Origin of the sequence: Pandoraea vervacti (genome assembly GCF_000934605.2) — a bacterium.
GTDB lineage: Bacteria > Pseudomonadota > Gammaproteobacteria > Burkholderiales > Burkholderiaceae > Pandoraea > Pandoraea vervacti.
This window is the reverse complement of the sequence record NZ_CP010897.2, coordinates 2,761,882-2,819,552: the sequence shown is the minus strand read 5'-3', so window position 1 is coordinate 2,819,552 and position 57,671 is coordinate 2,761,882. Positions and strand designations below refer to the sequence as shown.

Annotated in this window: 41 protein-coding genes and 1 pseudogene (2 of these 42 only partly in view); 23 read left to right on the top strand and 19 right to left on the bottom strand. The window is 64.6% G+C overall.

The genetic code is table 11. The features are described 5' to 3' along the window. Nucleotides 1-1,571, top strand: partial view of a thiamine pyrophosphate-requiring protein gene (locus UC34_RS12450; RefSeq protein ID WP_044455794.1) — the 3' portion only. Its footprint begins 238 nt before the window's first position; only the last 1,571 of its 1,809 coding nucleotides appear in the window; its start codon lies beyond the left edge, outside the window; it ends in the stop codon at nucleotides 1,569-1,571. Here the strand turns inward: UC34_RS12450 and UC34_RS12445 are convergent. Both UC34_RS12445 and UC34_RS12440 read right to left on the bottom strand, forming a co-directional pair. Beyond that, nucleotides 1,469-2,497, bottom strand: coding sequence for a UDP-glucuronic acid decarboxylase family protein (locus tag UC34_RS12445; protein WP_044455793.1), 1,029 nt, complete (start codon nucleotides 2,495-2,497; stop codon nucleotides 1,469-1,471). The two genes, UC34_RS12450 and UC34_RS12445, sit on opposite strands and share 103 nt — an antisense overlap. Further along, nucleotides 2,494-3,831 (bottom strand): glycosyltransferase family 4 protein, encoded by a 1,338-nt coding sequence (locus UC34_RS12440; RefSeq protein WP_063389833.1) that lies wholly within the window; start codon nucleotides 3,829-3,831, stop codon nucleotides 2,494-2,496. The genes UC34_RS12445 and UC34_RS12440 overlap by 4 nt, the downstream gene beginning before the upstream one ends. Nucleotides 3,832-4,571: 740 nt before the next feature. On the opposite strand from UC34_RS12440, the gene UC34_RS12435 reads away from it, so the two are divergent. The 7 genes from UC34_RS12435 to UC34_RS12405 all read left to right on the top strand — a co-directional run bounded on the left by UC34_RS12435 (nucleotide 4,572) and on the right by UC34_RS12405 (nucleotide 10,867). After that, the gene (locus tag UC34_RS12435) at nucleotides 4,572-5,603 is read left to right on the top strand and encodes an SDR family oxidoreductase (protein WP_044455792.1); all 1,032 of its coding nucleotides are present in this window, start codon (nucleotides 4,572-4,574) and stop codon (nucleotides 5,601-5,603) included. 121 nt (nucleotides 5,604-5,724) lie between these two features. Next, on the top strand, nucleotides 5,725-6,021 hold the full coding sequence (locus UC34_RS12430) for a DUF2795 domain-containing protein (protein WP_044455790.1): 297 nt from the start codon (nucleotides 5,725-5,727) through the stop codon (nucleotides 6,019-6,021). A 33-nt stretch (nucleotides 6,022-6,054) separates the two neighbouring features. After that, the gene (locus tag UC34_RS12425) at nucleotides 6,055-6,630 is read left to right on the top strand and encodes a hypothetical protein (RefSeq protein WP_044455789.1); all 576 of its coding nucleotides are present in this window, start codon (nucleotides 6,055-6,057) and stop codon (nucleotides 6,628-6,630) included. Beyond that, nucleotides 6,627-7,493 (top strand): SDR family oxidoreductase, encoded by an 867-nt coding sequence (locus tag UC34_RS12420; protein ID WP_044455788.1) that lies wholly within the window; start codon nucleotides 6,627-6,629, stop codon nucleotides 7,491-7,493. The genes UC34_RS12425 and UC34_RS12420 overlap by 4 nt, the downstream gene beginning before the upstream one ends. 43 nt (nucleotides 7,494-7,536) lie before the next feature. Beyond that, nucleotides 7,537-8,190, top strand: a complete 654-nt coding sequence (locus UC34_RS12415) for a DUF4142 domain-containing protein (protein ID WP_084070591.1) — start codon at nucleotides 7,537-7,539, stop codon at nucleotides 8,188-8,190. 24 nt (nucleotides 8,191-8,214) lie between these two features. Next, a complete protein-coding gene (locus UC34_RS12410) occupies nucleotides 8,215-10,638 on the top strand; it encodes a catalase (RefSeq protein WP_044455787.1) in 2,424 nt (807 codons plus the stop codon). A 1-nt stretch (nucleotide 10,639) separates the two neighbouring features. Next, entirely contained in the window at nucleotides 10,640-10,867 is a 228-nt protein-coding gene (locus UC34_RS12405; protein WP_044455786.1) for a hypothetical protein, read from the top strand. A gap of 9 nt (nucleotides 10,868-10,876) precedes the next feature. Here the strand turns inward: UC34_RS12405 and treY are convergent, their stop codons facing one another. From treY to UC34_RS12350, 11 genes are all read right to left on the bottom strand, one after another. Further along, a complete protein-coding gene (treY, locus tag UC34_RS12400; protein WP_044455785.1) occupies nucleotides 10,877-13,588 on the bottom strand; it encodes a malto-oligosyltrehalose synthase in 2,712 nt (903 codons plus the stop codon). A gap of 12 nt (nucleotides 13,589-13,600) precedes the next feature. Continuing rightward, nucleotides 13,601-15,826, bottom strand: coding sequence for a 4-alpha-glucanotransferase (gene malQ, locus UC34_RS12395; RefSeq protein WP_044455784.1), 2,226 nt, complete (start codon nucleotides 15,824-15,826; stop codon nucleotides 13,601-13,603). After that, a complete protein-coding gene (gene treZ, locus UC34_RS12390; RefSeq protein WP_044455783.1) occupies nucleotides 15,823-17,625 on the bottom strand; it encodes a malto-oligosyltrehalose trehalohydrolase in 1,803 nt (600 codons plus the stop codon). Before treZ ends, malQ begins: the two co-directional genes overlap by 4 nt. Before the next feature lie 94 nt (nucleotides 17,626-17,719). Further along, nucleotides 17,720-19,843, bottom strand: a complete 2,124-nt coding sequence (glgX, locus tag UC34_RS12385; protein WP_084070590.1) for a glycogen debranching protein GlgX — start codon at nucleotides 19,841-19,843, stop codon at nucleotides 17,720-17,722. 3 nt (nucleotides 19,844-19,846) lie between these two features. Next, nucleotides 19,847-22,210, bottom strand: coding sequence for a 1,4-alpha-glucan branching protein GlgB (gene glgB / locus UC34_RS12380; protein WP_044455782.1), 2,364 nt, complete (start codon nucleotides 22,208-22,210; stop codon nucleotides 19,847-19,849). After that, entirely contained in the window at nucleotides 22,207-25,632 is a 3,426-nt protein-coding gene (treS, locus tag UC34_RS12375) for a maltose alpha-D-glucosyltransferase (RefSeq protein WP_044455781.1), read from the bottom strand. Before treS ends, glgB begins: the two co-directional genes overlap by 4 nt. After that, complete coding sequence (locus UC34_RS12370; protein WP_157123176.1) at nucleotides 25,629-29,033, bottom strand: alpha-1,4-glucan--maltose-1-phosphate maltosyltransferase; 3,405 nt, start codon at nucleotides 29,031-29,033, stop codon at nucleotides 25,629-25,631. The genes treS and UC34_RS12370 overlap by 4 nt, the downstream gene beginning before the upstream one ends. Nucleotides 29,034-29,257: 224 nt before the next feature. Next, nucleotides 29,258-30,610 (bottom strand): acetyl-CoA carboxylase biotin carboxylase subunit, encoded by a 1,353-nt coding sequence (locus UC34_RS12365; RefSeq protein WP_044455778.1) that lies wholly within the window; start codon nucleotides 30,608-30,610, stop codon nucleotides 29,258-29,260. An 80-nt stretch (nucleotides 30,611-30,690) separates the two neighbouring features. After that, complete coding sequence (locus tag UC34_RS12360; RefSeq protein ID WP_052811020.1) at nucleotides 30,691-31,620, bottom strand: IclR family transcriptional regulator; 930 nt, start codon at nucleotides 31,618-31,620, stop codon at nucleotides 30,691-30,693. Nucleotides 31,621-31,714: 94 nt separating this feature from the next. Next, the gene (locus UC34_RS12355) at nucleotides 31,715-32,503 is read right to left on the bottom strand and encodes an enoyl-CoA hydratase/isomerase family protein (protein ID WP_044455777.1); all 789 of its coding nucleotides are present in this window, start codon (nucleotides 32,501-32,503) and stop codon (nucleotides 31,715-31,717) included. Between the two features lie 82 nt (nucleotides 32,504-32,585). Then, a complete protein-coding gene (locus UC34_RS12350) occupies nucleotides 32,586-34,265 on the bottom strand; it encodes an acyl-CoA carboxylase subunit beta (RefSeq protein WP_052811019.1) in 1,680 nt (559 codons plus the stop codon). Nucleotides 34,266-34,382: 117 nt separating this feature from the next. Between UC34_RS12350 and UC34_RS12345 the strand changes: the two genes are divergently transcribed. Next, nucleotides 34,383-35,984 (top strand): ABC transporter substrate-binding protein, encoded by a 1,602-nt coding sequence (locus tag UC34_RS12345; RefSeq protein WP_237165299.1) that lies wholly within the window; start codon nucleotides 34,383-34,385, stop codon nucleotides 35,982-35,984. Between the two features lie 61 nt (nucleotides 35,985-36,045). On the opposite strand, the gene UC34_RS12340 is transcribed toward UC34_RS12345, so the two are convergent. Beyond that, nucleotides 36,046-36,267: an acyl-CoA carboxylase biotin carboxyl carrier protein subunit gene (locus UC34_RS12340; RefSeq protein WP_044455776.1), complete on the bottom strand. Its 222-nt coding sequence runs from the start codon at nucleotides 36,265-36,267 to the stop codon at nucleotides 36,046-36,048. A 73-nt stretch (nucleotides 36,268-36,340) separates the two neighbouring features. Between UC34_RS12340 and UC34_RS12335 the strand changes: the two genes are divergently transcribed. The 14 genes from UC34_RS12335 to UC34_RS12270 all read left to right on the top strand — a co-directional run bounded on the left by UC34_RS12335 (nucleotide 36,341) and on the right by UC34_RS12270 (nucleotide 51,723). Beyond that, the gene (locus UC34_RS12335) at nucleotides 36,341-37,999 is read left to right on the top strand and encodes an FAD-dependent oxidoreductase (RefSeq protein WP_157123175.1); all 1,659 of its coding nucleotides are present in this window, start codon (nucleotides 36,341-36,343) and stop codon (nucleotides 37,997-37,999) included. Nucleotides 38,000-38,359: 360 nt separating this feature from the next. After that, nucleotides 38,360-39,133 (top strand): SDR family NAD(P)-dependent oxidoreductase, encoded by a 774-nt coding sequence (locus UC34_RS12330; RefSeq protein ID WP_044455775.1) that lies wholly within the window; start codon nucleotides 38,360-38,362, stop codon nucleotides 39,131-39,133. Between the two features lie 76 nt (nucleotides 39,134-39,209). Then, nucleotides 39,210-40,775: an ABC transporter substrate-binding protein gene (locus UC34_RS12325; RefSeq protein WP_237165298.1), complete on the top strand. Its 1,566-nt coding sequence runs from the start codon at nucleotides 39,210-39,212 to the stop codon at nucleotides 40,773-40,775. A gap of 57 nt (nucleotides 40,776-40,832) precedes the next feature. Next, on the top strand, nucleotides 40,833-42,599 hold the full coding sequence (locus tag UC34_RS12320; protein ID WP_167370658.1) for an AMP-binding protein: 1,767 nt from the start codon (nucleotides 40,833-40,835) through the stop codon (nucleotides 42,597-42,599). Continuing rightward, nucleotides 42,596-43,513 carry an ABC transporter permease gene (locus tag UC34_RS12315; protein WP_044455774.1) on the top strand — a complete coding sequence of 306 codons (918 nt, stop codon included), beginning with the start codon at nucleotides 42,596-42,598 and terminating at the stop codon, nucleotides 43,511-43,513. Before UC34_RS12320 ends, UC34_RS12315 begins: the two co-directional genes overlap by 4 nt. Continuing rightward, nucleotides 43,506-44,405: an ABC transporter permease gene (locus UC34_RS12310; protein WP_044455773.1), complete on the top strand. Its 900-nt coding sequence runs from the start codon at nucleotides 43,506-43,508 to the stop codon at nucleotides 44,403-44,405. The genes UC34_RS12315 and UC34_RS12310 overlap by 8 nt, the downstream gene beginning before the upstream one ends. Next, the gene (locus UC34_RS12305) at nucleotides 44,405-45,487 is read left to right on the top strand and encodes an ABC transporter ATP-binding protein (protein ID WP_044455772.1); all 1,083 of its coding nucleotides are present in this window, start codon (nucleotides 44,405-44,407) and stop codon (nucleotides 45,485-45,487) included. The genes UC34_RS12310 and UC34_RS12305 overlap by 1 nt, the downstream gene beginning before the upstream one ends. Further along, entirely contained in the window at nucleotides 45,487-46,566 is a 1,080-nt protein-coding gene (locus UC34_RS12300; protein ID WP_044455771.1) for an ABC transporter ATP-binding protein, read from the top strand. Before UC34_RS12305 ends, UC34_RS12300 begins: the two co-directional genes overlap by 1 nt. Beyond that, nucleotides 46,563-47,741: an acyl-CoA dehydrogenase family protein gene (locus tag UC34_RS12295; RefSeq protein ID WP_044455770.1), complete on the top strand. Its 1,179-nt coding sequence runs from the start codon at nucleotides 46,563-46,565 to the stop codon at nucleotides 47,739-47,741. Before UC34_RS12300 ends, UC34_RS12295 begins: the two co-directional genes overlap by 4 nt. A 64-nt stretch (nucleotides 47,742-47,805) precedes the next feature. After that, nucleotides 47,806-48,993, top strand: a complete 1,188-nt coding sequence (locus UC34_RS12290; RefSeq protein WP_044455769.1) for an acyl-CoA dehydrogenase family protein — start codon at nucleotides 47,806-47,808, stop codon at nucleotides 48,991-48,993. Then, nucleotides 48,990-50,156 carry a thiolase family protein gene (locus UC34_RS12285; protein ID WP_044455768.1) on the top strand — a complete coding sequence of 389 codons (1,167 nt, stop codon included), beginning with the start codon at nucleotides 48,990-48,992 and terminating at the stop codon, nucleotides 50,154-50,156. Before UC34_RS12290 ends, UC34_RS12285 begins: the two co-directional genes overlap by 4 nt. A 69-nt stretch (nucleotides 50,157-50,225) precedes the next feature. After that, a complete protein-coding gene (locus tag UC34_RS12280; RefSeq protein ID WP_044455767.1) occupies nucleotides 50,226-50,711 on the top strand; it encodes an FAS1-like dehydratase domain-containing protein in 486 nt (161 codons plus the stop codon). Further along, complete coding sequence (locus tag UC34_RS12275; protein ID WP_044455766.1) at nucleotides 50,708-51,136, top strand: MaoC/PaaZ C-terminal domain-containing protein; 429 nt, start codon at nucleotides 50,708-50,710, stop codon at nucleotides 51,134-51,136. Before UC34_RS12280 ends, UC34_RS12275 begins: the two co-directional genes overlap by 4 nt. Nucleotides 51,137-51,219: 83 nt before the next feature. After that, nucleotides 51,220-51,723 carry a flavin reductase family protein gene (locus UC34_RS12270; RefSeq protein ID WP_044455765.1) on the top strand — a complete coding sequence of 168 codons (504 nt, stop codon included), beginning with the start codon at nucleotides 51,220-51,222 and terminating at the stop codon, nucleotides 51,721-51,723. A gap of 100 nt (nucleotides 51,724-51,823) precedes the next feature. On the opposite strand, the gene UC34_RS12265 is transcribed toward UC34_RS12270, so the two are convergent. From UC34_RS12265 to UC34_RS12245, 5 genes and pseudogenes are all read right to left on the bottom strand, one after another. Then, nucleotides 51,824-52,636, bottom strand: coding sequence for an IclR family transcriptional regulator (locus UC34_RS12265; protein WP_044455764.1), 813 nt, complete (start codon nucleotides 52,634-52,636; stop codon nucleotides 51,824-51,826). A 247-nt stretch (nucleotides 52,637-52,883) separates the two neighbouring features. Continuing rightward, nucleotides 52,884-55,466: pseudogene (locus UC34_RS12260) on the bottom strand (TonB-dependent receptor). Between the two features lie 76 nt (nucleotides 55,467-55,542). Beyond that, nucleotides 55,543-56,610, bottom strand: coding sequence for a FecR family protein (locus tag UC34_RS12255; RefSeq protein ID WP_044458087.1), 1,068 nt, complete (start codon nucleotides 56,608-56,610; stop codon nucleotides 55,543-55,545). A 108-nt stretch (nucleotides 56,611-56,718) separates the two neighbouring features. Beyond that, nucleotides 56,719-57,216 (bottom strand): sigma-70 family RNA polymerase sigma factor, encoded by a 498-nt coding sequence (locus UC34_RS12250; protein ID WP_044455763.1) that lies wholly within the window; start codon nucleotides 57,214-57,216, stop codon nucleotides 56,719-56,721. A gap of 219 nt (nucleotides 57,217-57,435) precedes the next feature. Then, nucleotides 57,436-57,671, bottom strand: the final stretch of a protein-coding gene (locus UC34_RS12245) for a porin (RefSeq protein WP_044455762.1). It continues 925 nt past the right edge of the window; 236 of the gene's 1,161 nt are visible here — the last part of the coding sequence; its start codon lies off the right edge, out of view; the stop codon is at nucleotides 57,436-57,438.

Genomic DNA, 57,671 nt, shown 5'->3' with positions numbered 1-57,671 from the left:
TCCATTTGCTCAACGGGCTGTACGACGCCAAGGCCGACCACCAGCCGGTCGTGGCCATCGTCGGACAGCAAAAGCGCGCCTCCCTGGGTGGGGATTTTCAGCAGGAAGTCGATCTGCACGCGCTGTTCAAGGACGTGGCGCACGAATACGTGCAGGAGATCGTCACACCCGCACAGGCGCGCCATGTCATCGACCGCGCCATGCGTATCGCACACGACCAGCGCACCGTGACGTGCGTCATCGTCCCGAACGATGTACAGGATCTTCCGGCGGTCGATGTCCCGCCACGCGTTCACGGCACGGTGCGAAGCGGCGCCATTCGCGACGGCGTGAGGCTTGGGCCGCGCCACATCGTGCCGTCGGACGACGAACTGGATGCCGCCGCCGAAGTCCTCAACGCGGGCAACCGGGTTGCCATGCTCGTGGGCGCCGGCGCGCTGGGCGCGGGCGCGCGCGTCATCGACGTGGCGAACCGGTTGGAGGCGGGCGTGGCAAAGGCACTGCTCGGCAAAGCTGTCATTCCCGACACCTTGCCGTGGGTAACCGGCGCGATCGGCTTGCTGGGCACGCAGCCGAGCTGGGAGTTGATGAACGAATGCGACACGCTGCTGATGATCGGTTCGGCGTTTCCGTATGCCGAGTTCCTGCCCGAGGAGGGGCAGGCGCGCGGGGTACAGATCGATATCGACCCACGCATGCTGAGCTTGCGATACCCGATGGATGTGGCGATGGTCGGCGATGCACGCGCGACGCTCGAAGCGTTGCTCCCCCGGCTTCACGTGCGGCACAACGACGACTGGCGGCAGCAGATACAGGAGCGTGTTGCCCGCTGGTGGCGCGTCATGGACCGACGCGCGGCATCGGATGCCCGACCGATCAATCCGCAGCGGGTGTTTCGCGAGCTCTCGCAACAGTTGCCCGATAACGCCATCGTCACGGCCGACTCGGGCACTGCGGCCAACTGGTATGCACGCGACGTGCAGTTGAGGGAGGGCATGATGGGGTCGCTCTCCGGCGGACTCGCGTCGATGGGGGCCGCCATGCCTTATGCACTCGCCGCGAAGATGGCGCATCCGACACGCGTTGTCATCGCGCTCGAAGGCGACGGCGCCATGCAGATGAACGGCATCAACGAACTGATCACGCTATCGAACCTGTGGCAGACATGGGACGACCCGCGTCTGGCTGTGCTGGTGCTCAACAATGGCGATCTCAACGAGGTGACGTGGGAGCAGCGCGCGCAGGAGGGCGACCCGCGTTTTGCCGTGTCGCAGTCGCTGCCGCCCTTCGACTATGCCGCCTACGCGCGCCAGTTGGGGCTCGGCGGGATTCGCGTCGAAGATCCGAACGACCTCGGCGCGGCATGGCGCGAAGCGTTCACGGCGGATCGCCCGGTCGTGCTCGATGTCGTCACCGACCCGAACGTGCCGCCGATCCCGCCGCACATAACGATGCAGATGTTCCGGCATTACACCGGTGCGTTGCTCAGCGGTGACAGCGAAGCGGTCGGCGTCGCCCGCGCGTCGATGCGCGAGACCTGGGAGAGCATTGCGAGCCGCTGGGAGAAGTAGCGAACCGTGTGCGCGAGGCCGTCGGCGAGCGAAGTCGACGGCGCCCAACCCAGATGCTTGCGCGCGGCCGTCAAGTCGGGGCAGCGGCGTTGCGGATCGTCGGAGGGCAGCGCCCGGAACTCGACGGTGGCTGTCGAACCGGTGGCCCGAAGCACCTCGCGTGCGACGTCCAGCATGGACAGTTCATGGTCGCTGCCGAGATTGACAGGCACCTCCGGCGGTACATCGGACGTCATGAGCCGAATCAGTCCGTCGACGAGATCGTCGACATAGCACAGCGCCCGTGTTTGCGAACCGTCGCCGTATACGGTCAACGGCTCGTCGCGCAGCGCCTGTGTCATCAGGTTCGAAATCACTCGTCCGTCCAACGGATGCATGCGCGGCCCGTACGTGTTGAAAATACGGGCAATCCGCGTGGCCACGCCATGTTGCCGGTGATAGTTGACGAACAGGGTCTCCGCGCACCGCTTGCCTTCGTCGTAACACGCTCGCAGACCGATGGGATTCACATTGCCCCAGTACGACTCGGCCTGCGGATGCACGCCCGGGTCGCCATAGACTTCGCTCGTCGATGCTTGAAGAATACGCGCGCCGGTACGCTTGGCGAGCCCCAGCATGTTGATCGCGCCATGCACGCTGGTCTTGGTGGTCTGTACGGGGTCGCGCTGGTAGTGGACCGGCGACGCGGGACACGCGAGGTTGTAGATCTCGTCGACTTCCACGTACAGCGGGAAGGTGACGTCATGTCGCATCAATTCGAAGTTGCCGGCGTCGAGCAGATGCGCAATGTTGTCCTTCACGCCGGTGTAGAAGTTGTCGACACATAACACGTCGTGACCGGCGAGCACGAGCCGTTCGCACAGATGCGACCCCAGAAATCCCGCACCTCCTGTCACCAGAACGCGCTTGCGATGCAGTTCCTTCATCGGATGCTCTCCTTGAGCGGGGCGGCGACCGGCGCCGCCGGTTTGACGGTGAGGGTACGCACGGGGGGCAGCGGCACGACGGTCGCCTTGCTGCGTTGTGCGCTCGCGAGTCGCGAATAGACCGCGCATAGCTGGTCTGCGACGCCGCTCCAGGTGAAATATCGATTGGCGCGTCGGGCGCCGGCCAGTCCCAGCCGATGCGCCAGACAGCGGTCGTCGCGCAATTGCGCCAGACGCTCGGCCAGCGCCTCGGGCTGCCGGGCGGGAACGAGAAAACCCGTCTCGCCGTCGACGACTGTCGTGCGGATCCCGCCCACATTGCTCCCAATGACCGGCGTGGCGCACGCCATGGCTTCCACCGGCGTAATGCCGAACGGCTCATACCAGGGTGTGGTGACGAACACGTCGGCGGCACTGTAGAAGTCGCGCAATGCATCGCGGTCGCGGCGTCCAACGAAGTCGACGTGCGCGGCAACGCCCGCGTCTTCGGCCAGACGAGACAGGCGAGCGAGCTCTTCACAACGCGTCACGTCCGCCTCGTAATCCGGGCCGCCGACGATATGCAACGTCACGCTGCGCTCACTGGTCGTGTCGTCAAGTAGCAGTCGCAACGCGTGGATGACGTTGTCGATGCCCTTGCGCGGCACGAGTCGTCCGAGTTGCAGGACGGAAAACTCGTCTTCGTCCCACCCGAGGGCCGCACGGGCGTGGGTGCGGGTGACCGGATGAAACTCCTGCGCGTCGAAGCCGCACGGCACGATCTCGATGCGATGTGGATCGGCATCGTAGAGCGTGACGAGATCGATTTCGTCCTGCGGGCATTCGGCGATGATGGCGTCCGCCGTGCGCGCGAGCGCGCTCTCGATCTGGATACGCTCCTCGGGGAACGTGTCGGACGCGCCCTGACACTGGCGTCTCACATGCCCGAGCGCGTGAAAGGTGACGACCAGCGGAATCTCCAGCACCTGCCGCACACGCAGCCCCACCTGACCGGACATGAAGAAATTCGCGTGCAGGATGTCGTAGCGCGGCGATGCCTGTGCGCAGTACCGCACCATGAACGCGGCAAATTCGGTCATATGCGGCAACAACTGCTCCTTCGGAATCTCGCACGGGGGGCCCGCTGGCACGTGGATCACGCGAATATTGCGGCCCACGGGCACGACATCCGGCAGCAGCGGACTGTCGCGTCGGGTGAAGACGTCGACCCGGTAGCCGCGCGAGACGAGTTGGCGGGCCACATTGGCGACATAGATGTTCTGGCCGCCGGCGTCGGTCCCACCGATGGCGGCCAGCGGCGAAGCGTGCTCGCTGATCAAAGCTATTTTTTGCATGACGGGTGACTCCGGCTGGGCAGGGAGCGTCAGGTATCGGCGCCGTTATGTGTGTGGTGCAAATGGCGTGCCAAGCGGCAGGACGCGCTCATGCTCACGGTGTTCCTGCGCGCCGGCGATCGCGTTGCGGCCACATCGCTGCGGTCCCATTTCACGACGTGCAACGCTTCTCGACAGCGGCATTCTTCTGTTCGGCCGAACCTATCGAGCCGGTGATGCAGGGCGCATTGGCTTGCGCCGCCGCTTGTGTTTGCCGACCTTTCTTACAAAACGTTGGACAAAAGTCCGGCCAGCGGCCGGCGCGATGACGCGGTGCGCCGGTCGTCGATTCGCGCAATGCCCGCTCGCAGGCCCTGTGCTCAGGGCGTTACGCGGCACGCGCCGCAGTGGGCCGGCGTGCGAACGACATGGAACGCGACTTGCATCGCTTGCAGGGAGGCGAGGGCAATACCTGCCGTCGCCAGCCGCATTCCGGAGGTACGTATGAATGTCGCCCTACCCATCGTTCAACGCCGGTGCGCGCCGGCCGTGGTCGTTCCGCCACACGCCTGGTTTCCCCACTCGCCGCCATATTCACCGTGGCAACGTCCATTCATCGTCCCTGACGAAACGGATGGCGAGCGGCACGTCATGCCGCTGCAATGCGATGTGGGCGGCGTTCACCGCCTCAGTGGTTCATCGGCCGCTTTACCGCACATCGAGCAGTACGCCCATCAGCACGTCAGTCAGGAGTCTCCCGAATGAGCTACACATTGAAACCGCTCGCCGAACAAGCCATCGTCATTACGGGCGCAACGAGTGGCGTCGGGCTGATCACGGCCCGCAAAGCCGCCCGTCGCGGCGCCAAACTCGTGCTCGTCGCGCGTAACGAAGTTGCCCTGGAGCAGTTGTGCGAGGAGATCCGCGAGCAGGGCGGGCAAGCCATTGCGGTCAAGGCGGACGTGTGCGACGCCGAGCAAATGCGCAATGTGGCCGTGAAGGCCATCGAAGCGTTCAGTGGATTCGATACGTGGGTGAACAACGCGGGTGTCTCGATCTTCGGCGCGGCGTCCGACGTTCCGCTCGACGACCAGCGCAAGCTCTTCGATACGAACTACTGGGGCGTGGTGCACGGCTCGCTCGTGGCAGCGGAGTACCTGCGCGGTAAACAGGACGGTGTGGGCGGCGCCATCATCAACATGGGCAGTGAAGCTTCGGACGCGCCGATTCCCCTGCAAAGCGCGTACGCCGCGTCGAAGCACGCCGTGAAGGGATTCACCGATTCGCTACGGCTCGAACTGGAAGCCGTACAGGCGCCGGTCAGCGTCACCCTCATCAAGCCTGCCGCGCTCGACACGATGTTCGTCAAGCACGCGAAGAACTATCTCGACGTAGAGCCAAAGCTGCCACCTCCGATCTACGACCCGGCGCTGGCAGCAGACGCGATTCTGCATGCCGCTTCACACCCGCACCGCGATCTGTTCGTGGGCGCTGCCGCCAAGCTGATGTCGTCGAGTGCTTATCACATGCCGGGCCTGTTCGACCGGATGGCATCGAACCTCTTCTCGCGTACGCAGCGAACCGACAAGCCGCCAAGACCGCGCGACGAAAACGCGCTGCATGAACCGGGCCGCGACCTGCAGGAGCGAGAAGGCATGGACGGCGTCGTCTTTCGAAGCTGTCCGTACACCACGATGGCCAAGCGGCCCCGCCTGAGCGGCGCACTGGCCGTAGGCGCTGCGGTGCTCGCGTGCACCGCGCTCACTCGCATGCGCAAACACGCGGCACATTAGCGTCACGCCATTTCCCTGAATCCCATGAGTCCCATGAGTCCCATGAGTCCCATGAGTCCCATGAGTCCCATCAGTCCCATCAGTCCCATCAACCCCGCAAGACTTTGATTGGAGCCAGATCATGACGCATCGCCAGCAACATACCGGTCACGAACTCAGCCGATCGCGCGCGCACGAGGGCGACAAGGCCACGCACGACAAGGGCGGTCACCAGACCGGACATCAACAGCCGCCAAGCCCGGTTGACGTTCAAAAGGCGCTCAAGGGCATGGACTATCCGTGCAGCAAGGCGGAGCTGCTCGCTTGCGCACGCGACCAGCATGCCGATCGAAAGGTGCTCGACACGCTCCAGCACATTCCCGACATCGAGTACAAGTCGCCGGCGTCCGTATCGAAGGAACTCGGCAGGCTGATGTGATGTATCGCGTCGACACGATCCAGGAGGCACGGCATGGCAACGATCGTGGTAGGCCGATTCGACACCTTCGAGCAGGCGGGCGATGCGGCCCGCCGACTCTACGCCCGGCGCTTCGGGACCGATGACGTGTCGGTCTTCTTTCTCAACCCGGCCGGCCAGCACGCCCGCTTTCCCATCGGCGGCGACATGCACGCCGACCCCGGCGCCCGCCCCGGGGGCTTCGGCGCCATTCTTGGACTCGTAGCGGGCCTGATCGTGGGTGGCGCCATCGGCGTGACGATCTATCGATTCGGCATGCCGTGGTGGCCTATCCCGATCATCGCTGCATTCGTGGGTGGCTACGGCGGTGCGCTCGCCGGAGCACTGTCGCGCATGCGCAGCCGCCGTGCGAAAGCGCAGACCTACGACGCCCGCGACGCGGGAGTCATCGTCGCCGCCCGTGTCACGTCACAAACGCCGGAATCGGCGATGACCGTGCTTCGCAACGCCGGTGCGAACGACATTCAACACACCGAGGGCGTGTGGGAGGACGGCGAGTGGCGCGACTTTTCGCCGCTTGCACCTGCGCAACCCTCGCGCTCTCCAACCGCAAAGGAGCCCGATCTATGACGACCAACCAACAACCCCAAACCCCGCCGCCGCAAACGCAGAAGCACCAGCCCGGCGTGGAAGCCGAGATGGATCCGAAGCCGCAAGACTCCGCCAAGGAGTATGTCGGCAGCGGGAAGCTGATCGACAAGGCCGCCATCGTCACCGGGGGCGACAGCGGCATCGGTCGCGCGGTGGCCGTAGCGTTCGCGAAAGAGGGGGCGGACGTCGCCATCGTCTACCTCAAGGAATCGGAAGATGCCGCCACTACGCGCGAGCTGATCGAAAAGACCGGTCGCAAATGCCTGACCCTCGAGGCGGACATCAGTAACCGCGAGGCCGCGCGCAATGCCGTGGAGAAGACCGTCAAGGCCTTCGGTCATCTGGACGTGCTGGTCAACAACGCGGGCGAGCAACATGTGTGCGAAGACCTCACCGAGATTTCGGAGGCGCAATTGCTTCGGACGTTTCAGACCAATGTCTTCGGCATGTTCTTCATGACGCAGGCTGCGCTGGTGCACATGAAACCGGGCGCACGCATCGTCAACACCGCGTCGGTGACGGCCTATCACGGCAACCCGGTGTTGCTCGACTACTCCGCCAGCAAGGGCGCGATCGTCTCGTTCACGCGGGCGTTGGCGGCCAATCTTGCCGAGAAGGGCATCTACGTGAACGCGGTAGCGCCCGGACCGATCTGGACACCGCTCATTCCTTCGACCTTCAGCGCCGATCAGGTGGCCAAGTTCGGTGCGAATACGCCGCTCAAGCGCCCCGGGCAACCGGATGAACTGGCCGCGTGCTACGTCCTCTTGTCCTGCCGCGACGGCAGTTACATGACCGGGCAGACGCTGCACCCGAACGGCGGCTCGGCGGTCGGCGGCTAGGTTTCCCTGCGGGTTGCGACCCATGACTTCGAGGAGATTCGTCATGAAACTCACGCATCGCAGCAAACATCACAGTCATCGCCGCTTCGTTCGACGGTTCATTCGACGCTTCTGCGGCTTGCTGGCCGAGCTGGCGCTGGCCACCCCGATCATGGCGGTGGCGCAGAATCCGCTCACGCCCCATGAACCGACGCCTGGCGGGGCCGACATGGTCGATCCCGGCAAGCCGCGCGACACGGATCGCATGACGCATCCGCCCGGGGGGGACGATGCGTCGTTCGTCGACGCCGCGGGACGCGCCGGAACGCTCGAAGTGCAGGCCAGTCAACTGGCGCTGGAGCGCTCGGCCAATACCGACGTGAAGAACTTTGCCCGCCAGATGGTCGCCGACCACACCAAGGCAGGCAACCAGTTGCAGCAGATCGCCGCGCGCAAGGGGATTCGCGTTCCTGCCGCCGCGGAGGTCAACCCGGAGTTGCAGACGCTCACGGCCAGGCAGGGCCATGACTTCGACGTGGCCTATGTCGCGGCAGCGGGACCCGCAGCGCACGAGCAGGCCGTCCGGCTGTTCGAACGTGAGGCGAGCGCCGGACAGGATTCCGAAATTAAGGCGTTCGCCCGCACCACGCTGCCGACCTTGCAGCAGCACCTGACGATGGCGCGCAAGCTCGCCACGTCGGTCGCCAACACGAAATGACGCGCATATGCCAGGGAGATATCCATGACCCGTCGTAAAACGCCGCAGTCCGGCGCCCCTTCTTTCGCAGACAGCGATACGCCTGCATTCGCCGCCGAGAGCGGGTTTCGTCAGTCGGACGGCGGTCCGGCCTCGGCGCCGGACGCAACGATTCGCGATCCGGGCGTCACGCGATCGAGGGAAGTGTGCCAAACCGTCGACGGCATGCCGTACAACAGGGAGAAGCAAGCGGAATACGGGCCGGGTGCAGCCTTACCCCAGACAGGCGACACGTCGAAGTCCCCGTCGCCCATGGCGCGCGCCAGCACGCTGGGCGAGCGGCACGCCACGCCCAAGACCGGTGGGGCCGCGAAGCCCGGCGTGAATAACGTCACGGGCGAGCTCTCGCGCGTGCGGGCCGACGCGGAAGGTACGCCGCTCACGACGAATCAGGGAGTGCCCGTCGCCGACAACCAGAATTCGCTCGTCGGCGGGCTGCGCGGTCCTGCACTGCTCAAGGACTTCGTATTGCGCGAGAAGATCACGCATTTCGACCACGAGCGGATCCCCGAGCGCGTCGTTCACGCCCGAGGCTCTGCCGCGCACGGCTACTTTGAGTCGTACGACGCGCTCACCGAACTCACCTGTGCGGCGCCGTTTGCCGAAGCCGGGAAGCGCACGCCGGTATTCGTGCGGTTCTCGACCGTCGCGGGCGAGCGCGGCTCCAAGGACACGGCACGCGACGTGCGAGGGTTCGCCGTCAAGTTCTACACCGATCAGGGCAACTGGGATCTCGTCGGCAACAACATGCCGGTGTTCTTCATTCAGGACGCCATGAAGTTTCCCGATCTGGTTCACGCCGTGAAACCGGAGCCGAATCATGCGATGCCGCAGGCCGCGTCGGCGCACGACACGTTCTACGATTTCATCTCGCTCTCGCCCGAATCCACGCACATGATGATGTGGCTCATGTCGGATCGCGCCATTCCTCGCAGCTTCCGTACGATGCAGGGGTTTGGCGTACATACCTATCGTTTCGTGAATGCAGGCGGGGTATCGAAACTGGTCAAGTTCCACTGGACACCGCGCTCCGGCACGCATTCGCTGGTCTGGGACGAGGCCGTGAAGATTTCGGGTGCGGATCCCGACTTTCATCGCCGCGATCTCTGGGAGTCGATCGAAAACGGTCACTTTCCGGAGTGGGAACTGGGCGTGCAGATCTTTACGGAGGCGCAGGCAGACACGTTCAGCTTCGATGTCCTCGACGCCACGAAGATCGTGCCGGAGGAACTGATTCCGATTACACCCATCGGGCGGATGGTGCTCGATCGGAACCCGGACAACTTCTTCGCCGAAACGGAACAGGTAGCGTTTTGCGTGGCCAACGTCGTGCCGGGCGTGGACTTCACCAACGATCCGTTGCTCGCCGGGCGCATCCACTCGTACTTCGACACGCAAATCAGTCGCCTGGGTGGCCCGAACTTCCATGAGTTGCCGATCAACGGCCCCATCGTGCCGGTACAGAATCATCAGCGCGATGGCATGCACCGTCAAACGATTCATCGCGGGCGCGTTGCCTACGACCCGAACTCGATGGGCGGCGGATGCCCGTTTCAGGCGGGTTCGACTGGATATGTCCCGTTCCCGGAACCCGTGCCGGAGGGCGGTGTCGAGATGCGCGGCAAACCGGCGAAGTTTGCAGAGCACTTCCAGCAGGCGACGCTCTTCTATGAAAGCCAGTCGCCCGCGGGCCAGCGGCATATCGTGCAGGCCTACCGCTTCGAACTGAGTCATGTCACCGTGCCGGGCATCCGACGACGCATGCTGTCGATGCTTCGCAACGTGTCGGAGCCGATGGCGGCGGCCATCGCGAAGGGTCTCGGAATGCCTTTGCCGGACCCCATGCCGCCGGCCGCGGACGCGCCCGCGGCGCCCGAGGTCGACCGTTCGCCGGCGCTTGCGATGGAAGCGCGTCCGGGAGAGGTGGGAATCGCCGGGCGTAAGATCGCCATATTGGTGACTGAGGGCGCGGATGTCGACGTCGTCAGGGCGGTGGCGCAGGCGCTTGGCGCGCAGCACGCCGACGTGCGGCTCGTGGGCGAGCACATCGGCATCTGCCCGGCGTCCGATGGGAGCGCGATCGACGCGGATGCCGCCCTCGACAGCCAGCCCGGTTTCCTGTTCGATGCCGTCGTGATTCCCTCCGGAGACCCGGCGGTGGACAGGTTGTGCTGCAACGGATATGCGTTGGAATTCGTTCGCAATCAGTTCCGCCATTGCAAGACGCTGCTTGCCCTTGGTCAAGGGCGGCAACTGCTCGACGCCGCCGGGATCACCCCGGATGAGGAGGACCCGGGCATATGTTTCGGTACGACGCCGGACGCACAGACGCTCGACGATTTCGTCGACGCCGTCTCGAAGCACCGGCACTTCATCAGGGAGGAAAGCGCTGGCTGGCGCGCAATCTGATATGGCCGCTGTTCTGACATTCCGTTACCGAGATTACAGCGTCATCTGTTCGGCATTGCCGCATCCGAAGGGCGGGTTCACCGGCAAAGCGTTGGTGCAGATCATTGAAGGGATGATCGGACACCATGAAGTCGAGACGTTAAAGGACGATACGCATCCGGAGGAACAGGCGGCACTGGAAGAGGCGTCCGTCGTGGCTCGGGCCTGGATCGACGCGCAGTACGCCTGACGACGCCGTTCAGGCTTCGGTGAGTACAGCGACGGGGAGGGCGTCGAGGATTTGCGCTACCGGCAACGTGCCATCGGCGCTGGCGCCGATCGCTGTCCCCGTCAGGCAGTTGCGCCAGCGTCCCGTACGCGACACGGGACTCGCGTCGATCGCCGTGTCTTGCCAGTCTTGCGGGCGGAAGCAGGGTACGCGGTGAGCCTGTTCCGCCCTTTGCGTCCCTTGCGTCCTTTGTGCCGATCCGCCGGTGGCGCCGAGATGATGTGCGGCATGCCGCGTTGCCACGCAGAGGACTGCGGCGCCGGATCCGGCAGGGGGCACGCGGGCAAACACGATGGCGTGCGGCTCGCAAGGCCCATGGGCGCGCAGGGCAACGTAGTCGCCATGGGCGAAGGCGCACGCCAATGACTTGCGCAGATGCAGGAGATGGCATAGCAGGGCCAGTTTCACGTCGCCATCCCACCATCGCGCCATCAGTGAGCGCCAAACCTGTGGGTCCTGCCGGTGCTGCCCGGCCATCGAGTCGCCCGATCCGGACAGGCGCGACATCACGGCATCGACGTGCACCGTACGACGATTGTCCGGGTCCACCAGCGTCTGATCCCACCCCAGGCTCGCCTGATAAGTGTCCGGCACGCCCGGACAGGTCAGCCGGAGAAACGTCTGCGTGAGGCCGTTCAGTGCCCCTGCCGGGGCGAGCGCATCGGAGAACCCCTGCATCGACGCGACGAATGCGGGGTCTGCCATGATCTCGTGCAGAAATGCGCCGCAGCCGTCTTCGTAGGCGGCGTCCGGTGCGACCCACGAGGTTCGGACGCCCGCTTCCCGAAGCGCTTTTCGTTGCCACTGGGCGATGCGCCCGGCAAACGCGCGCAACGATGCGGCGGCGGGCCGCGTGCCTGTCCACTCACATGGCCACGCGCCGAGCAACGTCTGGTACAGCATGAGTTCGTGGGCAACGTCCGGCGCGTGCGCAGCATGCGCTCGAAAGCGCTCGTTCTCGGCGCGCCACCCGTCTACCGCCTCGCCCCATTGCGCCGGAATCTCCGAGAGCACGGCCAACCGTGCGCGAACGTCCTCGCCGCGTTTGTGGTCGTGGGTCGCCGTCGTCAACATGGCGCGTGGCCAGTGCCGGGCGCGATGGGCGTTCGCCTGATGGAAGACGTCGAGCGGCATCGCCAGGCGCGACGCATCGCAGCCCACGTCGTTGCGCGAGAGCAGACGTCCCCAGCGGTATCCGGCGGTATCCTCCACCGCCTTCGCCGCGAGCGGGGCCGTCACCTGCGCGAAACGGATTTGCGCCTCGCGCCGCAGCGGCGACGGATCTTCCGTGGGCGTCAGCCACTCGACGAGTTGCGCCAGCGCGGCGTGGTCGAGCGGATGAAGCAGGCGTTTCGCGCCTGCCTGCGCCGAAGTGAATATGGCTTTCTCGGCATCGGAATTCTCGGAATGGCGTGGATAGCCCCGATAGACGGGAAACGACGACGCGAGCGCACAAACACACCGCCGCAGGCTCGCCACACCGAAGTCGCGCGCGCGACCATGTGCATCGATCAACCGCGCGAGCGCTCCCACCGCACGCGAGATCTCGCTGCCGAAACGCTCGCGCAGCAATTGCTGGCGGGCTTCGCACACGTGCTCGCCAAAGTCGCGCATGTCGCCTGTGCTCGTTCGCCAGTGCGCGTCCAATGCCGCCGCACCGCGCGAGTCGTGAAGCAGCGCGCCGACATCGTTCATGAAGTCGTAACCCGTCGTGCCATCGGTCTCCCAGCGCGGGTCGAGATGTTCGCCGTCCATCAAGATCTTTTCGACGACGATCCATGGCTCATGACCGCTATTGCGTCCCTTATCGCGTCTCCTATCGCGTCCCTTGTTGCGTCCCGCAGTGCGTCCGTTCGCGCGCTCACGCAACGCAGCGCGCAACTTGCGACAGTAGGCGCCCGGATCAACGAGCCCATCGACGTGGTCGATGCGCACGCCGTCGATAACGCCATCGGCGAACAAGCGAAGGGTGAGGGCGTGAACGGCTTCGAAGACCTCCGGACGTTCGACGCAAACGGCAACGAGCGAACTGATATCGAAGAACCTTCGCCAATTCAGGGCGTCTCGGGCGAGCGGCCAGTGCGTCAGGTGGAAATGCTGTCGTGCGAGCACGTCTTGCCAGTCGCTTGCCGCACGCGCGTCACCGGCAATGGCGGACGTCTCCGGCGCGACGGGCCAGCGTGCGCCGTCGTACGCGAACGAAGCCTCGCCGCTCAGTGCGCGCATCACCGAGAGCTTACGGCGGGCGAGTGCGTCGGCCAACGGCTCGGGGAGCACGGCCAACAGAACTTTGCCTGCCGGTACGTCGGCGTTGCCGTTCCAGTCGATGTCGAAATATCGGGCATAGGGACTTTGGGCACCGCGTCGCAAGACGTCCTGCCACCAGCGATTTTGCTCGCCGTTGCCCATGTGGTTCGGAACGATGTCGAGCACGAGGCCGATACCCTGCGCCGCCAGTTGGTCATGCAGACTTCGAAGTTCTGCCTCGCCCCCAAGCACGTCGCTGACGGTCCCCGGGTCGGCGACGTCGTAACCGTGCGTGGAACCTGGCATGGCGGTCCAGACCGGCGACGCGTAGAGATGCGAGATGCCCAGCGCCACGAAGGCGGGGACGTCGCGCTTCGCATGCGCGAAGGTGTAATCGGCATTGAACTGGACACGCAGTGTGGAGAGCGGCGTCATGTCGGCTCCGGGTCATGAACGGGCCGAACGCCGCGCGCTCGCTGCCCGTGTGCGTGCAAATCTCGTCAGGCGGGAGGCGACATCCGGCTCGTCCAGCAAGACTTCGACCGGTGCGCGCAAGCGCCGCCGCCAATTGGGGTGTTCGGTTGTCGTGCCCGGCAGATTATCGGCCTCGCGCGCGCCCACCGCGTCGTTGATGGGCAACAGTACCAATGGCGAGGCAGACAAGGCGACGAAGTTGACGATGGCGTCGAGCGGTGGCCTGGCCGGCGCGCGGCCTGTCGGCTGCGAGAACGCTTCGCTGGCATCGCGGGCCGACGTCTCGCCCGCACCCGGATGGGCTGCGGCGTGCCCGCTGTCGTTCACGACACCTGCCGAACTCATCGCATGCCACAGTGCCGTACGGTCCTCGCGACGGGCGCGCCGCGCGGCGCGAGCATCGATGGACGAGGGCGCAAGACGAACGCGCCAGGCGATGTCGCGCCCGGTCCACCATCCGACAGCGCTCGGCAAGTCGTGTGTGCTGGTCGTTGCCACGGCATCGACCCGCCATTGAGACGGGGCAAGGAACGGCGCCGCCTTCGGTGGCGAGTCGCGCGCAACCGGGTCGCGCGCAAACCACAGCACGTCCGTTCCCAGCACGCCTTGCGCAGCGACACGCGCCCGGAAGTCAGCCGACACCGTCCCGAGATCTTCACCGATGACGATCGCCCGATGGCGCGACGATTCCAGCGCCACGATCGCGAGCAAGTCGTCCAGGGGATACCGCAGATAAGCGCCCGCACTCGCCGGCGTGCCGGCCGGACACACCCACAGACGTGACAGGCCGAGCACGTGGTCGATGCGCAGTCCCCCGGAGAACGCCAGCGCGGCGCGCAACGTGGCGATGAAGGGACGGTAACCGCGCCGCGCGAACGCCCACGGTGAAAAGGTCGTCAGTCCCCAAACCTGCCCGCCGGCATTGAACGCGTCCGGCGGCGCACCGAGCGAAATGCCTTCGAGCAAATGTCCGCCATCCGACCATGCTTCGCTTCCGGTCGGGTCCACGCCCACGGCCATGTCCGCGATGAGCCCCGTCTCCATGCCGGCGCTCCTCGCTTGCGCATGCGCATGTCGAAGTCCCTGAAACGCCAGCCATTGGAGGAAGACATGAAATGCCACGGCATCCGCATGCTCGAAAGCCATACGCTCCGACTGCGGCGTCCATGGCGAGCGCAAGTCGGCAGGCCAGCGACGCCAGTCGTCACCGTGGGTCGAATGCAGGCGCTCGTGAAGCATTTCGAAGCGCGCGTGCGCCTCGAGCGAATCACGACCATCGCGGCGGAATCGCCTGAGCGAATCCGCCTGCTCGGTCGAGAGCCAATGCTCGCGCAGATCGTACAGATGCCGAAGGACCTGCAAGCGTGCCCCGGAAGCGGCGGGCCAGTTGACAAGGCGCTGACGTTCTCGCTGCGCATAGCCGGAAATGAGCCTCAGATGTCGCGCTGCCTCCATCGCTTCGGGCATTCCGCACAAGGCCGCCGGATCGATGTGCGTGACGTTGTACCACTGACGGTTCGACGGCGAGTAGGGGCTGTACTGGCCCGTGCGAGCGCTGAACATGGCGTGCGCGGGGCTGATCGCCAGTGCCTTTGCGCCACGCGATCCTGCCGCCGCGGCCGCGTCGGCCAACGCGCCGTAATGGCCGAGGCCGCCGTCGCCCTGACTGCGCAGTGCGTACAGCGGCACACTCATCCCCCAGCGACGTTCTGTGTCGGGTATCCGGTAGGCGTGCGGTGGGGCAACGATCAGCGATAACCGGACATTGCCGATCTCGACGTGGTGGTATCCCGGCACGTCGACGGGAAGCAATAACGACGCTCCGGAATTCGGATCGATCTCGGTCGTGCCGTCCACAGTATCGCCACCCTCAAGATGAATCCGATAGGCAAGACGCTTGCGCCCGGCCGTCACGGACAGCGCGGGCAATATGGCCGGCACGCCAGCACGCGTTACGATCTGCGCTTCGTCCGAAAGCGACGCGGGCGAATCGAGGTAGGCCAGACTGTCGCGGCACTGCGCGGCGTTACCGCACCGCAGTCCCATGGCGTCGAGCAAGGTCCGCAGCACGTCGAGCGACACCGTATGCGGCTGACCGGCGGCGTCGTCCCAACGAATAAGAAGTCCCGCCCGTTGCGCGAGGGAATGCAGCGCTTCGAGAGAGGGGGGAGAGAGTAGCGACGCAGCGGTTCCAGTCATAACGGTTCCTCCAGCCAGACGACGCAGGCGTGGGCGCGCAGCGCGCCTTCGGCGAGCGCGTCGGCGGCTTGCGGCGGGGTCTGGCAAAGCGTGACGCCTGTCGGGTGCAGCGCCTGCGTGTCGGTGGCAATGCCGCGTTCGCCAACATTGATGACGATCACCAGCAGCGATCCGTCGTTCAGACGCCATCGGGCACATAGCGCGGCAGGACTCAGCACTTCGGCGCCCGCCGACGTCGCACCAGACAGCCGTGGAACGATCCGGGTACGCCGCAACTCGATGAGGCTGCGATACCACGACAACCAGTCCTCGGCGGCAAGGGTGGTCTGCTCTCCCGGCGCGACACGGGAGGCGGCGAACGTATCGGGGTCGTTCGGGTCGGGGAGGGTGGCGCTCGGGCCGTCGGACACGCCCACGACGCCGCCCAGTTGCGCAAACTCCTCGCGCCGCCCTTTGCGAACGGCATCCGCCAATGCTCCCCGGTAATCGGTGAAGAACAGGAATGGGGTTTCGCTTCCCCATTCCTCGCCCATGAACAGCATCGGGATCTGCGGGCACAGCAGCAACAACGCGACGGCCGCGCGCAGCGCGGCAGGGTTCGCGTGCGTGATCAGCCTGTCGCCAAACGGGCGATTGCCCACCTGGTCGTGGTTTTGCAGGAACGCGACGAACGACGCCGGCGACAGAAAGCTGCTCGGCTCGCCGCGTGGTTTGCCGAGTCGCTCGACACGCTCCCCCTGATAGGCGAACCCTTCGGACAACGCCCGCGCCAAATGGGCGACCGGCTTGTCGGCAAAGTCGGCGTAGTAGCCCTGGCGCTCACCGGTGAGCAACACATGCAGGGCGTTGTGAAAATCGTCGTTCCACTGCGCGGCCGACGTGTTCGCCAATAGTCCTGCGGCGTTATGTTCGTTCTCGAAAATGAGATGGACGTGACGCCCCGGCTCGCGGGCGGCGACCTCGTCGCGGATGCAGGTGGCGAGGTCCTGAACAAATGCGTCGTTCCCGATGGCGTGAACGGCGTCCAGACGCAATCCATCTGCGCGAAACTCGAACAGCCAGTACAAAGCGTTCTGTACGAAGTACTGACGCACGCACGGCTGGTCGAAGTCGATGGCGGCGCCCCAAGGGGTATGCGTTTTCCGATCGAAGTACGGCGACGCGTACGAGGCCAGATAATTGCCGCTTGGCCCGAAGTGGTTGTAGACCACGTCCACGAAGACCATGATGTCTTCGGCATGCGCCGCGTCGATGAGCGCCTTGAGTTCGTCGACGCTGCCGTAAGCGCTTTCCGGGGCGAACGGCAACACGCCGTCGTAACCCCAGTTGTGTCGGCCCTCGAAGGTGCCGATCGGCATGAGCTCGATCGCGCTCACGCCCAATTGCGCGAGATAGGGCAGGCGTGCACGCACGCCGTTGTAGCCGCCAAGCGCCCCGACGTGCAGCTCGTAAATCACCGCTTCCTGCCACGGGCGACCCCGCCATCCGTGCGTTTGCCACGCAAACGCGCGGGGATCGATCACGACGCTCATGTCGTGCGGTCCGCCGTCCTGCGCCCGTGACGCCGGGTCTGGCACCCGCTGACCGTCGGGCAATACAAAGGCGTACCGCGTGCCCGCGATGCACGGCACCGCCAACTCGAAATGACCGCTGTTGACGGGTTGCATCGGCACGGGGTCGTCACGCTCGATCGCGAGTTGCAGGGTGCTCACGTCCGGCGCCCAGATGCGAAAGCGTGTCGTGCCATCCGCCTGCAACTCGGCGCCGAAGGGAAGAGGGAAAGCGTAGGTGGTGGTCATGGACGGGTCAGCGTGAGGGCGTGGAGCGTTCGAGAGGGCGGGGAGCGGGTGCGGTCGGGCACGGGAGCGTGGGGGTGAAATCGGGTCGCCCCAATCAGGCGGCGCAGGCCGCCGCGCTCTCGCGCCATCGGCCGGTCACGACCATCGCGGCGTGCGCTTCGATCTGCACGCCGTCTCCGCCGAGGGACATGGGTTCGCGCGCCGGGTCCGCGGAATCGAGGTGCAGTTGCCAGTCGCCTCCCGGTGGCGGCCAGCGAAACAACAGCGGCACGTGCGCGGCGTTCATCATGAGCAACGCGATGTCGATACCGCCGTCCGGGCGTCGCGCGGCCCGACGCAGCACGAGCGCGCGGCCCTTCACGTTGTGCCAGTCCTCGTCGGCGAGTTGCAGCCCCCGCTCGTCGTACCAGGAGATGCTTGCCAGGTCATCGCCCACCCATTCCGGCGCCGACGAGAAGCGCACGATGCGCAAAAGCGGAATCTCGCGGCGCAATGCAATCGCCCGCGCAGCGAAGTCGGTCATCGTAGCGCCCGCAGGTTCGGCCGCCTGACGCCAGTTCAGCCATGAGATGTCGTTGTCCTGACAGTAGGCGTTGTTGTTGCCGCGCTGCGTGCGGCCGAACTCGTCGCCGGCCAGCATCATCGGGGTGCCGCTGGCAAACAGCAGCGTCATGAGCAGCGATCGCTGCACGCGTTCGCGCAGGGCAACGATGCCGGCGTCCTCCGTCGGCCCTTCCGCCCCCCAGTTGGCGCTGAAATTCTCGCCGGCGCCGTCGCGGTTTTCCTCGCCATTCGCCTCGTTATGACGTTCGGCGTAAGACGTCAGGTCGGCCAGCGTGAAACCGTCGTGGGCGGTAATGAAGTTCAGCGACGCCCACGGCTTGCGCCAACGGCGCGCGAACAGCCCCGCCGAGCCCAGGAGACGCTCCGCGATGTCCGGACGAATCCCGTCGTCACCGCGCCAGTACCGGCGTACGCTGTCGCGGAAGTTGCCGTTCCACTCGGCGAATCCCGGCGGGTGCTGCCCCAACTGATAGCCGTCGGGGCCGATGTCCCAGGGCTCGGAGATGAGCTTGGTACGGGCGAGCACCGGATCCTGTCCGATGGCGTCGAAGAATCCCGCGCCCGGATCGAAGCCATAGCCCTCGCGCCCGAGCGTCACGCCGAGATCGAAGCGAAAGCCGTCGATCTGCATCGTCTCGACCCAGTACCGAAGCGAGTCCATGACCATCTGCAACACACGGGGATGCGACAGGTTGACGGTGTTTCCGCACCCCGTGTCGTTGATGAAATACCGCTCGTCGCCGGGAACGAGCCGGTAATAGCTGGCGTTGTCGAAGCCTCGCCATGAGAGCGTCGGTCCGAGTTCGTTGCCCTCGCAGGTGTGGTTGTAGACGACGTCCAGAATGACTTCGATGCCTGCGGCATGCAGGGCGCGCACGGCGCGGCGCATGGCGTCCACACCGCCGTTGCCCAGGTAGGACGACTCCGGTGCGAAGAACGCCAGCGTGTTGTAGCCCCAGAAATTGCGCAATCCCCGGTCGACGAGTATCCGGTCGTGCACGAACGCGTGAACCGGCAACAACTCCACGGCGGTGACGCCAAGCCGATGCAGATGCTCGACGACTCGCGGTGAGGCGAGCGCCTCGAACGTGCCGCGCACCGGCTGGCGCAGCCCGTCCATTTGCATCGTCATGCCCCGCAGATGTGTCTCCAGAATGACCGTGTCGTCCCACGACGTATGAGGACGCGTGTCGTGACGCAAGGTATCGGGGGCTTCGACCACCACAGCCTTCGGCATCGCGGGCGCGCTGTCGCGCCGGTCGATGGAGAGATCCGCCTTGTGTGACGCCACGCGGTAACCGAACAGGGCATCGGACCAGCGCACTTTGCCCAGCAGGGCGCGCGCGTAGGGATCGAGCAGGAGCTTGGCGGGGTTGAAACGGTGGCCCTGCTCGGGGGCATAAGGGCCGTGCGCCCGGTATCCGTAGACCAGTCCCGGCCCGGCGCCAGGCAGATAACCGTGCCAGATCTCATCGGTACAGTCGGGCAGCGTCAGGCGTCTGAGCTCCTTGCGACCGCGTTCGTCGAACACACAGAGATCGATACGCTCGGCGTTGGCCGAGAACACGGCAAAATTCACGCCCAGACCGTCCCATGTCGCCCCTAGGGGAGAGGGGCGGCCCGGGAGCAGTTTATCGATGTGCGAATGTGGCATCGGCTATTCCTCCGGTGTCAGCACAAGACAACCCAACGGCGGCAGCGTCAGCCCGAGCGACACCGGGCGCCCATGCGACGGCACGCCTTGCGTTTCGATGGTTGCGATGGTGTCGCTAGTCCCGCTAATCCCGCTAGTCCCGCTAGTCCCGATATGGCCGCGGTGACCTTGCTGACCGTGTTGGCCGCCATTGGTCACGCCGCTGCCGCCATAGCACCGCAAATCGGAATTGAGCACTTCGCGCCAGCGGCCCGCGACCGGTACACCGACGCGATAGTCGTGGCGCGGTATCGGTGTGAAATTGACGACGACGAGACAAACGTCTTGCGGCGACGCATCGGCATGAGCGGGTGTGCCGAAGCGCAGATAAGCCAGCACACTGTTGTCGCGGTCGTTACCGATGACCCACGTGAAGCCGGCCTCTTCGGCGTCGAGCCGGTACAGTGCGGGCAGGGCCCGATAGCACCGGTTCAGATCTCGCACCCAGCGTTGCACACCCCGACAGGCCGGGTCGTCCAGTTGCTGCCAGGCGAGCGGCGCGTCATGGTTCCATTCCGCCTGCTGGGCGAATTCGCCGCCCATGAAAAGCAGCTTCTTGCCGGGATGCGTCCACATGAACCCCAGATACGCGCGCAGATTGGCGTGCTTCTGCCACGCGTCGCCCGGCATGCGCCCGATCAGCGAGCCTTTGCCATGCACGACCTCGTCATGGGAGAGCGGCAGGACGAAGCGTTCCGAGAACGCGTAGACGAGGCCGAACGTCAGGTCGTCGTGATGATGACGGCGATACACGGGGTCGCGCCCCATGTAGCGCAGCGTGTCGTTCATCCAGCCCATGTTCCACTTGTAATCGAAGCCCAGTCCTCCGGACGCCACCGGCGCACTCACGCCCGGCCATGCCGTCGACTCCTCGGCGAACAGCGCCGCGCCGGGGGCCTCCTGCGCCACCCGCTCGCTGAGCATTTGCAAAAAGGCGACGGCCTCGAGGTTTTCGCGCCCGCCGTACCGGTTGGGCACCCATTCGCCCGGCTTGCGGCTGTAATCGCGGTAAAGCATCGACGCCACCGCGTCCACCCGCAATCCGTCGACATGAAACCGGCGCAGCCAGTCGAGGGCGCTGCCGATCAGAAAATTGACGACTTCACGTCGGCCCAGGTTATAGACGCTCGTTTTCCAGTCCTGATGGAATCCCTCGCGCGGATCGGCGTGCTCGTAGAGCGCCGTGCCGTCGAAGTGCGCGAGACCGTGCACGTCGGACGGAAAGTGCGCCGGTACCCAATCGAGAATGACGCCCAGCCCCGCGACATGCGCGGCGTCGATGAGTCGCGCGAGGCCCGCAGGGTCGCCAAAGCGCGCCGTCGGGGCATAGAGACTCAAGGGCTGATAGCCCCACGATCCCGCGAAGGGATGTTCGGTGACCGGCAGAAACTCGATATGGGTGAAGCCCATGTCTCGCACGTAGGGGATAAGACGGCTGGCGAGCGAGTCCCAATCGGGCGGCGGCGGGTCATCGCCGCACGCCGGAAGCCAGGACCCGGCATGGACTTCATAGATCGAGACCGGCGCGTTGACGGCGGCTCGGTGAACCCGCTCGGCGAGCCACGCGTTGTCGTGCCATACGAATGGCGATGCGCTGGCCACGCGGGACGCGCTCGCCGGCGGGGCTTCGGTCATGCGGGCTAGCGGATCGGCCTTGAGCGGCAGCACGGTGCCGTGCGCGGTGCGCACCTCGAACTTGTACCGCTCATTTGCGCCCAGATGCGGGACGAACAGTTCCCACACGCCGGCGTCGTGCCGTAAACGCATGGGATGCCGACGTCCGTCCCAGCCATTGAAATCGCCCACCACCGACACACGACTGGCGTTGGGCGCCCATACGGCAAATCGCACACCGGATACCGCATCCACCGACATGGCGTGGGCGCCGAGACAGTCGCCGATTCGCCAGTGACGCCCTTCGCGCAGCAAATGAAGGTCTAGCTCGCCGAGCAGAAGATCGAACGCGTAGGGGTCGACGGTGATCTGGCGTGCCTGCGGCCAGTCGATATGCAGTCGGTACGGCGGGTGGCGATCCGTGCCCGACGCCGCAGTGCGCAGGTAAGCGACGAACAGGCCGTCCGCATGTATCCGGTGCATCGGGAGCACGCCATCGTTGGACGAAGGCAAGGGTTCGAGTCCGACGCCGAGTGCGCCGGGCAGGAAGACGCGGACGATCCAGTCCGCCCCGTCGCGATGCGGTCCGAGGACCGAAAACGGGTCGGGGTGGCGGGCGTCGATCAACGCATGCAAATCGTCCGCTGACGTGGGGGGGATACGTTCGCTGCCCTGCGATTCGGCGTGAGGCGGCGAGGGCAGGGCGCGGTTCATGATGATGCGTCCTCCTTCGGGCCGAGCAAGCGTGCGACCAGGGACTCGAATCCCGCGAGCGGCACCCAGAGCCAAGCAGGCCGGTTCGCACACTCATAGACGATTTCGTACGCAGCCTTTTCCAACAATTGAGCATCGAGTAGCGCGCGGCACGCGAAGGTCTCAGCCAGTCGCGGGGCGCCGTAGGCCACCGATCGCGCGTAGGCGTCGAGAAACGCCTGGCTCGCATCGGCCATGATCTGGCGCAAGAGCGCTTCGCGACGCGCAAGCATCGGCGCGGGCAGGGGTTCTTCCGTACTGGCGACAGCGCGCCCCACGTAGTCCAGTGAGCGCAGCAATCCGGCCACGTCGCGCAGCGGACTGGTCTTCTCGCGCCGCACCGACACCTCGCGCGCCGGTTCGCCTTCGAAGTCGATGATGACCACGTCGCCGGGCGTCACGAGTACCTGTCCGAGGTGGAAGTCGCCGTGCACGCGCTGGCAAATCGTACCGGCGCCTTGCTGCACCAGCTCGGCGAGCCGGCCGATGACTTCCTCGCGCCGACCTAGCAGCGACTCGATGGCCGACATCTGCGCGTTGGCGTCCGGCAACTCGGCGACCGTCGCCTTATGCGCCGCGAGCCGGGAGAACGCCTGCGAGACCATCGCCTGCGCGTGCGACGTCCAGCGCGCGAGCATGGCGTCGTTTGCGACGATGGGTGAGAACGCCTCGTCGTTCGTGTCCTGCGCCAGCACGAGATGCATCTCGCCCAGGCGTTTGCCGATCTGGGTGGCCAGTTGCAGGTAGGGTGCGGCTTCGTCGCGCGTTTCCCCCGCGCTGACTTCATCGTGCGAAAGCGCTTCGATGAGCCGTGAGAGGGTGTCGTAGCCCCAGTTCCAGCCGTTACCCTGATTGCCGACGAAGCGTTGCAGGATGGCCAGCGTGTGCGGTGTTCCGTCGGCATCGCGCCGACGGACTTCGCCGAGCCACTCCGGCGAGTTGGCGAAGCCGCACTCGCTCAGCCGACGCAACATTTCGGCCTCTGGATGCACGCCGGGCACGACCTGCCGAACGAGCTTGAGCGCGAGCGAATTGCCCATCGCCAACGAACTGTTGGTCTGCTCGACGGCCATCCACTGAGTGGCTTCGCCCGGGGGAATCGGCTCCTGCGCGAGCACGGCGGCGCTTTCGAACTCGAAGACGCCGGGCGCTGCGCCGTCGCCGGCCTCACTCGTATTGCCCGTATTGCCCGTGTCGCCCGGGCGCTGCACCGGCACGCGCGCGTTCGATTGCATCAGACCGGCGAGCACCGGGCCGAGCGCTTCGCTCGCAAAGGCATCGACCAGGTAGCCCACGCGCCCACCGCGTCGCACGCGTGCGAGCGCGAGCTGAATCGGCAAGGGACGCATGCCGGTCTGCTCCCAAACGACGGTGAGCGGCAGCAGATACGTCTGCACCTGCCGTTCGCGAACGGCGCCATCGGCGCCATCGGCATCGAGGTGCGCGTCGACCTCGCACAACCAGATCGGGGCCTCCGGGCCGCCCTCGGGCGTGCCTTGCATGAGTTGCGTGACACAACGCAGACGTGTCGCCCGAAGCTGTGCGTTCTTCCCCGCAAACCACCGCCGTCTGGGCAGATAGCGCGGCAGGATGGTCTTTGAGATGGCCTCGCAAATCGAAGCATCGAGCAACGGCGCCCCGGCGCGCCAGACGAACGTGGTGAACTCGGGAAGCTGCTCGGACGCTTCGTCGTTCCAGCGCGGCGCCTGCGTCGCTTCGGTCAACTCGAACCAGTAAAAGCCATAGGGCGGCAACGTCAACAGATACGTCAGTTGACCGACCGCCGGGAACGCCGTGCCACCGAGCAACTCCACCGGCGTGCGCCCGGCAAACCGCGAGAGGTCGAGCTCCACGGCCTGCGAGGCGCGCGACAGGTTGGCCACGCACAGCAGTGGGGCTTCGTCCGCATGCTCGCGCAGATACGCCAGTACCTTGCGGTTCGTCGGATGCAGGAATTCGATGGTGCCTCGGCCGAAGGCGCGCCGGGACCGGCGCGTGGCGATCAGGCGTCGCATCCAGTTCAGCAACGAGTGCGGGTCGCGCGCCTGACTCTCCACGTTGACCGACTCGTAGCCGTACAACGCGCCCTGAATCGCGGGCAACGTCAGCAGTTCCGGGTCTGCCCGCGAGAAGCCGCCGTTGCGGTCGTACGACCATTGCATGGGCGTGCGCACGCCATCGCGATCGCCCAGATGGATGTTGTCGCCCATGCCGATTTCGTCGCCGTAGTAGATGACGGGCGTGCCCGGCATCGACAACAACAGGCTGTTCATCAGCTCGATGCGACGCCGGTCACGCTCCAGCAAGGGCGCAAGGCGGCGCCGTATGCCGAGATTCAGGCGCGCCCGCCGGTCGGACGCATAGACCTCCCACAGGTAATCGCGCTCGCTGTCGGTGACCATTTCGAGCGTGAGCTCGTCGTGATTGCGCAGGAAGATGGCCCATTGGCAGGCGTCGGGAATCTGCGGAGTCTGGCTCAGGATATCCGTGATCGGGAATCGGTCCTCGCGCGCGATCGCCATGTACATGCGCGGCATGAGCGGAAAGTGGAACGCCATATGGCACTCGTCGCCCGCCCCGAAGTACTGCTGCACGTCCTCCGGCCACTGATTGGCTTCGGCGAGCAGGAGACGGTTGCGATACTTCGCGTCGAGATCGGCCCGAATGCGTCGCAAAATGGCGTGCGTCTCCGGAAGGTTCTCGTTGCTGGTGCCTTCACGCTCCACGAGGTACGGCACGGCGTCGAGTCGCAGGCCATCGACCCCCATCCCCAGCCAGAAATGCATCACCCCGAGCACCGAACGCAGCACTTGGGGATTGTCGAAGTTCAGGTCGGGTTGATGCGAGTAGAAGCGGTGCCAGTAGTAGGCGCCCGCCGTCGGCTCCCACGTCCAGTTCGAGACCTCCGTGTCGACGAAGATGATGCGCGTGCCGTCGTATTCGCGTCCTGTGTCGGACCAGACGTAGTAATTGCGATGCGACGAGCCGGGGCGTGCCAGACATGCCCGCTTGAACCACGGATGCTGGTCGGAGGTGTGATTGATGACGAGTTCCGTAATGACGCGAATGCCTCGCGCGTGCGCTTCCGCGATGAGACGGCGAACGTCGGCAATGGTGCCGTAGTCGGGGTGGACGCCACGATATTCGGCGATGTCGTAACCGTCGTCGCGGCGAGGCGACGGGTAAAACGGCAGTACCCACAGCGTGTCGACGCCCAGCTCGGCAATGTAGTCGAGCTTTTCGATCAGACCGGCGAAGTCGCCGATGCCGTCGCCGTTGGCGTCGTAGAACGATTTGATGTGCAACTGGTAAATGACCGCGTCCTTGTACCAGTGCGGATCGTCGCGCAGCGCGACGTTGCCGAGCCGGGGTTCTCTTTTCATGGGGTCTCCCGGCGTGGGTCGGTGTCATCGTCGTCGGCCATCTCGCGCCGTGGACGAACGGACCAGATGCCATAGGGCGCGTTGGGCGAAAGGTGAACGCGCTGGTGCTTGCCGTGCCACACGAATTGCGTGCCGTCGAGCAGGTTTTCGACATCGAGCGCACCGTCGTCCGGCAGTTGCCATCGCCAGAGCGGCAGTTCGATGGTGGTGGCGTGGGTCTGGCGTGCGTCGAGATTGACGGCCACGAGCACGACGTCGGCGCGCGTGGGTGTGGCCTTTTCGAAGTAGAGAACGTGCGGATTGTCTGCGTTCAGGAACGTCACGCCGCGATGCGTCTGCAACGCCGGATGGCCTTTGCGGATTCGGTTGAGCACCGTGATCTCGCGCACGATATTGCCCGGACGCGCCCAGTCCCATGCCCGAATCTCATACTTCTCGGCGTTGAGGTACTCCTCGCGCCCGGGAATCGGCGTCGCCTCGCAGAGTTCGAACCCGCTGTACATGCCCCACAGTCCGGAGAGCGTCGTGGCCAACGCCGCGCGCGCCAGATGGACCGGACGCCCGCCGGTTTGCAGGTGATACGGATTGATGTCCGGCGTGTTGACGAAGAAGTGCGGACGAAAGCACGCCGCAATGTCCGGCTGTTGAAGTTCTGTCAGATACTCGGTGAGTTCGGTCTTCGTCTCGCGCCAGGTGAAATACGTGTACGACTGCGAGAAGCCGATCTTGGCTAGCCGATACATCAGCTTCGGACGCGTGAACGCTTCGGCCAGAAACACGGTTCTCGGGTGCGCGGCTCGCACCGAGCCGATCAGCCATTCCCAGAACGGCAGTGGCTTGGTGTGGGGGTTATCCACACGGAACAGGTCGATGCCTTCGGATATCCAGTACAACACGATGTCGCGCAGCGCGAGCCATAGCCCGGGCACCGCGTCCGGCGCATAGAAATCGACGTTGACGATATCCTCGTATTTCTTCGGCGGATTCTCGGCGTAGCGTAGCGAACCATCCGCACGCCAGTCGAACCACCCCGGATGCTCGCGCAACCACGGATGGTCGGGCGAGCACTGCACCGCAAAATCGAGCGCAATACGCAGCCCGTGAGCGCCCGCGGCCTGACGCAGGCGTCGGAAATCGTCAATCGTGCCCAGTTCGGGGTGGATGGCATCGTGACCGCCGGACGCGTCGCCGATCGCGTACGGGCTGCCCGGATCGCCGGGCTGCGCGTCGAGCCGGTTGTTGCGACCCTTGCGATGCGTTTTTCCGATGGGGTGAATCGGCGGCATGTAGAGCACGTCAAAGCCCATCGCCGCGATGGACGGCAGCCGCCGGATGACATCGTCGAAGGTCCCGTGTTTGCCGGGGTCACCGCTTTGTGAGCGGGGAAACAGCTCGTACCAGCTTGCGAATGCAGCCTCCGGAGGCTCCACGTCGAGCGGGAGCACCGACGAACGGGTCACGAACGGACGGTAACGTGCGGCAGCCACGGCGTCGAGCGTGGCCGGTGCGCTCAGTGTGGCATACGCCTGGGACGCGATAGCGGGGTCTTGCGCTTTAACCTGTGCCGCCACGCCGTCGAGCGCTTTGCGCACGCGGGCCGACGTTGCTTGCTCGGCGACCTTTCTCAGGCACTCGATGCCTTCCTGGATCTCCAGCGCAATCGACTGGCCGGCGTCGAGCTTCTTCGCCACTTCACGACACCAGTTCACATAGGGGTCCTGCCACGCTTCGATCTGATATTCGTGGCGGCCCAGACGCGTCGCGCGAAATTCGGCACGCCAGCGATCGTTGCCGATCGGCGTCATGGGAATTTCTTGCCACGCGGTGGCGTCGAGCGCTCGCCATCGCAAAACTGCACTGGGCAGGGCATGTCCGTCGGTGAACACGTCGGCGGAAATCGGAAGCGTCTCGCCCACCACGGCCCGCGACGCGAATCGGCCGTTTTCCAGCGAGGGCTCGACAGCCTCGATCACCACGCGCGACTGCGCAGCCGCCTCGCGCACCGCGCGACGCTCCGGCTCGCCCGTCGCGCCCAACTTCGCCTTGGGCCAGACATGGCGTGATACGTGACGGTCCATTTCGGCCTGCCAGACACGGACCTCGCCGGGGGCGAGCGAAATATGCGTCAACGCTTGCGGCGCACCTACGGTGTTGCCATGCGCATCGAGCGGTGTGAGCTTGACGTGATCGACGTTCGCGCAGCTCGACATGGCAAGCGTGGCGGCCCGCGTGAGGCTTCGGTTGACCGCGACGATGCGGCTGCGCGTCGCGCCGGGGATCTCCTGCGTGACGAGTGTGATCGCCGCGTCGCCGCCCGACAGCGATCGCAGAAAGGCCCGGGCGGCGGGATGCCCGACCGACGCGCCGCCGCTATCTTCAGCGCGCTGCGCGTTGGCCACCAGCCGCCGATTGCCCGCGGCGATGGTCTGGCGAAAGTCGATCTCATGGACGGAGGCGGTCGCAGCATCGGTGGGCGGTCCGGCAACCGGCAGTTCGCTTGCCGCATGCGCGTGACCGAACTCCATGCCCGCAGGCATCAGAATGCCGTCGCCAAGCTCGAAGGCAAGCTGCAGCGAGCGGGCGCATTCGAGCACGTTGTGACTTCGCACGACGAGGTCATCGGGGGTCTCGAACGGGTCGCCCGCCAAGGCAATACGCCAGGCGCACTTCGCCAGATCGGCATGCTCGTCGTAGAGCCACGATGCGCGCATATCCCACCAGCACGACGAGAGGAAAACGCCGTCGAAGTCCGCGTCCGCCATGGCGATCATTTGCTCCCGTGGCAGACCGGGCGTCCAGCCGAACCATTGAAGCGCCGGGTAATGGCGTCGCATATCGTTGATCAGGCGTCGCCACGCGGCGCTGGGCCGGGCGTTGAGATGATGCAGACAAAAGCCGTCGATTCCTTGCGCGGCGAGCTTGTGCAGTCGGGCGACAAGTCCGTCGGAAGCATCGTTCGCGCACTGCGACCCATTGGCCGGACGATTCGCCGCAGATGACACGATTGAGCGCTCGGCGGAGCGCGGCGGAAAGCGGGGATCGGGCGGATCGTCGCTGCCCGGGCCATCCGTCGTGTCAGAGGCTTGCGGCACGCCATAGGCGACGTCGGCGTTCACCGCGACATCGAGTGCGAGTCCGTGCCGGTGGGGCGCATCGAGATACTGCGCCAGCGTGTCGCCGAACGACGTTTCGTCGACCAGCAACCGGGAGAAGCCGAGGTCGGCCACGCGCTCGACGAGCGCCGTCCAGTCGTCGGTGCCGGGAAGGGGACGCGCGCTCAGCGCATAGATGCGCGGCGGGCCGGCGGGTGGCGCTACGCCAGCCCTGGCGTCCGTAGTCGAAAGCGGACCCGTGTCGTGGGTACGTTTGCCTGACATCGGGCGTGACAGCGAGTGAGACATTGCGACGAACTCCCGAGCCCACAGGGGCACTTGATGTCGTCGACGTTGCAAGTTCCGTGCCTCGCCTTGACGGCGCGCGCTTGCGTGGCATTCGCCCCGGTCCGCCAGCCCCTATTGGCAAAGGTTTGTAGAAAGCGCCTCACTGCATGATTGATTACCCGACGATTGCCCGGCGATTGTCAGAGGCTTGTCAGGCGATTGCCCGCCGGGGCGCCGCAAGCGCATCAGGCGTGTGCGCCCGCCAGGATTTCGGTGCCCAGCGCCGTGTGAACATGGCCGAGCTGGAACAATTCGTCGTCCAGGACCCGGAGCGCGAAGGGGATATTGGTTTTCACGCCGCTTATCCCGGTCGATTGCAGGGCTTCTCGCATGCGACGAATGGCGGCGGGACGATCCGTGGCGTGCACGATGATCTTCGCCAGCAACGGATCGTAATACGGGGTAACGGCGTTGCCCTGCGCGTAACCTGTCTCAACGCGTATGCCATCGCCAGCCGGGAGTTCGAAGGCGGTGAGTTTGCCGGGCGAGGGGAGGAAGCGCACCGGATCCTCGGCGTACACACGCACTTCGATGGCGTGCCCGTTGACCCGCGGCGCGTCCGGCACGACCGCCGCCAGCGGCTCACCTGCCGCGAGGCGAATCTGCGACTTCACGAGATCGACGCCTGTAATCGCTTCCGTCACCGCGTGCTCGACCTGCAAACGCGTATTCATTTCGAGGAAATTGCAGGTGCCGTCCGCCCCGAACAGCGTTTCCGCCGTGCCGATGACGTCGTATCCGATGGTCTGGAGCAATGTGGCAATCTTCCCCGCCGTGGTCTCCATATCGCGACGCGAAAGCAGCGGGGCAGGCGACTCCTCGATCACCTTCTGGTGACGACGCTGCACCGAGCAATCGCGCTCGAACAAGTGACAGGCATTCCCGGCCTTGTCCGCGAGCACCTGGAATTCGATGTGGCGTGGGCGCTCGATCAACTTCTCGAGGTAAAGCTCTGCGTTGCCGAAACTCTTTTGAGAGACCGAACGTGCCTGAGCGATCGCCGCGAGCAGCGAGACTTCGTCGCGCGCCGGCACCATCCCGATGCCGCCGCCACCGGCGGCGGGCTTGATCAGTACCGGGTATCCGATGGCACGCGCGGCAGCACTGATCGACTCGGTGTGGTCGTCGAGCAGCCCCGAACTTGGCGACATCGGCATGCCGTAGCGCGCCATTAGCTCGCGCGCACGCGTCTTGTGACCCATGGCCTCGATCCAGCGCGGCGACGGCCCGATGAACGTCGCGCCCGCCGCGATCACGCGGCGCGCAAAATCGGCGTTCTCCGACAGAAAACCATAGCCGGGGTGCACGGCATCGGCCCGCGAGCGCAGGAGCACGTCCATGAGACGATCCTGATCGAGATAGCTCGATGTCGCGGGCGCAGGGCCGATGGCATAGACCTCATCGGCCTGTGCCAGATAGGGCAATGTGGCGTCCGCTTCGGAGCACACGGCAACGGAACGGATATTCATCTCGCGCAACGCGCGAATGACGCGCGCGGCGACTGCGCCGCGATTCGCGACGAGGACCTTCTCAAACATGTTGTCTCCTTGTGCGTTTGCCGATCCCCGACACGCCGGGGAGAGGTTGCTTCGTCGCTTCGTCACTTTGCCGCTAGGGGCTAACCGACAACGCCATCGCCCATGCCGCCCCAGGCAATGCGCGCATCGTCCAGATGACGGCCGAGCGCTGCGGTCTCCTGTCGCAGCGCTTGCAGCGCTTCGCCGAGGTGCGCGCCCGCCATGCGCGACGCGATCGATGCAATGCTGATCGAGACGAACGCCGGTCCATGCTTGCGTGGCAGCGTCATGCCGATGGCGCTGACGTCTGCGATCACCGTTTGCACGTTCGTTGCATAGCCGTCCTCACGCGTCTTTGCGACCATCTCGCGCAGGCGTGCGGGGGAAATATCCCGATAGCGGGGCAGGTGCACGGCGTTGGCGGCGATGGCGGCTTCCACCTCGCTGTCGGGCAGCGCCGCTAGCAACGCCATGGCGCCAGCGCCCGCGCCGAGCGCACGACGCGCACCGATCTTCAGGCTGTGCGTGCGAATGGGGTAGCTGCCCTGCAAGTGGTCGAAACAGACGGCTTCATAACCGCTTCGCACCATCAGGAAGACGGAGTCCCCGGTCATCTCGGCCAGACGCCGCAACGTCGGCTGACAACGCTCTCTGAGATCGAACGCGGGAGACGCCGTCTGGCCGAGCAGATACGCCGTGTGCCCGAGCGAATAGCGGCGCGCCTGCGCGTCGAGTTGCAGCATGTTGCTGAACGCGAGTCCTTTGACGATGCGATGGGCGGTGATCCGCTCGAGTCCCAGCCCTTCGGCGATTTCGTGCAGACGTAAGCCTTGCGGGCCACGCATGGCGATGAGGCGCAACACGGCGATCGCTCGCTGAATGCTCTGCGTGCCTTCGTTCGCGCGTCGCCCGGCAGCCGTCTTGGCAAGACGATTGGCGGGTCTATCGGCGTGAATGTCGGCGTGAATGTCGGGATGGACATCGGCGAGCTCGAGTTCGATGTCGCCGGCGTGATGTGAAGTTCGGGTCATGAGAGCCTGTCGGGTTCCGATGCCTGCGCCATGCAGGCGAAGTGACGCGTGGGATTGTCTCGCACCGATGCCGCCATTACCGCCACCGTCGCGCTCACCGTGCGCGAAACACCGGGGCACGCTTATCGGCAAACGCAGCGCGCCCTTCCTTGCGATCTTCCGTGTCGCGCAGCAGTCCCCACATGTACCGCTCATGGTTGAGCGCCACCGGCAAGGGCATGTCCATGCCGTCGCGGGCGGCCTGCTTGATCGCGCGTACGGCGAGCGGGGCGGCGTCGGCAATACGGCGCGCGATGCCCGTCGCCGTCGCGACGAGTTCGTCTGGCGCGACCACGTGACTTACCAGGCCGATGCGAAGCGCTGTCTGCGCGTCGATGGACTCGCCGGTCAGGAGCATCCACATGGCGTTGGCGCTGCCCACCAGACGCGGCAAGCGCTGTGTGCCGCCTGAACCCGGCATCGAGCCGAGCGTCACCTCGGGCAGCGCAAAACGCGCCGTATCGGCGGCGATGCGAATGTCGCAGGCGAGGCCGATCTCCAACCCGCCACCGTAGGCGAGGCCGTTGAAGGCGCAGATGACCGGGGTATCGAAGTCCATGCCCAGTGTGAGCGATCCGGTCTCCGGCTCTGCGCCCTCGCCGCGAAAGGCCTGCGCGGCGAACGACGTCGATGGGGGCGGCGTCTGCCGAAGATCGGCGCCGCTGCTAAAGGCGCGATCCCCGGCCCCCGTCACGACCACGGCGCGGATCTCGGGCGAGTTGCCGATGTGTCGCCATACCCCTTGAAGCCGGGTACGCATCGGATAGTCGATGGCATTGAGCGCTTCTGGACGGTTCAGTCGCACCGTCGCGACGCCGTCGTTCACGGAAAAGTCGATGGCCATTGGCTTGCTGCCTTGACAGAAGTTCTCGAACGAAAACGAAAGGGGGAGGGCGACGCCGGCGGCAGGCCGGTTGGCGTCGCGCTCAGGGATCGATACGGTGCTTGAAGCCCGGCTGTCGCGAATCCGACGACGCCGCGAGTGCGCGACGGATGGCGTCGCGCGTCTCGGCCGGATCGATAACGTCGTCGATCCAGCCCTGTGCGGCGGCCTCGTACGCGCTCGACTGTTCGTCCAGCCGCGCCATGATCTCAGCCTTGCGCGCGGCCGGGTCCGGCGCGGCCGCAATGTCGCGGCCATACACCAGTTCCACACCGGCCTCCGGTCCCATCACGTCGAAGTGCGCGCCCGGCCAGGCGGCAAGGTAGTCCGGACGCATGGCGCGGCCGCACATCGCGAGATAGGCCAATCCGATCGCCTTGCGCGCCACAATCGTGATTTTCGGCACCGATGCCGCGCATACCGTATTGAGCAGACGGGCTGCGAGCGACACCATGCGGTGTTTCTCGATTTCCGGACCGACGAGAAAGCCCGGCGCGTCGCAGATGAAGACGAGCGGGATGTGAAACGCATCGCACAGATCGACGAACTTGCGCGCCTTTTGCGCCGTCTTCTCGTCCATCACACCGCCGCGCGCCATCGGATTGGAGGCCACGAAGCCGACCGGCTGGCCGTCGATGCGACCGAATGCCGTAATCAGATTGGGGCCATATCGCGGCCGGTAATGGAACAGGTCGCCCGCGTCGACGATCAGGCCCAGCACGCGCTTCATGTCGTAGGCCTGACGCCCGACGTCGGGAATCAGCGCGCGCAGCTTCTCCCGGCCCTCAGCCGTGTCCAGCGCTGCAGGCTGCGCGTTGGCGACCGGCGGAAGTTCGCCGCTGTGGCTGGGCAGAAACGACAGAAACGTGCGCAGGCTGCGCAAGGTATCGACCTCCGTCTCGCCGACATAGTCGGCCTGCCCGGTGACCGTCTCGCTGACATCGGCCCCGCCAATCGCCTCGGCGGTGACAGACTCGCCGGTGCCGACTTTGACGACGAGCGGCCCCGACATGCCCATCACGCCCGTGCCGCGCGCCAGCGCCGTGAAGTCCGACTGTGCCGCCGTGAACGACGGCCCGCCGAAAGCGGGTCCGAGTATCGCGGCGAGTTGAGGGACCTGTCCCGACAGGCGGAAGTGATCGGCAAAGCGCGCGCCCATATTCGCCGCCATCGCCCCAAAGCTCTCCTGTACCCGTGCCGCACCCGCTTCCATCAACGCGATGAACGGTTTGCGATGTCGCAGCGCGGCCTCTCGCATCCGCGCAATTTTGATTTCGCCCACACGCCCACGCGTGCCGCCAAGCACGCTCGCATCGTCGGCAGCGACGTAGACGATGCGGCCATCGATCGTGCCGTGCCCCGTGACAATGCCGTCGGCCGGAGTGCGCTCGCGCAGCGAAGGATGCGCGCTATGCGCATGCACGCCCATCTCGACGAAGCTGCCGTCGTCGAGCAACAACGCGATGCGCTCACGCGCGGTGAGCTTGCCTTGCTCGCGCAACTTATCGATGGCAGACGCCGGGGTCGCGGTCCGGACGGCCTCCCGGCGGGCATGCAGTTCGTCGATTTTCCGTTGGTCCATGAGCGTCCCGGCAGTGCAATGGTCACGGAAGGCAAGGGCCTTTCCGGATATCCATATATTGAAATAAATAACGATTATATGAAGCACCATGTAAGCATCGATGTCGCGTCGGTATGATCGCTTATTGACATCGAAGATCATGTTTCCTAGCTTTTATAGCGGATATTTCACTAACGTGCCACAGAAATTGCACTCATCCGGATGGGGTTTTCGATGCTTCTGTAATTCCACTATTTGAACATTATGCAAGAGGCCAAGATGAATGAATTGATGGGACGACGCGCCGCAGCGCGCATGACGCAGGTGATACGGCGCTGGCGGGCGAGGGCGGCAGCCGCCGTCATTGCCCTCGGGGCCCTGAGCTCGACGGCAATGACGTCCACGGCGACGGCCGCCGACAAGACGGGGCCGGCGGTCGATCGGAACACGCTCGTCGTGGCGCTCGACAAGGAAATTCAGAGCCTCGATGCACTGGTCACCGCAAGCGGCGACTCCCAGCGCTACGCGATGTCGATCTTCGACACGCTTTACGGTTTCGATGCGAAGGGCAACATCGTGCCGCGCATGGCCACCAGCTATACGATGTCCAGCGACGGCCTGGTCTATACATTCAAGCTGCGCCCGAACATCAAGTTCCACAACGGCGACACCTTCACCTCGGCCGATGTGAAGTACTCGATCGAGCGGGTGATCGACCCGACCACCAAAAGCACGCGTCGCCCGTATTTCGCGCCGGTCATCGACAGCGTCGAGACACCCGACCCGCTCACCGTGCGCATCCGCCTGAAGCAACCCGACGGCGTGTTCCTCAACAAGATCGCGGGCTTCCTCTTCATCGTCGGCCAGAAGTACGCGACATCGCTGCCGAACGCTGAGGCGTTTGCCGCCGCGCCCGTCGGCACCGGCCCCTATCGCGTAAAGACGAACAAAGTCGGTCAGTTCCTCGAACTCGAACGCTTCGACGACTTCTACGGCGACAAACCCGCCATCAGGACGCTCGTCTTCAAGTACATTCCCGAGCCGTCGAGCCGGGTCAACGCGATCGTCTCGGGCGAAGTCGATATTGCCGCCATGATCCCGCTGGCCGAAGTCGCCCGCCTGCGGCAGGACGCGGCGCTGGACATCATCACGAACCCGGTGTCCTCGCCAATGCACGTTCGCCTCTACTCGAACGTGCCGGATTCGCCGCTGGCCAAGCGCGACGTACGCCTCGCCCTGAACTACGCCGTTGACGCGAACGCCATCATCAAGGGCGTGTTTCACGGCGTTGGCGCACCCATGGGCACGTTCATCTCGAAGTACTTCCCGTACGGCGGAGACCCCAGCGTCGCCCCGTATCCATATGACCCCGCGAAAGCACGCGCCTTGCTCCGGCAGGCCGGCTATCCGAATGGCTTCTCCATCAAGCTCTACGACGCCGTCGGCACACCCAAGGAATTTGCCGAAGCCCTTGCCGCCTATTGGGGGCAGGTTGGCGTGAAGGTCGACATCAACCGCATCGACTATGCCGCATGGAGTCGCCTGAACAACACGCACAAGACGGGGCCGATGACGACCACGCAATTCACCAACGCGATCTACGACCCCATTCACCCGGTGGCGGGCTCGTTCTCGAAGGAGGGTGCATGGTCGGACTACTACAACTCTGAAGTCGAAGCGCTCCTCAAGCAGCTCGATACGACGACGGGCGCCGAAGCGCGCGGCGCGTTGTTTCGCAAGATCGGCAAAATCCTTCACGACGACGCCTCCGCCGTACTTGTCACGGAACTCTTCAATGTCTTCGCCAAGAAGAAGGGGCTGACCTGGGAAGTGCAGCAAGGCTCGGGCTTCCTCAACTTCCGCAAAGTCGCGTGGCATTGAGTTGACGCGATCGGGCGACACGCCATGCGCCGCCCGATCGCGCAGGTCGTACCCGGACGGATCAGGCGTCGAGGCTCACCGCATCGTCGCCTTCGCCGATCGGGTCGCCCACATTGAAGTGCACCTTCGTCACGCGTCCGGCTCGCGGCGCAATGACGGGAATTTCCATCTTCATCGATTCGACCATCAGCAGCGCCTGATCTTCGGACACGACGTCGCCTTCGGCAACGAGCACCTGACAGACGGTGCCGGTGATTTCAGAACGAACGGCTTGGTGGGGCATTTCGGTTTCCTCCGGGTGGTGATGATTGGTTTAACGAGTGACGAGCAATGGACAACGAGGAGTCGTCGAGAACATGGCTGCTTTCATGAACACATCGGAACATCGGCGCGCGGACGCACCGGGCAGGGCGGACGAGACGGACAAGATGGACGCCGCGTGGCATGCGCAATACGACGTGATCGTGGTGGGTTACGGCGCAGCGGGCGCGGTTGCCGCCATCGAGGCGGCCGACGCGGGCGCGCGCGTGCTGCTGGTCGAGAAAATGGCCGATCCCGGCGGCATCTCGATCCTCTCCGCCGGCGGCGTTCGCGTGTCCGGCGACGCGCAGGCGGCGTTTGCCTACCTGCAACACACATGCGGCGGCCGCACCCCCGACGACGTATTGCGCGCCCTTGCGATCGGCATGACGCAGGCGCCGGACTACCTTCGCGAACTCGCGCGAATCAACGGCGCTGTCGTGCGCGTTGAAGCGGCGGCGGGCAATTACCCGTTCCCCGGGTGCGATGCGCTGGCCTATGCCGACATCGAATCGATCCCCGGTTTCGGCGATCCTGCAGGCTACCTGGCCGCACGCCCGTTCCGACCCGGCTGCCTGCTCTTCAAGGTTCTGCTCGATAACGTCGAAGCGCGCCGCACAACCGGGCGCATCGACGTATGGCTGTCCACGAGCGTGGACCGACTGGTGCAGGGGGCGCAGCGTGACGTGCAGGGCGTCGTGTTGCGGCGCGACGAGGTATCGATTCGCGTGCGCGCCCGACGCGCGGTGGTGCTGGCCTGCGGCGGCTTCGAGGCGGACGAAGAGATGAAGCGCCAGTTCTTCGTCTCGACGCCGGTATTGCCGGGCAGCTTTCGCGGCAATACGGGAGATGGCATCCGCATGGCGCAGGCGGCGGGCGCCGCACTGTGGCACATGTGGCACCACCACGGCCCGTATGGCATTCGGCACCCAGACCCGTCGTATCCGTTTGGCATCTACGCCAAGATCTTGCCGATGTGGACGCCGGAGCGGGAAACGAAGCCGCTGCCGAAGATGGCGTGGATCATCGTGGATCAACGCGCGCGGCGCTACGTCAACGAGTATCCGCCGTACCTCTCGGACACCGGCGTGCGCCAGTTCGATCATTACGACCCCAGCACGTATCGACACGACCGCCTGCCGTCGTTCCTTATCTTCGACGAGGCGGGGCGGCGCATGTACCCGATGGGACGCTCGATCACGAACGATCGCGACGCCTGGTACGAGTGGAGTCACGACAACCTGAAAGAGGTGGAGAACGGCCTGCTGCAAGTGGGCGACTCCCTCGAAGCGCTGGCGCGCAAGCTTGGCATCGATGCCGTGGAATTCGTTCGCACCGTGAACGAATGGAACGCCGCGTGCGACGCCGGGCACGACAACGCGTTCGGTCGTCGCGCCGAGACGATGGCGCCATTGCGCGAGGGGCCGTTCTATGCAGCTTCGCTGTGGCCGGTCGTCATCAACACGCAAGGCGGCCCCGTGCACGACGCGTCGCAACGCGTGCTCGATCCGTTTGGCGATCCAATCGCCGGACTTTATGCGGCAGGCGAACTCGGCAGCGTGTTCGGTCACATCTACATGGCGGGCGGCAATCTCGCCGAGTGCATCGTCGGCGGGCGCATCGCCGGGCGAAATGCGGCGCTCCACGCTCCCACCGGCGCCGACAGGGAGGCCATCGAAGACGATGCCGGCGCAAAGAACGCCCGCCGCGCGTGACGCGCTTCGCGCGGCGCGCACCGCCGGAACATCGGGATAGGCCGTATGTCGCATGTGAGAATTTCAATGAACCGAATAAATGTACAAATAGTGGAATTACTGTCGCCTTAATTTTCGCAGAAAACGCACGCCGAAGTGCTGTGATTTACTAAGCATTAATCCATATAAAGACTCGCTCCTGCTTGCGTTATAAAGATAACCGACGGTGTTTCGAATGAACCGAGAGTTATCCCTGATGAAATTAACGCAAAGTTATTTGTTTCAAATATTGACCATCTCAGCACGCGTGTCTAGACTGGTTTCCATGACGACGACTGCCGGCACAGACCAGGCAGCGCCACAACCAGGAGACGCAAGCGCATGAGCAATCGCTTCCAGGGAAAGGTGGTTCTAGTGACGGGCGGCGCGCGTGGCATTGGTTACGCCACGGCCGAACGGTTCGCGCAGGAAGGTGCGCGCGTTGCCATCTGCGACATTTCGGCGGATGCTGCGCAAAGCGCGGCGCAGGCGCTGAAGCACGACGGCGGGCATGACGCCGTGGGCTTCGGTTGCGACGTCACCGACGAGGCGCAGGTGGAGGCGCTGGTGACGCAGGTAATCGCCCAACTCGGTGGACTCGATGTGCTCGTGAACAATGCGGGCGTCACGCGCGACAACCTGCTATTCAAGATGTCGGTCGACGACTGGGACCGCGTCATGAACGTCCATCTTCGCGGCACCTTCCTGTGTACGCGCGCCGCGCAACGACATATGGTCGAGCAACGCAGCGGCAAGATCGTCAATCTCTCCTCCACTTCGGCACTGGGCAATCGCGGGCAGGCGAACTACTCGTCGGCCAAGGCCGGGCTTCAGGCCTTCACGCGCACGGCCGCCATCGAACTCGGCCCCTTCAACATCAATGTCAACGCGGTGGCGCCGGGGTTCGTCGATACCGAAATGACGCGTCAAACCGCGCAGCGGCGCGGCATCGACCCTGAGGAATACAAGCGGCAGCGCGCGAAGCACATTCCGCTGGGACGCGTGGGCGTGCCGCGAGACATTGCCAATGTCGTGGCGTTCCTTTGCAGCGAAGACGCGTCGTTCGTCTCGGGGCAGATCATCTATGTCAAGGGCGGTCCGGAGACGTTGCGTTAAGACGTCAAGCCCGTCCGGGCCAGCCAGGCCCCTGGGTCGACATCGCTTCGTTCACCGCTCTTCTTCGGAGAAATCAATGCACACACGGGCATTGCAAACGTGGCCGCGCCGGATGGCGTGGTTCGGTTCGGGTATCGCGCTGTGCGCGGCCCTTTGGACATCGTCGGTCGCGCTGGCGATCGGCGGAAAACCCGCTGTCGACCGCGATACGGTGGTCTTCGCGATCGGCAAGGACATCAACAATCTCGACGGTCAGGTCGCCGCCACGGGCGATTCACAGCGTTACGGCTGGCAGTTGTTCGACACGCTTTATGCGTTCGACATCCAGGGCAATCTGAAACCGAGCGTAGCCACGGGCGTGAAGATCGCGCCCGACGGGCTGCAATACACGTTCACGCTGCGCAACGATGTCAAATTCCACAATGGGGCGAAGCTCACGGCCAAGGATGTGAAGTATTCGGTCGAGCGCATTCTGGCGCCCGAGACGAAAAGCACGCGGCGTCCATACTTCGCCAATCTCGTCGATCGGGTGGATGCGCCCAACGATACGACCGTCGTATTTCATCTGAAGCGTCAGGACGGGGCCTTTCTTAACAAGATCGCCGGGTATTTGCTGCTCGTGCCGAAAACGTACACCGAAGGGCTGGCCTCCCCAGAGGCCTTTGCGCGCGAACCGGTCGGCTCCGGCCCATACAAGTTCGTCGAACAGAAGATCGGTCAGTCGGTCACCCTGGAGCGTTTTGACGGCTACTGGGGACCGAAACCCGGCATCAAGCGCCTCGTCTTCAAGGTCATTCCGGAGGCGAGCAGCCGCATCAATGCGTTGCTCAACGGCGAGGTCGACGTGATCGACTACGTGCCGAGCGTCGACGTCGCGCGCCTGAAGGCCAACGCGGGCCTGAGCGTCAAATCGGTGCCGGTCGGCAGCCCGCTCGCCGTGCGGCTCTACTCCAACGTGCCGGGTACGCCGCTCTCGAAGCGCGAGGTGCGGCTCGCACTGAACTACGCGCTCGACACCAAGGCCATCATCAATCAGGCACTGCATGGCGTGGGCGCACAGATGTCCTCGTATGTGTCGTCGAGCTACCCCTACGGCGTCGATCGCACGCTCAAGCCATATCCGTACGACCCGGCGCAGGCGAAGAAGCTCTTGGCGCAAGGCGGCTACCCCAACGGTTTCACGACCGATCTGCTGTGCCCGACGGATAACCCGAAGACACTATGCGAAGTGATTGCGGCGTACTGGTCGGCCATCGGCGTGAAGACCAACGTGAAGGTCATCGATTACGCCGCATGGAGTCGTCTGAACAACACGCACAAGGGCGGCCCGATGACGATGATGCAATTCTCGAACGCCATCTACGATCCCGTCCATCCGATCAGCGGTGCGGCGACGAAGGAAGGCACCTGGTCCGATTACTTCAACCCGGAAGTCGAGCAACTGGTCGCACAGGGCGACGCGGCAACTTCACGCGAGCAACGCGACGAGATCTTCAGGAAGATTGGCCGCCTGCTTCATGACGACGGTCACGCCGTGCTGATCACCGAGCTCTATTACACCTTCGCCGCAGATGTGAAGCTGAACTGGGAGCCGCAGCATGGCGGCGGGTATTACAACCTGCGCAGCCTGAGCTGGAAGTAGGCCGCCAACACAGACCGCCTCGCAAACGGAAAAGTACGCGAACCGATGAATCCCATCATGAACAGAGACGACGATAGCCCGTTGCTCGCAGGTCGCCCGCCCGCCCCGGCAGCCGATGCCCGGGCGAACGCTATCGACTGGACTCACGAAACCTTCGCGAGCGCGCTCACGTGGATTGCCAATGCCCACGGCGAGCGCGAAGCGGTGGTGCACGGCGACACGCGTCTGACCTTCGCGCAGCTCGCGCTGCGCATCCGCGCCTTTGCGCGAGGGCTGATGTCGTTGGGCGTCGGCCCTGGCGAGAACGTGGCGCTATGGATGGCCGACAACACCGAGTGGCTCATTGCGCGCTGGGCGGTGCCGCTCATTGGCGCCGTGCTCGTGCCCGTGAACACGCGCTTTCGCGATAGCGACGTCGCGTATGTCCTCGGACAATCGGACGCGACCACGCTGATCGTGCAGGAGCGCGGGGGCGGGGCGTCCGAGCGCGGGGTGCGCTACTTCGACATCCTCGCGCAGCTCGATCCCGAATGGACCACGCAGCGGCGCGGCGCCTGGCGCTGCGAACGGATGCCGACGCTGCGTCGCGTGATTGGCTTGCCGACCGAGCGCACGCTGCCCGGCGGCATGGAAAATTTCCACGCCATCGAGGCACACGGGAAGTCCTGCCTGAACGACGGCGCACTGGAGCGCCGCTTCGCCCAGGTGAAGCCGGACGATGTCGCGCAGATCCTCTACACGTCCGGTACGACGTCGTTCCCGAAGGGGGCGATGGTCCGACACGGCGCGCTCCTCGCGAACAACCAGTATGCCGCGCAGTGCCTGCGGCTGAGCGCAGAGGATCGTTATCTCTCTTGCGTGCCGCTCTTCACCGCCACGGGCACGTTCTATACGCTCGCCATGGCGCTCTCGGGCGCCGCAATGATTATCGCGGACCAGTTCTCGCCGAAGGGTTTCTGCGAGCTCGTGGAGCGCGAGCGCATTACTGTGAGTTTCTTCGTCGACACTATCGTGCAGGATCTGAAGGCGTTCCCGGATATCGGGAAATACGACCTGTCGAGCCTGCGCACCGGGACGGGAGCGCCGTTGCCCACGGCATCGTTCGAGTGGGTGAGCCGTTCGCTGAACGTGCCGGAGCTCGTGAGCGCGTATGGCATGTCCGAGACGTCCAACGCCGTGGTGCGCACGCGCTGGGACGACCCGTACGAGAAGCGCTCGCGCACCAACGGACGGCCCGTACGTGGCGTGACTGTCCGCATCACGGATATCGAGACGGGAAAGGTGCTACCTGCCGGGTCTGTCGGACAGATCTGCGTTTCCGGCTATGTGGTCATGAAAGGCTACTACCGCATGCCCGACGAGGATCGCAAGGCCATCGACGCCGACGGGTGGCTGCTCACAGGCGATCTGGGCGAGCTCGATAGCGACGGCTACCTGACGTATCGCGGCCGGGTGAAGGAAATGATCAAGCCGGGCGGCTTTAACGTCGCCACGCAGGAGATCGAAGTCTTTCTCAAAACGTACCCGGGTGTGCGCCAGGCGGTGGTGGTCGGCGTGCCCGACGCGCGGCTGGGCGAGGTCGGCTTCGCCTATGTCGAGCGGCAGGCAGGGGCCGACATCTCGCCGTTCGAACTGCAGCAGTATTGCCGGGAGCACATTGCGAGCTACAAGGTGCCGCGCTACGTCGAGTTCATCGATGCGTGGCCGCTCACAGGCAGTCAGAAAATCCGCAAGCTGGAACTGCGCGATCGCGCCGCGCAAAAGCTGAGTGCGGGCGAGGACACGCTACCGCTCGCCACGACCGACGCAGGAGCGCGCGCATGATCCGCTATCTGACACGCCGCGTGGCGCAATCGCTGATCACGGTGCTGCTCGTCACGCTCGTGATTTTCCTGATCGTGCGGCTCATCGGCGATCCGACGCACCTGATGCTGCCTCCGGAAGCCACGGAAGCCGACCGCGAACTGCTGCGGCATCAGATGGGACTGGATCGTCCGGTCGCGGTGCAGTACGGCAGCTACCTTCTGCATCTGCTTCAGGGCCAGCTCGGCATGTCGTACCGGTTCTCGCGCCCGGCGCTCGACGTGGTGCTGGGCGCACTGGGGCCGACGCTGCTGCTCACGACCTCGGCGCTCGGCCTCGGCATTCTCGTGGGCGTGCCGCTCGGCGCGATCGCTGCGGTGCGTCGTAGCGGCGCCGTCGATCAGTGCGCCAAGCTGTTCGCCGTCCTGGGTCAGGCCGCGCCGCCGTTCCTGTTCAGTCTGCTGTTTATCCGCCTGTTTTCGATCCAGCTGTCCTGGTTTCCGACCAACGGATACGGCACGTTCTGGCATCTGGTGATGCCGGCCGTGGCGCTGGGCTGGTATTCAGCGGCAGGGATCATGCGGCTCACGCGCTCGAGCATGTCGGAAGTGCTCGATACGGAATACATCAAATTCGCACGCATCAAGGGCGTGCCCGAGCGCACGATCATCTTTCGGCATGCCTTGCGCAATGCGCTGTTGCCCATGATCACGTTCACCGCGTTGCAGTTCGGCATTCTGATGGGCGGCGCGGTCTCGGTCGAGTTCATCTTTTCGTGGCCGGGCATCGGCCGCCTGATTCTGGATTCGATTTCCAATCTCGACTACACGGTCGTGCAGGCAGCCGTCACCGTCGGTGCGCTGATCTTCACCTTGCTGAACCTGGCAGTGGACGTGCTCTACGCCTATGTCGACCCAAGGATTCGTTATGCATGAAGTCACTCCCCATGACTTGCAGCAACGCCCCGCTGAGCTCAGCGTGCCGGTGCCGCAGGCACGTGCGCGCCGGGCGCACTGGCGCAACGCGCAACTGTGGGTCTGCCTGGCGCTGGCCGTGGCCCTCGTGGTCGTCGCCCTGGCGCCACAGTGGTTTTCCCCCTACGACCCGAACGCGATCTCGCTGAGCGACATCCTCAAGCCGCCGTCGGCCGCCCACTGGTTCGGTACGGATCAGTTGGGCCGCGACCTGCTGTCGCGCGTGATCTGGGGCTCGCAGATCTCGCTCTATGTCGCGTTCTGCGCAGTGCTGATCGCGGGCATTTTCGGCAGCCTTTTCGGCATCGCCGCGGGTTATCTGGGAGGCTGGGTCGACGCTGTCGCCATGCGCGTCGCGGACATCCAGCTGGCGCTGCCGGCGGTGATCCTTGCGCTGGTGCTCGTCGGCGCGATTGGCTTTAGCGTCTTCAATCTGGTGATTGTGTTGAGTCTGGCGAACTGGGCGCGCTTCGCACGTGTGACACGCGCCGAGGCGTTGTCGCTGCGCTCGCGCGACTTCGTACTGCTCGCCAGACTCGCCGGCGCATCGCGCGCTCGGGTGATGTTCGCGCACATCGTGCCTAACGTGGTCAACACATTCATCGTGCTCGCCACGCTCGATATCGGCACGATCATCATTCTCGAAGCCACGCTGTCGTTCCTCGGTCTGGGCGTTCAGCCGCCCACACCGTCGTGGGGCGCAATGATCGCCGATGGCCGGGGTTATCTCGAGACTGCATGGTGGATCTGCGGCATTCCCGGCATGGTGCTGATGGTCACGGTGCTGCTGGCCAATCAGCTTGGCGACGCGCTGCGCGACCGGCTAAGCCCGACGATGTCGAGGGGGTGGTAATGACGGCACTCCTCGAAGCGAAGCACCTCACGACGATGCTGCGCGGCAAGCACGGTGTCGTCACCGCCGTGGACAACGTGAGCTTGCGAGTCGAAGCAGGGCGGTCGCTCGCCCTCGTGGGCGAGTCGGGTTCGGGCAAGAGCATGACGTGCAACTCGCTGCTCGGGCTCTTGCCGTCGAACGGCAAGGTGGTGCAAGGCGAAGTGCGGTTCAAGGGCCGGGATCTGACCCAACTGTCGGGCGCGGAGATGGCGAAGGTTCGCGGCCGCGAGATCGGCATGATCCTGCAAGACGCCATGACCTCGCTCAACCCGCTGCTCACCATTGGCGATCAGGTCGGAGAGATCTTCCGTGTGCATCGGGGCATTCGCGACAAGGCCGAGTTGCGCCGTCTTTGCGTACAGGCGCTTGAGCGCGTGAAGATACCAGCCGCACAGGAGCGGCTTGATAGCTACCCGTTCCAGTTCAGCGGCGGCATGCGTCAGCGCGTCTCGATCGCCATCAACATCGCGCTCTCGCCCGATCTGCTCATTTGCGACGAGCCGACGACGGCGCTCGACGTCACCGTGCAGTTGCAGATTCTGAAACTGCTGCGAGAGCTTCAGCAGCAGCGCAACATGGCGCTGATCTTCGTGACGCACGATCTGCACCTTGCGTCGCAGTTCTGTGACGACGTGGCGATCATGTACGGCGGTCGCATCGTGGAGTCGGGACCGATTGCCGATGTGTTTGCGCGTCCGGCGCACCCGTACACCGCTGGTCTGCTCCGGGCCGTGCCGTCGCTGGGCCGTTACGAACAGCGTCTCGAAGCGATTCCCGGGCAGCAGCCCGGCCTTACCGAGTGGCCGCAGGGCTGCCGATTCGCGCCGCGCTGTGCGCACGCCACGCAGCAATGTCGCGACCAGTATCCGGACTGGTTCGAATGGCGGGGTGCGGCGCGCCGCAGCGCGTGCTGGCAGGCGATGTCCCTTTGGACTCAGGGGAAGCCGGGCGTCCACGGCATGCCGGGTGGCTCGGACAACGACACCGAGGTCGAAACGGCCATCGGCGATGCGACGCGCCTGCGCAGGGAGGTGGCGTGATGTCCCAACCCTACCTGAGCGTGCGCAACCTGAGAAAAACCTACGACGTGCGTCGCGGCTTGCTCGGGCGTGCGCGCCCGCTGCACGCCGTGGCCGGCGTGACGTTCGACGTCGAACCGGGCGAGACTTTCGGTCTTGTTGGGGAGTCCGGTTCCGGCAAGAGCACCATCGCCAAGATGCTGATGCTGGCCGAACCGGCGACGAGCGGCGAGGTGAAAGTGGACGGACAGGATGTTCAGCAGTTGAGTGGACGCTCTCGCGCTGACTTTCACCGCATGCTGCAGCCCGTGCTGCAAGACCCGTACAGCGCGCTCAATCCACGCATGCGGATCGGTCGCATCATTGACGAACCGTTGCGCATTCATCGCTCGCTCGACGATGCGCAGCGGTTGCGGCGCGTCGACGAACTGCTGCAACTCGTCGGCCTGCCACCGGGCGCTGCGCGCAAGTTCCCACACGAGCTGTCGGGCGGCCAGCGTCAGCGCGTGGCCATCGCGCGAGCGCTTAGCCTGAGCCCTCGTTGCATGATTCTCGACGAGCCGGTGTCCGCGCTCGATGTGTCCATTCAGGCGCAGATTCTGAATCTGCTCAAGGACTTGCAGGGCACGCTCGATCTCACCTATCTGCTGATTTCGCACGATCTGGCGGTGGTCGCGTACATGAGCCAGCGCATCGGTGTGTTGTATCTCGGCGAGTTTATGGAAGTGGCCGACACGGCCACGCTCATGCGCGACGCCCGCCACCCCTATACGCAGGCGTTGATTGCGTCTGTCGACGCGCGAGGCGGCAGCAGCGGGCAGGATGCACAAGCGGTGGCCGGCGAAATCCCGTCGCCGATGAATCCCCCCTCGGGATGCCCGTTTCATCCGCGTTGCCCACACGCGGCGGCGCGGTGTCGTGAGGAAAAACCGGTCGCGCGGGAAATTGCCCCGCGCCACTGGGTGACATGTCATTTCGCGGAGACGATTCCCGTTGCGACAGCGAACACCGCTGCGCGCGCCATCGGCCCGAAAGCGATAGAAACCGCCAAGACCTCCGCTCCGGAGGCTCAGGCGGTCCCCTTTCAGGAGGCAACATGAATTTTGCGGAAACCCCTTCGTTGTCCAGGCAGGGCAACCCCGATGTGCTCGCAGCGCTGGAGTCGGTCGTGCAAAGCCGTTTCCCGGCACGTGAGCGTGAGTACCACGACGCGGCCGCCATGCCGTTCGAGAACTTGCAGGACCTGTTCGAGCTGGGACTGCTTACTGCGACAGTACGCAAGGAGCATGGCGGCCTGGGCAGCAACGTGATGTCCGCCGATCCGGCAACGTTCCTGCAGGCGATGCGGCGCGTCGCCCGCGTCTCGCCCGGCACGGCGCACTGCATGCAGGTGCAGAACCACGTGGCCTGGGCGCTAGACGAACTCGGCACCGATGCGCAGCGTGAGCGCTTCGTCAAGCCGATGACACAGAAGATGAGCGTGTCGTCGTTCGTTGGCAGCGAGGCGGGGCGCAAGCATATGTACGTGCTCAAGACCACCGCAAAGAAGGTGGACGGCGGCTACATCGTCAACGGCAACAAGAATTACGCGACGAACGGTTACGAAAATGGCGTTGCCATCGTGTTCGCGACCATCGAAGGCGAGACCGAGTATTACAAGTCGCATTTGATGGTCATCGTCGAGCCGGGCATGGAAGGGCTCAGTATCAATCACGACTGGTACCGTCCGACCGGCATGCGCGTGTGTCCGAGTCCGGAGATCTATCTCAATGACGTCTTCATCGACGAATTGCATGTCCTCGGCGAGCCGGGGGTGTACCCGCGCGGGCGCTGGCAGGGACGCTTCCACCTGGGCTTCACCGCGAACTATCTCGGCATGATCGAGGGGGCGTACGAGTGGGTGCGTCAAAGTCTGATCGAGCGAGGCCGGGGCAAGGATCCGTTCGTGCAATTGCGCATGGGCGAGGCGAAGACGCAACTGCACGGCGCGCAGGTCGTCTTCGAGAACGCCATCGACGCGTGGCGCGCTGGCGACGTACAACGTGCAGAGTTGATCTCCATGCAGGCGAAGTCGATCTGCGCGCATGCTGCGCTGGAGATGTCGCACACGCTGATCATGCTGGCCGGCTCGACGGCGCTGTTCGACGAGTTCCCGCTGGCACGCCTGATCCGGGATCTGAACACGCACATCCTGCACGTGGGGCACGACAAGACGGCGCAGATCGTGGGGGCCGCCGAGCTTGGCGAGTCCTTCGATTCGACGTTGCAGCGCTGAGCGCCGCACGTTCACGACGAGCTCGCCGGGCTCGCCCACGCCAACCAAGTCTTCGAGAGTTTCCATGGATTTTCAGCTCACCGAATCGCAGCGCGAATTGATCGACGCGACGGAAAAATTGTGTCGCCAGTTGCAGCCGCTGGCGAAGGAGGCCCACGAGGCCGAAACGAAGGGCGACTTCGCGCCGTTGCAACGACTGCGAAAGCAAATGGCCGAGGCAGGTCTTCTCGCCCTGAACATGCCGCAGGAATATGGCGGCGTCGGTCTGCCGCTTCTGGAGACGCTGCTGTTGATTCAGACCATTCAGCGGGTCGATTCCACGCTGGGCGGTTTGGCGCACCGCACGTCCACCGGCGCGATCGGCGCCGTGCTCGAACTCGGCACCGACGAGCAGAAGTCGCGCTTCGTGGGCGGCGTGGCGCGCGGCGAGATCGGCGTGTCGATCGGCATTACCGAACCCGATGCCGGGTCGGCCGCCACGGCGATGAAAACGCACGCTCGCATCGAGGGCGACGACGTCGTCATCAACGGGCAGAAGATCTTCATCAGCGCAGCCAAGGGGCATCACTACACCATGCTGTATTGCCGTTTCGGCAACACGGGCCGGGCGAGCGACATCGGCGCGATCATGGTGCCGCACGACGCGCCGGGCTTCACGTGCAGCAGCGGAACGCTGAACATGGCCGGCGAGCGGCAGTACGAGCTGTACTTCGACGACTGCCGGGTGCCCCGGGCCAACATCCTTGCCGAGAGTCGGGCGTTTGCGAAGCTCATCAGCGTATACAACGTGGAGCGGCTGGGCAGCATCTCGCGCATGCTGGGTTCCGCGCAGGCCGCGTTCGAGTTTGCGTTGCAGTACGTGCAGGAGCGCAGGCAGTTCGGGCGAGAGCTGGCGGACTTCCAGGGGCTTCAGTGGATGCTGGCCGACATGAAGGTCAAGCTCGAAGCCGCGCAGATGCTGACTTACCGTGCGGCGTCGAATACCGCGAGCGGGTTGCCGTCGCCCCTCGAAACGTCGGTTGCCAAGGTCTACGTCGCACAAGCCGCCAAAGAGATTTGCGACGACGCCATTCAATTGCTCGGCGGCTATGGCTACATGGCCGAGTACCCGGTCGAAGGTCTGTATCGCGAGGTGCGTGGCGGATCGATCTACGGCGGCACGCTGCAAATCCACAAGAACATGATCGCGGGCCACCTGCTCGGTCGCAAGAACAGCCAGTGGGCGCCCAAGGCCGGGGAGGCGGGCGAATGAAGGCGTCCGCACTGGCCGACCGGGATCCGGTCATCGTCGATGTCGTGCGCACCCCCGTAGGGCGTCGCAACGGGGCGCTCAGAGAGTGGCATGCCGCCGCGCTGCTCGCGCAGGTATTGGGCGCCGTGCTCGCGCGCAACGGTGTGCCGGGAAGCGATGTCGACGACGTCGTCGCCGGGTGCGCCACGCAAGTGGGCGAGCAGGCGGGCAACATTGCACGCACTGCGCTGCTCATGGCGGACCTCCCGTTCACCGTGCCGGGCACGACGGTGCAGCGCGCCTGCGGCTCGTCGCAGCAGGCGATCCACTTCGCCGACAACCTGATTCGCAGCGGGACGTGCGACGTGGTGATCGCCGGGGGCGTGGAACTGATGTCGACGACCCAGGGCGGCAACGACGATACGCGTTACGGACGGCGCTATCCCGAATCGCTGGTCGAGCGCTTTTCGATGCCGTCCATGGGCATTGCCGCCGAGCGCATCGCTGCGCATTGGAAGCTCGAACGCCCGTATCTGGACGAACTGGCCCTGCGTAGCCATGCATTGAGCGCGCAGGCGCAGGATTCAGGCCGTCTCGCGCGTCAGATGATCCCGGTCACTGGCGTTGACGGACAGGTCGTGGCGCATGACGAAGGCGTACGTCGCGACACGTCGCTCGAGAAGCTCGCCACGCTGAAGCCCTCGTTCCGGGAGGACGGTCGGGTGACGGCAGGCAATGCCAGTCAGGTCTCGGATGGCGCCGCGGCCGTATTGCTCATGACGGCGGCGAAGGCGCGCGAGTATGGGCTGCGCGCGCGCGCCGTACTACGTGCCCAATATGTGGTCGGCGTCGACCCCGCGATGATGCTGACCGGCCCGATTCCGGCGACGCAGCAGATCCTCGCACGCAGTGGACTGGCGCTCGAAGACATCGATCTCTTCGAAATCAACGAGGCCTTTGCGTCGGTGCTCGGCGCGTGGCTCGCCGAGATAAAACCCGATCTTTCGCGCGTGAACGTGAACGGCGGCTCCATCGCGGTCGGTCACCCGCTCGGATCGACAGGCGCTCGCCTGATGGCGGGACTCGTGGACGAGTTGGAGCTGCGCGGCGGTCTGTACGGATTGCAGTCGATGTGCTGCGGTGGCGGGCTTGGTACGGCGACGATCGTCGAGCGGGTTGAGTGAAGGGTTCGTAGCAACGCTTGCCGTCGCGCAACGGCAGCCGTCGACGAACAAAAAAGGAGGAGGCCAACGATGACCGAAATCGACCATTCGCTGATCGGCACGAGCGCGCCACCGTTTGTGGTGGAAGTGGAGCGCGGCGCGATTCGCAAGTTCGCCGATGCCATTGGCGACGACAACCCGCTCTATCGCGACGTTTCCTTTGCGCGAGCCCAAGGGTATGAGGGGATCGTTGCGCCGCCAACGTTCCCGACCTGCTTTCGCGCGCCGAACGATCTGCCGTGGATCGCAACCCTCGACCGGCGTCGCATCGTGGCAGGTGAGATGGGATTTCATTACCACCGTCCCATCGTCGCGGGCATGCGATTCGAATGTCAGTGGCAACTTGTCGGCATCGACGAGAAAACAGGAACGCGCGGTGCGATGGCGTTGCTGCGCCAGGTGATGTCGGGTCTTCTCATGGGTGACGACGGCGTCGCGCGGGACTGCGTGTTCAGCATGCGCCGAACCACCGTTTATCGATCCGCACAGCAAGTCGCATCGGGGAGTTTGGCATGAGTCGTACGCATCTGTCGGAGGCGCGCGTTGGCGACACCTTCACGCTTTCGATGCCGGCGGTAACGACGACGCAGCTCGTGCGCTACGCAGGCGCGTCGGACGATTACAACCGGATCCACTATGACCAGCTCTACGCCCAGGAGGCCGGACTGGGCGGCGTAATCGCACACGGCATGCTCACCATGGCTTTCATGGGGCGTGCCGTGTCGGACTGGGCCGGACCGGCCGCGGCGATTGTCGACATCGAGGCACGCTTCAACGCGCCCGTGCGACCCGGTGACGTTGTGCGGGTCGTCGGTACGGTCGCGGATTGCGCGCCTGGCGGCGATGGACGCCAGCGTCTGCGCTGCGAGATCGTGGCGCAGGTCGGCGACAAGACCGTTGCGAGCGGAGCGGCAGTGGTGGCCGCGCCGCCAACGCGCTGACGGCAACGCTGTGCCGGCGCGCTGACGTGTCTGCGCCGCGCGATGAGTCGAGATAGTGATGACGTCTTTCGAGGAGGTTTTCCGTGAATACGACGTTCGATGCCAGCCACTTTCGTCACGCGCTGGGGCGCTTTGCCACCGGCGTGACTATCGTCACGACCACCATGCCCGATGGCACGCCGGTGGGACTGACGGCGAACTCGTTCAACTCGGTGTCGCTCTCGCCGCCGCTCGTGCTGTGGAGCATCAACAAGCGCTCGCGCAGTCTTGAGGTGTTCGAGACATCGGGCCGCTTTGCGATCAATGTGCTGTGCGCGGATCAGATGCCGCTCGCGGCGCGCTTCGCCTCACCGGTTGCCGACCGATTCGAAGGTGTGGAGTGGCGCAGCGGTCGCGGCGGCATGCCGCTGTTCGACGGGTGTGTCGCGTGGTTCGAATGCACGCTGGCGTTCAAGTACGAGGGCGGGGATCATTTCATCTTCGTCGGCGAAGTCATGGACCTGCACCACTGCGACCGCGTGCCGCTGCTGTATGCGGGCGGGGCCTACGGCGTGCCGACACCTCACCCGGATCTGACGATGGGGTAGACGGCGTAGGTGAGGCGGTGAGGCCCATCCGATGACGATACGCTGGCCATGCGTCTGCGATGGGCGTGCGCCCCACGCGACGTCGGGCCCTTGGGGTGCGTCATTCCCAGAGTTGCGATTCGGCTTCCAGCTTCTTCTCGAGCGATCGCACTTCCTTTTGCAGCAGCTTGGCCATTTCGACGCGTCGCGCCCCGGAGAGCCGCGACTCGATGGCCGCGATACTGATCGCAGCGTACGGTACGCCCTGGCGCGGACGAATCGACATGCCAATGGCGGAGACGCCGGGCAGCACATCCTCTTCATTGATCGCGTAGCCCGCTTCGGCCGACGCGGCAATCGCTTTTTCCAGCCGAGCCTGTGAGAAATTTCCGAAGGTCGCAAGGCGCTCGGCGTTGGTCTGCATCACGCGCGCGCGCTCCTCGGCGGGCAGCGAGATGAGTAGCGCAAGACTGCCCGCGCCAACGCCCAGCGGGCGGCGCCCGCCAATCTCGAGCGTACGGGTCTGAATCGGGTAGCCGCCTTCGAGCAGATCGATGCAAACGGCATCCAGCCCGCTGCGCACCATCAGAAAAACGGAGTCGCCGGATTTCTCCGCCAGCGTTTGCAGCGTTGGCTGGCAAAGCTCGCGCAGGCTGAAGTGAGGCGAGGCAGCCAACCCCAGCTCATACACGACATGACCGAGGTGATAGTGCCGGGTGTCGCGATTTTGCATGAGCATGCCCTGTGCGACCAGCCCCTTGACGATGCGATGGGCAGTAGGGCGTTCGAGCGCCAGCGCGTCGGCAATATCCGACAAACGCAACCCTTTCATGCCGTGCGCGGCCACTTCGCGCAACACGGTCACGGCACGGTGAATGCTCTGCGTGCCAAGCGGCGGCGCGTTGACGGCGTTGCGCTCCGGCAGGTCCGGCACGCTAGCTTTGGTTTTCGATTTGGGAGCCTTGGGCGCGATGTCGACGCTTTTCGTGGGCACGATGGAACAGGGCGGAAGGGTGGTCGCAATGGGCTGCGGAATAACGAGATCGTACTATATCCGTTCCGAGGAATGAGGCACCATCGCGCCACTGCCGGACCAGCGGTCTCTTGCTGGTTCGATTGCGCAACACCCGGCAGGGCGTTGCGTCCGTTCCGTCATGCTGTTGCGTCAGGTCGTTACGTGGTTACCACCGGTGTTGATACGTCGCGGTGAGTGTGATTCCCGGCGCAGGCAAGTGGCTCGTGTTGTTGCTGTTTCTGAGCAACTGACTGTAAAGCGGGTAGTAATACCGGTTAAAGAGATTCTGAATGCCGAGCGTCGCGGTGTCGTGCTTCGTGACTTCATAGCGACTGATCACATCGACGGTCGTGTAGCTCGTCGTATCCATGCGACCGAAGCTGTTGACACCATTCAAACGGTAGTCATGGCCCGAGAAGTACGTCAGCTGAAGTCGGTTGCTCCACTTCGGCGTGGGCTTGAACTGGACGTATCCGGTCAACTTGAGCGGTGGAATCCGGTAACCGCCCATGTCCTGGCTGTTTGCGCCTTGCGGTGTCTCGCGGCCCTGCATCCAGGTAAACGTGCCGCCCAGCCCCCAACGTTCGTCCTCCGAGAGGTAATCCGCCGCCCCCTCGACCCCGAAGATCTTTTCCGCCGTACGCGTGAGGATCAGGCCATTGTTGAAGCTCTGAACATCGCCGAGATCGGACGTGGTGTAGAACACGGCGAGCGAGGTAAGGGTGTTGCCGAAGACACCACGCCATCCCAACTCGTAGTTGTTCGTCTTCACCGGACGCAGATCCGACGAATTGATGTCGAATCCCGGTCGTGCATTGCGCACCTGAACGCCAATGTCCGGCAAGCTGAAGCCCTGGCTGAATGCGGCGTAGAACTCATGGCCCCTGACGGGCGAGTAAGTCACGCCGATGTTGCCGAGGACCGCGTTGTAATTCACCTTGCCGCCTCGCACGCTCATCGGATTCGCGACTTTCGATTGCGACAGCGGCACGAAGTCGTCGAAACTGGCGTTCGCATATTGATAGCGCAGGCCACCCTCGGCCGACTAGTGCTCGTCGAACTTGTGCTGAAGCTGCGCAAATCCGCCCAGGCTGCGCGTCGTGAGCGGCGGGAGATAGGTGGCCTCGCCGATCTTGCGAAAGACGCGGCCACCGCTGGCGTCATACAGCTTCGGATCGAAAATATCGAGCGGCATGTCGCTCTTTTCCTGCTCGAAATCCATGCCCCACACGAGTCGGGTCTTTTTGTCCGCGCCAAAGGGCGTCTTGATCGTCAGACGACTGCCAAAGACGGTGGAGTCCTGCATCGTCTGGTCGACGTTTGCACCGCGCGTGGCCACGGCACGCGCATCGAAAGGTGTGAACCGGGTGAAGTAATCGCGATAGTAGAACTGGGCGGACACCTGGCTGCCTAGCAGGTCGCGATGCTCGTATTCGAGGTTGACGAGGGTATTGCGTATCTGGTTCTGCTCGTCGATCTGAAGCCCGTCGATGCCGCGCGCCGGCACGCTGCCTGCTGGCAGACGGGCGACCGAGGGATCCGAGGCGTAACTCGTGTCCTGCGACGAGTTGATGTGACTGACCGAGAGCTGCACACGCTGATCCGGCGCAAAACGCAGGCCCAGCTTGCCGCCGATGTTGTAATTGTTCGACGAAAACAGGTCGCCCTGGCTCGGCTCGGGGGCGATGCGATTGCCGCGAGCGTCATAGCTGTTGCCGATACGGCGTCCCCCGACATCGAACGCATAATCGATCATGTCGTGGCTGCCGGAGAAGTGCTGCTGAATATCCGCGCTCAGGCCATCTGCACGCAATCGCGACAGCGGGGAACTCAGGGAGACCGTGGTATCGGCTTTGGGCTCACCACCGGCAGGCCGTGTCGTAATGGAGACGATACCGCCCGTCGCGCCACCGCCATAAATCGAGCTGCTTCCCCGCAATACCTCGATGCGCTCCACCAGCGCCGGGTCCACGTTTGCCAGATTGCGGGACGAGTCGCGGTTGGTGTTCAGCGGCACACCGTCGAGCAGCACCAGCATGCCGCGCCCACGAAGGGTCTGCCCGTAATCCGTCACCGTTCGGCTGGAGTCAGCCATGCCCGGCACGACTTTGGCCAGCACGGTCGCCAGGTTGCCCGATGCCGTCTTGAGCTCGTCGAGTTCAGCCCGTTCGATGACCGTGACCTGACGCGTGGGCCGAACCAGATCACTCGACGTGCGCGAGGCGCTCACCTCGACCGGGGCCAGTGCGAGCGACGTCGCGCTCCCGGGTGCGGCCGGCGTTTCGGCCTGCTTTTCCGATGCCGAGACCAGCACGTAACCCTGATTGCCGCTGCGTCGGTAGCTTATCCCGCTGTTCTGAAGCAGTGCCGTCAATGCGGCTTCCGCACTCATCGTCCCGCGCACGGCAGGTGAGGTCTTGCCGCTCACAAGGTCGGGTGAAAAGAACAGTTGCAGATTGGCCTGACGCCCGAACAGCACGAGCCCATCGGACAAGGATTGCGCCGGGACGTTGACGTCGATCGCGGCACTCGCGCTGGCAGCGGACTTGCCGCTCGCTTGCTGCGCCGCCGCCCGTTGCGGTTGAGCGCTTAGTGCCGTCAAGGCCGTCAGGGACGCAAGAAAAATCACCGATGCGGCCGTGTGTGGACGGCGTGACGGCTGTAATTGCTGTGGTCGTTGCAGTCGGTGGGACCGGTGCAATTGAGAAGCGCGGGCGTACGTAGAACCTTTCACGGCGTTGAGTCTCATTTCGAATTTTGATGGGTTCGCCGCTCAGCGATGTGGGCGAACTATCAGAAGACGAAACGCCGTGCAAAAACCTGAATCACTTCGACGAAATTTTTACGCTGCCGTCCGCAAGCGTCTGCACCCTGACCGGCAAAAACTGGGGCAGGGCAGCGAGCAGATCGTCGGTGTTGTCAGCGCTGAATACGCTGCTCACGCGAAGTTGCCCGACGGCGTCGTTGGCCACCACCACCGGCGATTGTCGGTACAACGAGACTTCGTTCGCGACGTCGGCGAGCGTCGCGTTCTGGAAGACCAGTTTGCCGTCGCGCCAGGCCAGCGTCGTTGACAGGTTCACCGGTCCGGGAGAGGCGACCGCACCGTCGGCATCCACTGTCGTGCCCAACCCGCCCGTGAGCAGCGCAGACGTTTTTGCCTGTCCGGCCGGCGCGCGTGCCCCGACGCCATCGACCCTGACGGCGCCCGATTCGACCGCAACATCCAGACCATTCGCGACACGGCGCACATCGAAGCGGGTGCCCGTGACGGTCACCCGGCCAACGCCCGCATCCACCACGAACGGCCGCGCGGCGTCGTGCGTCACCGAGAACATCGCTTCGCCCGAGAGGAGCGTGACGCTACGTTGCGCCGGGGTGTAGTTCACCTGAATGCGCGTACGGGTACTGAGCTCCACGGCTGTCCCGTCGGCGAGCGTCACGGTGCGTCGCTCGCCGGGGCGGGTCGAGAATTCCTGCGCCTGCGCCGACTCCGACCCCGACTCAGCCCCCGACTCCGACGCCGGGCTTGTGGGCGAGACCGAGGCCATGTCCTGGATCGACCGATTGACCGCAGGCAGCACCACGGCGCCAAGCGAGACCGCCAGCACGCAAACGCATGCGAGAGCGATCCATCGGTTCGCGACGCGCCGCCCCGGCAATGTCGCGCCGACACCTGCCACCTCCGGTTCGGCCAGCGCGCGCAGCCGCGCCGACGGCACGCTCGCGGCCGCCTGCCATACACGCGTCAATGCAGCGTATTCGGCACGGTGCAGCGGATCGGCCGACAGCCACGCGTCGAGCGAAGCGCGTTGCGCATCGGAGAATGCGCCGCCATGCGCCTTGGCGAACCATCGCGCGGCTTCATGGCGAATATGTTCAGCGCGCGACATCGACATCGTCACCGAAAGGAGCAGGGCAAACGCTGCGCATCTGACTGAACTGCCGCTCAGGCAGGCGAGAAATAGGAGTAGACGGGAAGAGGGTCACAAACTCACGCCTTACTGGGGACTTAGTGGGCCGAGGCGTTCTCGCAAATGTTTCATCGCCCGAATCATATACTTCTCAACCATATTTTTCGACAGATCGAGCCGCTCGGCGATCTCTTGCTGGCTGCAGCCCTCGATACGCTGCCAGATGAAGACTTGCCGGCACTTCAGGGGAAGTTCCGATAAGGCCGCTTCGATAGCACGAGCGAGTTGCATCGCATGCGCCTCGTCTTCCGGATTGCCCGTCGGGGCTTCGAACTCCGCGAGGGCATCGAGCGTCGTTTGCTCGCGTCCGCCTTCGCGGCGGTAAGCATCGACGGCGATGTTGCGCGCGGTCTGATGCAGATAAGCGCGCGGTTGTTCCGGCGGCGTTTTCAACTCCAGGACTCGGAGCAGCGAGTCCTGTGCCAGATCTTCCGCCTGATGGCGGTTGCTGAGCTTTGCAGTCCACGTGCGAAGCAATTCGTCGTAGTAGACGAAGATACCTCGGGGGCGCATGGAGGTTGCCATCACACGACGGGCGCGAGGCGCCCGGACGAAGCAGCCCGGCGGGCGGCGCGATGACAAAAGGAGAATAAAAGCACGAGAAGTCGGGAGCCGAGCCTGTCGGATCGGTGTATCGAGTACAGTTATTAAATGCGACTGATTATCATTTCATTTCAAACTCAGGTCAATAGTGGATCGTGGCGACGCTCGCCTGTGCGCCGTCGCCATCAGACGAACGCGCGGTCAGAACGTATGCCGAACGCCGGCCATCACGCCCAACTGGTTCACACCGGCGTTGGGTGAGGCTCCCGCGCCGCCCTGGCTGAGCGTGTACGCTGCGCGCGCGCTGTTGAACAGATACCCGCTTTGCAGGTACACGGCGGATCGCCGCGAAAGCAGCCATGTGCCACGCAACGCGGCGATCGTGCCACGCGTATCGTGTTGCGTATTGACGATCCGGTACACGCCGCCGTCGATCA

Bases quoted from the DNA above. Each gene is read 5' to 3' on its own strand.
- UC34_RS12435 (WP_044455792.1), top strand. From the start codon at position 4,572: ATGAGCTACACATTGAAACCGCTCGCCGAACAAGCCATCGTCATTACG.
- glgX (WP_084070590.1), bottom strand. From the start codon at position 19,843: ATGCCACATTCGCACATCGATAAACTGCTCCCGGGCCGCCCCTCTCCC.
- UC34_RS12350 (WP_052811019.1), bottom strand. From the start codon at position 34,265: ATGATCTTCGATGTCAATAAGCGATCATACCGACGCGACATCGATGCT.
- UC34_RS12370 (WP_157123176.1), bottom strand. From the start codon at position 29,033: ATGTCTCACTCGCTGTCACGCCCGATGTCAGGCAAACGTACCCACGAC.
- UC34_RS12250 (WP_044455763.1), bottom strand. From the start codon at position 57,216: ATGGCAACCTCCATGCGCCCCCGAGGTATCTTCGTCTACTACGACGAA.
- UC34_RS12285 (WP_044455768.1), top strand. From the start codon at position 48,990: ATGAAGGCGTCCGCACTGGCCGACCGGGATCCGGTCATCGTCGATGTC.
- UC34_RS12445 (WP_044455793.1), bottom strand. From the start codon at position 2,497: ATGAAGGAACTGCATCGCAAGCGCGTTCTGGTGACAGGAGGTGCGGGA.
- UC34_RS12310 (WP_044455773.1), top strand. From the start codon at position 43,506: ATGCATGAAGTCACTCCCCATGACTTGCAGCAACGCCCCGCTGAGCTC.
- UC34_RS12365 (WP_044455778.1), bottom strand. From the start codon at position 30,610: ATGTTTGAGAAGGTCCTCGTCGCGAATCGCGGCGCAGTCGCCGCGCGC.
- UC34_RS12325 (WP_237165298.1), top strand. From the start codon at position 39,210: ATGCACACACGGGCATTGCAAACGTGGCCGCGCCGGATGGCGTGGTTC.
- treY (WP_044455785.1), bottom strand. From the start codon at position 13,588: ATGACGCCGCTCTCCACACTGCGTGTCCAGTTCAATGCCGATTACACC.
- UC34_RS12280 (WP_044455767.1), top strand. From the start codon at position 50,226: ATGACCGAAATCGACCATTCGCTGATCGGCACGAGCGCGCCACCGTTT.
- UC34_RS12320 (WP_167370658.1), top strand. From the start codon at position 40,833: ATGAACAGAGACGACGATAGCCCGTTGCTCGCAGGTCGCCCGCCCGCC.
- UC34_RS12430 (WP_044455790.1), top strand. From the start codon at position 5,725: ATGACGCATCGCCAGCAACATACCGGTCACGAACTCAGCCGATCGCGC.
- UC34_RS12275 (WP_044455766.1), top strand. From the start codon at position 50,708: ATGAGTCGTACGCATCTGTCGGAGGCGCGCGTTGGCGACACCTTCACG.
- UC34_RS12440 (WP_063389833.1), bottom strand. From the start codon at position 3,831: ATGCAAAAAATAGCTTTGATCAGCGAGCACGCTTCGCCGCTGGCCGCC.
- UC34_RS12340 (WP_044455776.1), bottom strand. From the start codon at position 36,267: ATGCCCCACCAAGCCGTTCGTTCTGAAATCACCGGCACCGTCTGTCAG.
- UC34_RS12290 (WP_044455769.1), top strand. From the start codon at position 47,806: ATGGATTTTCAGCTCACCGAATCGCAGCGCGAATTGATCGACGCGACG.
- UC34_RS12345 (WP_237165299.1), top strand. From the start codon at position 34,383: ATGAATGAATTGATGGGACGACGCGCCGCAGCGCGCATGACGCAGGTG.
- UC34_RS12305 (WP_044455772.1), top strand. From the start codon at position 44,405: ATGACGGCACTCCTCGAAGCGAAGCACCTCACGACGATGCTGCGCGGC.
- UC34_RS12330 (WP_044455775.1), top strand. From the start codon at position 38,360: ATGAGCAATCGCTTCCAGGGAAAGGTGGTTCTAGTGACGGGCGGCGCG.
- UC34_RS12360 (WP_052811020.1), bottom strand. From the start codon at position 31,620: ATGACCCGAACTTCACATCACGCCGGCGACATCGAACTCGAGCTCGCC.
- UC34_RS12315 (WP_044455774.1), top strand. From the start codon at position 42,596: ATGATCCGCTATCTGACACGCCGCGTGGCGCAATCGCTGATCACGGTG.
- UC34_RS12255 (WP_044458087.1), bottom strand. From the start codon at position 56,610: ATGTCGCGCGCTGAACATATTCGCCATGAAGCCGCGCGATGGTTCGCC.
- UC34_RS12420 (WP_044455788.1), top strand. From the start codon at position 6,627: ATGACGACCAACCAACAACCCCAAACCCCGCCGCCGCAAACGCAGAAG.
- glgB (WP_044455782.1), bottom strand. From the start codon at position 22,210: ATGAACCGCGCCCTGCCCTCGCCGCCTCACGCCGAATCGCAGGGCAGC.
- UC34_RS12355 (WP_044455777.1), bottom strand. From the start codon at position 32,503: ATGGCCATCGACTTTTCCGTGAACGACGGCGTCGCGACGGTGCGACTG.
- UC34_RS12425 (WP_044455789.1), top strand. From the start codon at position 6,055: ATGGCAACGATCGTGGTAGGCCGATTCGACACCTTCGAGCAGGCGGGC.
- treS (WP_044455781.1), bottom strand. From the start codon at position 25,632: ATGAAAAGAGAACCCCGGCTCGGCAACGTCGCGCTGCGCGACGATCCG.
- UC34_RS12415 (WP_084070591.1), top strand. From the start codon at position 7,537: ATGAAACTCACGCATCGCAGCAAACATCACAGTCATCGCCGCTTCGTT.
- UC34_RS12410 (WP_044455787.1), top strand. From the start codon at position 8,215: ATGACCCGTCGTAAAACGCCGCAGTCCGGCGCCCCTTCTTTCGCAGAC.
- treZ (WP_044455783.1), bottom strand. From the start codon at position 17,625: ATGACCACCACCTACGCTTTCCCTCTTCCCTTCGGCGCCGAGTTGCAG.
- UC34_RS12405 (WP_044455786.1), top strand. From the start codon at position 10,640: ATGGCCGCTGTTCTGACATTCCGTTACCGAGATTACAGCGTCATCTGT.
- malQ (WP_044455784.1), bottom strand. From the start codon at position 15,826: ATGACTGGAACCGCTGCGTCGCTACTCTCTCCCCCCTCTCTCGAAGCG.
- UC34_RS12300 (WP_044455771.1), top strand. From the start codon at position 45,487: ATGTCCCAACCCTACCTGAGCGTGCGCAACCTGAGAAAAACCTACGAC.
- UC34_RS12295 (WP_044455770.1), top strand. From the start codon at position 46,563: ATGAATTTTGCGGAAACCCCTTCGTTGTCCAGGCAGGGCAACCCCGAT.
- UC34_RS12335 (WP_157123175.1), top strand. From the start codon at position 36,341: ATGGCTGCTTTCATGAACACATCGGAACATCGGCGCGCGGACGCACCG.